Origin of the sequence: Aliagarivorans marinus DSM 23064 (genome assembly GCF_000429485.1) — a bacterium.
Lineage (GTDB): Bacteria > Pseudomonadota > Gammaproteobacteria > Enterobacterales > Celerinatantimonadaceae > Aliagarivorans > Aliagarivorans marinus.
Genome location: NZ_KE386907.1, coordinates 310,031 through 367,701 on the forward strand (window position 1 = coordinate 310,031; position 57,671 = coordinate 367,701).

Sequence of the window (57,671 nt, forward strand, 5' to 3'; positions counted from 1 at the left end):
GGGCACCATCACGGTTACCGCCGCTGACAAGCTGCGGGTGGCGATGGTGCTCACGATGGTGGAGTTAGCAAAGGCAGAGAATTCTCGTCCGCCATAGCTTTTCGGGATGATCAGCGCGAAGAAGCCTTCTTGCTTTAGGTAATCCCAGACCGGTTTTGGCAGGTCGCGCTGGTTTTGCACGATATCGAAGTCGTCGAGCATACCCATCAAGGTGGCGACTTGGTTGTCGAGAAATGCTTGCTCCTCTTCGCTAAGGCGCGCTTGCGGGTAGTCATGCAGGGTATTCCAGTTTGGCTTACCGCCGAACAGTTCGCCATCCCACCACACCGAGCCCGCTTCCATCGCTTCTTGTTCGGTTTGCGAGAGTGGCGGCAGTATCTTCTTAAACACCTTAAACACATGTCGGGTGAAGAATCGTTTACGCGTTTCAGCGATACACAGCACAACGACCAAAGCCGTCAGCAACATTAATAGTAGGGTCATGGTTGGTTCCTCATTCCGTCGTGTTTTTATTGTTGTTGTATTGGTGCACCAACGCCAGCTGCCAGATAAGGGATCACCTTTCTGATCAGCGTCTCAACGTTGACTTGTTCATTAAAATCGGCATTTGCGATGTCGCGAAGCGCAGCACTCGAGGCCATGGTGAATACCACCGTGCCGAGGGTAAAGTGCAATCGCCAAAACATCTCGGCTTCCGTCAGCTGTGGGTACGCACGCCTTACCGCGGCCTGAAAGCGATCCAGCACTTCACCGAAATGATGGGTGATAAACTTACGCAGATGGCCCTGGCTGTCGGTATAGCCGCGACCGAGTAACAGCAGAAACAGCGAAGTGCCGTGCTTTCGCTGCTCATTCATCGAGAGTAAGGGTTCGACAAAGGCGTTGAAGATATCGTCCAGACTGGGCGCTTGCTCGCTATCAAGGTGGGCTTGCATGGCGCGATCAAGCTGGGGCATGAAGGCTTCCAAGTAGCGCATCAGCACCGCTTGAATCAGTTCTTTCTTAGAGCCAAAGTGGTAGTTCACCGATGCCAAGTTAACCTCGGCATGGGAGGTAATCAGTCGCAAAGAGGTGTCACTGAAGCCACGTTCAGCAAACAGCCGCTCTGCAGAATCCATAATCTTGTGTTTTGTTCCCTGTCTCACAGCTCGCTCACAATTTTCAAACAACTGTTTAAAAATTACGTTTAAGTCCTGTGGAAGTCAATCGCGTTGCGTGAGTCAGATCACTATATCGAGCTTTGGCGCTCATTCCGCGAAAATAAACTTAAATTAAATGCAACTAACTGGAAAAGCGCCGGTCCTAATCTATGCCACTGCAATTAAACACTATTTGTGATACCCGGTTATCTTAGCCGGGTTTTTTTTATCCTCATTTTCTCCACGCCTACTTTACCCCTGCATTGGCAGGTGCCGCAGCAAGGCCGTCACCGCTTGGGCCAAGCGCTCGTCATCCATATCTAGGTACTCTCGCCCATGCTGATCTTGGGCGGTATTTGCCAGCCCCTGCAAACTGGAGCTAAACAGTACTCGGCCGCTATCTGGCGCCACCACGCTAAACATCAAGGTTGCCAAACGCCCATCGACGTTGGCCGCCTGCTCATTAAGCCCCGGACTGATATCAAACAAGGCAATCAGCTGGCTATCGCTGAGCTGCTGCGACGTCACCACCGTATAGACCATCCAGTATTGGCACGTCGCGTCGCCATCGACGACCTGCAATTGCATGCCTTGCAATTGATCAAGGATAACTGGCTCGACTTGCTCGAGCGCGGCTAGGTTGGCAAGCCGGGGATCGCGCAGACTCTCCCCTATTAAAGGATGCACACACAGTGCATCACCATTGGCCAGCTCAAACCCCGGAGCAGCCGATACCACCATTGCACTGCGCTTCTCGGCAGGCGCTGGCAATTCTTCCACTTGGCTACATCCGATGTTGGCAATGGCCAGACCTACTAGCACTAACAAGCTGAAGCTACGCATTTTTTTTACCTTACTAACTGATCGCCTTTTTACTATCTTCAGCTATTTTTTAGATTCAGTGAAATTTTTTTAATCGTTCTGCGGTTTATCTAGCTGACAACGCCATACGGGTGTTGACCTACTAGCAAACACAAAGGGAAATACTATGAAAAGTAAACATCTAATGATCGCAACAGCTGTTACCGGTGCACTGGCTCTGGGTACTTTGGCAACCACCCCTGTCGCAGAAGCGGCTGGCAAAGAGAAGTGTTACGGCGTTTCTAAAGCCGGTCAAAACGACTGTGCAACCAAAACCAGCTCTTGCGCTGGCACCGCGAAAGAAGACGGCCAGAAAGATGCCTTCGTGGTAGTTCCTAAGGGCCTGTGTGAAAAACTGATTGGCGGCAGCACCCAATCTAGCTAACGGGCAAGATTATCTGGGAGCAGCCGTCGCCGCTGCTCCCGATTCCCCCACCAGTTAGGTTTATCTTACGGGAGTAACTATGCAGCACCTACAGTTCGGTTTAGGGATCCGCAGTCAGATTGCCAACTCGCTTGCCCAACAAAAGCACCCTGCTATCGATTTTGTTGAAGCCCACACCGAAAACTACTTTAACCCCCACTCACTAAGCAGCCACCAGCTATCTCAGGCCGCGCAGCATTACCCGGTCACGCTGCACGGGGTTGGACTCTCTTTAGGCTCGGCTCAAGGCATGGATAAACAGCACTTACGCAAGGTGAAACTGTGCGTTGAACGCTATCAGCCTGCGCTCGTCAGTGAACACCTGAGTTGGAGCCAAGTTGACGGCCAACACTTTAACGATCTTCTACCTGTACCTTATACCGAGGAGAGCTTTAAGGTCTTTGCCGACAACATCAAGCAATTTCAAGACTCCCTGCAACGCCAGATACTTATCGAAAACCCCTCGGCCTATCTGCAGTATGCCGACAGTCAAATCGAAGAAGCCGATTTTTTGAATCAGCTCAGCGCCGAAACTGGCTGCGGCTTGCTGCTAGACATCAACAACGTGTTCGTCAGCGCATTCAATCAAGGCAGCGAGGGTGTCATTGCTGCTGGCAAACGCTATTTAGAGCAAATCGACAGCCATCGGGTGAAGCAGCTACATATGGCTGGCCATACCGAGAAGCAGATCGGTGATGCTAGGGTATTGATCGATACCCACAATCAACCGGTTCGCGATGAGGTATGGGCGCTATATCGCCACTACCTTAGCCTTAGCCAAGCGCCAATGATGGTGTTATTAGAGTGGGACAGCGACTTCCCGGAGTTTGAAGTACTTGAGCAGCAGTTGTCGCTGCTGCGCACTCATGCCGATAGCGCAAAGAACGCGCAGGAGCTAAGTCATGCTTGAGCAACTACAGCGCGAGTTCTCCGCCTATCTGCGCAGGCAGGACGAGCAGGTGTTTGAGCTGCTGGCACCCACCAGCGTTAGCGCCCAACAAGCAATGCAGATCTACCGCAACAACTATGTGGCGAGCCTCAGTGAGGCCTTGCAAGCCAGCTACCCCACGGTACTGCAGTTAGTTGGTGAAGAGAGCTTCGACAGCATCGCCCGTGCTTACTTGGCCAAGTTTGGTCATAACAGCGGTGACCTTAACCGTTTTGGCGAGCACTTTGCGGAGTTCACGGCATCGCTACCAGAGCTACGCTCACTCGACTACCTATGCGATGTCGCCCGCTTTGACTGGCTTATGGAACAGGTAAGTGCAGCGCCACATAGCGACACACCGTTTGATGTGGCTGCCCTCAGCTCGGTCAGCGAGGCGCAGTTTATAGATTTGGTATTTAACTTGCGCCCGCAGCTTGCGCTATTTGCCAGCGCCCACCCTATCGTCACCATCCATCAGATGGTGAGCGAACAACAGGTTGAGGCGATTGAGTTGAACACATCAGAGTACGCTGCGCTTATCAAGCAGCCTGATTTTAGTGTGCGGGTATTGCCCTTATCGGCAAGCGAGCACCGGTTCCTGCAACATTGTCAGCGCCAACGGCCATTGGCCGAGCTCGATGAAGAGTGTCTTGAGCAGCTCCAAGCACTGCTTGGTATGGCCCTCCAGCAACAGTTACTCAGCGGCTTTAACGCCGCTGCTAAAGCCTAAATAAGGAAAAACAATGACTTTAGTGACCCACTATCAACGCTTAGTGTCAGCAATGCAGGCGGCACTGATCCCATTACTGCTCACGCTTTGCCGCTTATGGGTGGCGTGGGTGTTCTTCCGTTCAGGCTGGCTCAAGTACAACAGCTGGGACTCCACCCTGTTCTTGTTTGAACTGGAATATCAGGTGCCACTGCTTCCCTGGCAACTGGCTGCATATTTGGGCACCGCGACAGAACTGATTGTTCCGCTGTTCCTATTATTGGGTCTGGCGACGCGTCCGGCGGCGTTTGTGCTGTTCTTCTTTAACATTATTGCGGTGGTGTCTTACCCAGCCCTTTGGCCCGGCGGTTTTTACGACCATCAGCTGTGGGGCCTTATGATTCTGATCACCTTGATTTGGGGAGCCGGACCGTTGTCGGCCGATCATGTGCTTAGCAAACGACTGCAAGCAAGCCAAAACTAGGGCAAATATAGCGATCAAAAAAGGCGGCTCACGGGCCGCCTTTTACTATTCGCGTAGCCTGCTCTTAACGAGCAAGGCTCAGCGGGCTGTTAGCTAGATAGCTTGGCATCCAGCTCTTCAAGCTTGGCCTGCCAAATCGCCGGACCCTCAGCGTGTGCAGAGTTACCGTTGGAATCAACCGCAACCGTCACTGGCATATCTTCTACTTCAAACTCGTAGATCGCTTCCATACCCAGCTCTTCAAACGCAACAACGCGCGCTTTCTTGATCGCTTTCGATACGAGGTAAGCTGCACCGCCTACGGCCATCAGGTAAACGCTTTGATTGCGCTTGATAGAATCAACGGTTGCAGGGCCACGCTCGGCTTTACCGATCATACCTAGCAAGTTGCACTCTTCCAGCATCATGTCAGAGAACTTGTCCATACGGGTAGAGGTCGTTGGGCCAGCAGGGCCTACTACTTCGTCGCGTACTGCATCAACCGGGCCCACGTAGTAGATAAAGCGGCCATCGAAATCCACGCCTTCTGGCAGGCCTTCACCGGATTCCAGCAGCTCTTTAATGCGCTTGTGAGCCGCATCACGACCGGTCAGGATCTTACCGTTTAGCAGAACAGTTTCACCCATCTTCCACTCGGCGATGTTCTCTTTGGTCAACTCGTCCACGTTAACGCGACGTACGTTGTCACCGACTTCCCAGCTAATCTCTGGCCAATCTTCCAGCTTAGGCTCTTTCAGCTCGGCTGGGCCGCTGCCATCAAGGTAGAAGTGTGCGTGACGGGTTGCTGCACAGTTGGGGATCATCACAACTGGCTTAGAGGCGGCGTGAGTCGGGCAAGACTTCACTTTTACATCTAGCACGGTCGTCAGACCACCCAGACCTTGGGCGCCGATACCCAGCTTGTTAACGCGCTCCATCAGCTCCAGACGCAGCTCTTCGTCAGCATTGCTGGCGCCACGCGCTTGCAGCTCTTGGATATCAATAGGGTCCATCAACGACTCTTTGGCCATCACTGCCGCTTTCTCAGCAGTACCGCCGATACCGATGCCGATCATACCCGGTGGACACCAGCCAGCACCCATGCTTGGCAAGGTCTTAACCACCCAATCAGCGACGCTGTCAGATGGGTTTAGCATTACCATCTTCGATTTGTTTTCGCTACCGCCACCCTTGGCCGCAACCATGATCTCTACCTTATCGCCAGCTACCAGCTCGGTGTGTACAACGGCAGGTGAATTGTCGCGGGTGTTTTTGCGAGCGCCGTTAGGGTCAGCAACCACTGAAGCGCGAAGGGTGTTATCGGGGTTGGTGTAAGCACGGCGAACGCCTTCATCCACCATCTCTTGAACAGTCAGGTCTGACTCCCAACGCACATCCATACCCACTTTCACGAAAGCGGTGATAATGCCGGTGTCCTGACAGATTGGACGCTTACCTTGAGCACACATCCGTGAGTTAATAAGGATCTGCGCGATAGCATCTTTGGCCGCTACGCTCTGCTCTTTTTCATAGGCATCGGCCATGGCTTCTACGAAGTCAAGCGGATGGTAGTACGAAATAAATTGCAGCGCATCAGCTACGCTATCGATAAAGTCCTGCTTGCGAATGACAGTCATAGTCTCTCCGTCGTTTTAATTATGAATTCATTTCAACTCTGCCGAGGGGATGCTACTTCTCTGTGTGCGGGCAGAGGTCGTGTTCCATGGTCGCCTATGATAACCTTGCGCCCCTCACTGGGCTAGCGACGCCCATCCGGTTTTGGGCAATTTTGTCGGACGTGCTTGTTAAGCAAGCTTTAACTGAACAATCTTTATAAAGAATGGTACGAATTCAACCTCTTTCTCTTACGCTTGACCACATTCTTCCAGCACTTTCGCAACAAGTGTGGAGTTGTTTTTTACAATCGGCCAGCCAAGACCACCCTGATAGCCAGTTCGACATTATCGTCGCCGACCCCATTGCGACCCTCTGCTACCAAGATGGCCAAGGCACGCAGCTTGAAAACGGCGTGGTCACCTCCGTCGATGGCAACCCCTTTACTCAAGCCCAACAGCTACGCCAGCGCCTGTTTAGCGAGGGGGAGCATCACGCCCTGCCCTTTAGCGGTGGCTGCCTTGGCCTGTGGGGCTACGATTTAGGGCGCAGCCTGGAGCGCATGCCTGAGATTGCCGAGCAAGATATTGCCACTCCCGATATGGCGTTAGGTTACTACGACTGGGCCATCATTCATGATAAAGCCGCCCAGCAGCTGTTGCTGGTAAGCTACTCCCAAGGCCTAACTGAGCAAGCCGCTGACGCCAAGCTCGCCAAACGCCTGGAATGGCTGCAGCAGCTACAAACTCAAGCCAAACCGGCATTTGCGCTAAGCGAGCACTGGCAGAGTAACCTCAGTGAAGCGCAGTACCGCCAGCGCTTTGATCAGGTGCAGGAGTACCTGAAAAGTGGTGATTGCTACGAGATTAACCTTACTCAGCGCTTTAGCAGCCGCTACCAAGGCGATGAGTTTGATGCCTACCAACGCTTGTTGGCGGGTAACCAAGCGCCGTTCAGCGCCTTTATGCGTCTGCCACAGAGCTGCATTCTAAGTGTCTCGCCAGAGCGCTTTATCGCTAAACGAGGCAGCACCGTAGAAACCAAACCGATCAAAGGCACCCGTAAACGCGGCGCGACCACCGAGCAGGACCAGCGACAAAAACAGCAGCTTCGGCAATCCGAGAAAGACCAAGCGGAAAACCTGATGATTGTCGACCTACTGCGCAACGACATCGGCCGGGTAGCAATACCTGGCACGGTGCGAGTGCCCAAGCTGTTTGAGGTGGAAAGCTTCCCGGCGGTGCACCACTTGGTGAGCACGGTAACTGCAGAGCTGCCTGATAGCGTCAGCGCGGAGCAACTGCTGGCCGCGTGCTTTCCCGGCGGCTCAATCACTGGCGCGCCGAAGATCCGCGCCATGGAGATTATCGAAGAGCTGGAGCCGCATCGACGCAACGCCTACTGTGGCGCCATCGGCTATATCAACCACAATGGTGATATGGACACCAATATCACCATCCGCACCTTGGTGTGCGAGCAAGGGAAAATCCATTGCTGGGCAGGTGGCGCGGTAGTGGTAGACTCTGAAGTAGAACAGGAATATCAGGAGTGTTTCGACAAACTCAGTCGGATCCTCCCTGCATTGAGCACCTAGCTCGAAGCGATTGAAACTTAAAAGGCGACATGGACGAGCAACATTACAAACAGCGCTTTGTATTGCAAAGCGCCCTTCCCCATCCCGCGGATCCAGCTCGGCAGCCCGCTGCCGTATTACTGGCCATCGATGTTGCCCGCCAGCAGCTGCTGCTAACGCGCCGCGCCCGCCATCTACGCCATCACCCCGGACAGATCAGCCTACCCGGCGGCCGCCACGATCCAGAAGATGCCGACCTGCAAGCCACCGCGCTGCGCGAGGCGTACGAGGAGATTGGCCTCGCCCCACGCTTTGTAAAGGTGTTGGGCGAACTGCCTAAGCGCTCCACCGTTAGTAACTTTACCGTGACACCCTTTGTTGCCGAGGTGAGTGGCGACTACCAACTTCGACACAACCCAGAAGAGGTAGAGCAGATCTTACAGCTCCCTCTGCAGCCTTTCCTGTATGAACGCGCCTATCACACCCATGAGATCCAGCGTAACGGCGAGTTGCACAAGGTGCTATTTATCGTGGTAGGTGGCGAGCTGGTGTGGGGTGCAACCGCGCGCATCCTGCATGATTTTGCCCTTCACTGCCAAGCGGGAAGCAAAAATGGCAACAGTGTTTTTTAACGCGCATCGTAACCAAGGGCGCATTTTGTAAGAAGGGCTGATTCTATTTCCAGCGGTAGATGCTATGTTTAATGGAATTTGCCACAGATAAGGAAATCGCGTTTTATGGTCAGTGTGTTCGACCTTTTCACCATCGGTATCGGCCCCTCCAGCTCTCACACCGTCGGCCCAATGCGCGCCGCCAAGCGCTTTGTGGACGAGCTTGCTACAACTCACGGCTTGGAGTCCGTCGAGCAGATTAGTGTGGAGCTGTTTGGCTCATTGGGCGCCACCGGTAAAGGCCATGGCACTGGCAAGGCGGTGATTCTAGGCTTAATGGGCGAGCTTCCAGAAAGTATCGACGTCGCCGCGATCCCTAAGCATCTAGCTGTACTTGAACAAAGTGAGCAATTGATGCTGGCAGGCACTCACGCCGTGCCTTTCCCTCGCGAAGGGGCCATCCTATTCCACCGTAATAAATCACTGCCGCAGCACAGCAATGCCCTGACCTTCCACGCACAGTTAAACAGTGGCAGCGCCATCAGCACCAGTTATTACTCGATTGGTGGCGGCTATATCCTGGAAGAAGGTGAAGGCCCTGCCAGTAAAACGCAGACCTTGCCCCATCCTTTTAGCACCGCCGATGAGCTGCTGGCACTGGCTTCGCGCGAGGGTAAGAGCATCGCCAACTTGATGTTGGATAACGAACTGACCATGCATAGCGCGCAAGAGATAGACCACTATCTTGAGCAGCTTTGGGCCACCATGCAGGCCTGTGTTAGTGGCGGCATGAACCACGAAGGCATGCTGCCCGGCGGCCTAAAACTGGTTCGGCGCGCCTCGGCGATCCACCGTCAACTCAATGCCCAACGCAGCACCAGCAGCGATCCGCTGAATGTGATGGACTGGGTCAACCTCTATGCCTTGGCGGTAAGCGAAGAGAACGCCGCTGGCGGCCGGGTGGTCACAGCCCCCACCAACGGTGCGGCGGGCATTATTCCCGCGGTGCTGCATTACTACGATCACTTCGTCTGTAAGCTCGACCCATCAGCTATCCGCCAGTTTTTCCTAACCACCACCGCGATTGGTGCTCTGTATAAACTCAACGCATCGATCTCCGGCGCAGAAGTCGGCTGTCAGGGCGAAGTGGGCGTGGCATGCTCCATGGCGGCGGCCGGGCTTACCGCCTTGTTTGGCGGCTCGGCGGCACAGATCGAAAATGCTGCAGAAATTGGTATCGAACACAACCTGGGGCTGACCTGTGACCCCATTGGCGGTCTGGTGCAGGTGCCGTGCATCGAGCGCAACGCGATGGGGGCAATGAAGGCGATTAACGCGGCGCGTCTGGCGCTACGCGGGAGCGGTCAACATAAGGTATCGCTGGATAAGGCCATTAAGACCATGTGGGAAACCGGCTGCGATATGCAGACCAAATACAAAGAGACCGCCCGTGGCGGCCTCGCAGTGAATATTATCGAGTGTTAAAGGGCGAGCTATTTAATCGGTAGCTCGATATCGGCGAACAAGCGCTCCAGCTCACGTGGGTTCTTAGCCTGCACCGCCAAGTCCACCAAGTTGCGGTTCAGGTGCGGAGCGAAGCCTTCGATAAAGTCGTACATGTAGGTGCGCAAGAAGGTGCCCTTACGGAAGCAAATCTGTGTGGTGCTGGCCTTGAACAGGTGGCTGCCGTCGATGGCCACCAGATCGCTGTCCTGCTCTTCGTTAATCGCCATGCTGGCCAATACGCCCACACCGATCCCCATGCGCACATAGGTTTTGATAACATCGGCATCGGTGGCAGTGAACACGATCTTCGGCTCTTTACCCGCCTGGTTAAAGGCTTCGTCCAGCTCTGAGCGACCGGTAAATCCGAAGATGTAGGTGACTAACGGGAACTGCGCCAGATGCTCAACGGTGATCTGCTCACCAGAGAGATAACGCTTAGCCAGTTCGTGCTCCTTAGTCACCAGAATACTGCGGTTCCAGTAGTAACATGGCAGCATCACCATATCCGAGAAATAGTGCATCGCCTCGGTGGCAATCGCAAAATCGGCAGTGCCTTTCGAGACCGCTTCATTGATTTGCGCCGGGGTGCCTTGATGCATATTCAGCGACACATTGGGATAACGCTTGATAAAGTCTTGGATCACCGAGGGTAGCGCATAGCGCGCTTGGGTGTGGGTGGTAGAGATATTCAGCGAACCACGATCGGGATGGGTATGCTGGCTGGCAACCGCCTTAATGCTCTCAACCTTGCCCATGATCTCGTTACTGATGCGGATAATCTCTTTACCCGCGGGCGTCACCTGGCTGAGATGCTTACCGCTACGCTTAAATATCTGTACCCCCAACTCGTCTTCAAGCAAGCGGATCTGCTTACTGATCCCCGGTTGTGAGGTGTAGAGACTCTCTGCTGTAGCTGAAACATTAAGGTTGTTGTTAGCTACTTCCACGATATAGCGCAGCTGCTGTAGTTTCATTCCGGCTCCGTCGCCTTTTTTTGCTCGATTTACGAGCTTATTGTTAGTCGTATGGGTATAGATCCATTTGTTATAAGATTAACACGGAACCGGGAAATCGCACTAGCTAATGCGCCTAACTAATTGTGCAGAATTCAATTTTAGTAATGCAGAGGTGCGCAAGGCGCCAACCAATGCCACCACCAACGCACCACTAATCGGCCCGGCCAGCCACAGCGACCAGGCAAGGGTAAGCGGGCTTTCAAACACCCAATACTGCAGGGCATTAAGCAGTAGCTGCGAGCAACACGCCGCCACCACGCCAGCCACCGCACCGAGTAGTACAAACTCCCACACAATACTGGCACGCAGCGTCGCCCGGCCCGCGCCCAAGGTACGCAGCACCACCAACTGGCGCTTACGCTCATCCAATGAGCCTTGGGTTTGCGCCAGCAACACCAGCGAGCTTGCCACCAGCACAATCGCGAACACCAGCTTGAGCGCCAGGCCGACTTGCTCGACCACGCCCTGCAAGCGGGCGATCAAGGCGGCAACATCAATCACTACTAAGGTTGGAAACACGCGTAACAAGCCACTTAGCCAGCGGCTGTTGCCCTCCGGCAGATGAAAGGAGCCCATATAGCTATGGCCGAAGTTATCCAACACATCGGTGCTCATCAGCACATAGAAGTTAGGCTGCATGCTGTTCCAGTCGACACTGCGCAGGCTGGTCACGGTAACTAAGGCCTCCAACCCGCCTACCCGGAACAAAAGCCGATCGCCCAACTGCAGGCCTAGGCGTTCGGCAAACTCTTGCTCAACCGAGGCTTGCGCCCCTACCTCACTGCCATGCCATCTGCCCGCGACGATCTTGTTGTTGTCATCGAGGGTGTCAGCAAAGCTTAGATTCAGCTCGCGGCCGGGCCCGGGGCGTCGCTCACTTTGCTTTTCATCGAACTCATCGCTGCGCTCACGCTGGGACACCGCCTCATCGTTGACGCTGATCAGCCGCCCACGCACCATGGGATAGAGCTGACTCACGCTAAGCTCTGCATCAGCAAACTTCTGTTGGATCTCGGGTAGTTGGTTGGGGGCTATGTTCAACACAAAATGATTGGGCGCATTTTCGGGTACTTGCTGCTCCCACTGCGCAATCAAATCGCGTTGCACCACCCAAATCAGCAGCGCCAGCATGATCGCGATACTAAAACCCAACAATTGTAATTGGTTACTACTGGCGCGCTGGTAAAGCGAGGAAATAGCAAGGCGCATGCCCAGCGAGCGCGAATGCTCGCGCCAACGGGTCAAGCCTCGCAGCACCACGGTTTGCAGGCCAACAATCAGCAGTACCGCCAGCATACCGCCGCCCATCAGCAGCAAACTGAGCTGCAGCGACGCGCTGTACCAGTACAGCAGCACAAACACCGCAAGCACTATCCATAACGCCACCTGCCAAGGCGCCACCACCGAAGCGTCATGGTCACGCCGAATTACCCTGAGCGGGGCAACACCAAACAGTTGCGCCAGCGTGGGTAGGGTAAAGGCTAAGGCGCATAGCCAGCCGGTGCCACCGGCAACCAACAGCGGCCGCCACCACACCATTGGCAGCTCCAAATCCAGGGCCTGACTAGCGACACGGCTTAGCGGTAGCTGTAATACCGCCCCCAAAGCCAACCCCAATAACACGGCGGTGAGTACAATCAAGCACCAGTGAGTGAGGTAGACCCGCTGCACCTGGCGACGTTGTGCTCCCAACACCTTAAAGATGGCGACCACATCGTAGTGGCGGCGACAGTAAAGCCGGCTGGCAACCGCTATCGCCGAGGATGCCAGCAGTACACCAATCAAGCCGGCCAGCAGCAAGAAGCGTTGCGCGCGCTCCAAGGCCTCACTCAACGGGTTCCCGGCAGTGTGCACATCCAACAGCCGCTGATTGTCAGCCAGACGCGGTCGCAGCCACTCATCCAACTGCGTGAGCGATGCTTCGCCACCCGCAAACTGATAGCGGTAGCTTAGGCGGCTGCCCGGTTGGATAACGCCGGTAGCCTCGGCATCTTGGAGGTTGATCAACACCCGTGGTGAGGTCATAAACACACTAAACGGTGCATCGGGTTCGCGCTCAATCACGCCGCTGACCCGCAGCAGCTTGTCGCCCACTTCGATATCGGCACCGATATCAATGCCTAACTGGTAGAACAACCGCTCGGCCAGCCAAGCCTCGCCCGGCAGCGGCGCTTCGCTGACCTCGCCTTGCGCTAGCAGCGCAGGTCTGATTAACAGCTCGCCGCGCAGCGGGTAATTAGCGCTGACAGCCTTTACATTGGCCAGAGCCATCTCATCGCCGGCAAACACCATGGTGGGAAACAGTAGCTGTTCTGCATAGTTAAGTTGGCGCTGCGAGGCTTGCTGCTCGAGCGGCAACTCTACTGGATGGGCGCTGCGCACCACCCGATCAGCCGCCAAGAAGTCGCTACTGCGAGATACCAGCGCCGCTTCAACCTGGTAAGTGACCGAGGAGAACAGCCATACCGAGCTCACCGCCAAGATGATGGCCAAACAGACAATAATCAGCTCGCCGCGGCGCAGCTCAGCGATAAACAGACGCCAACTTAACCCGTTCATGGCCGAGCCTCAGATAAAGCGCCGCCCGCCATCTGCTGCACTCGGTCACAACGCGCGGCCAAGCTTGGGTCGTGAGTCACCAGCACCAAAGTGGTACCCAGTTGTTGGTTTAAGCTGAACAGTAACTCTTCGATGCGATGACCGTTCTCTGCATCAAGGTTGGCTGAAGGCTCATCAGCAAACAGCACTTCAGGCTGGCAAATAAATGCGCGGGCGATGGCCACCCGTTGCTGTTCGCCACCAGAGAGTTGGTTGGGAAAATGACTGGCTCGCTCGCGCAAGCCGACTCGCTCCAGCCACTGGGCAGCTAACGCTTTGGCATCATCTAGGCCGCGCAGCTGAGCGGCCAACATCACGTTGTCCAAGGCCGATAGACTGGGGATTAGCAAGAACTGCTGGAAGATGAAGCCAAGTTTTTCTCGGCGCAGCGTGGCGCGCTGCTCCTCATCCAACTGTTTGAGATTAGCGCCGCATACTGCAATCTCGCCCTCACTGGGCGAGTCCAAGCCGGCCAGCATGCTTAGCAAGGTGGTTTTCCCCGAGCCAGACGCCCCCACAATGGCCACGCTTTCGCCCTGACTAACTTGCAGGTTGATGTCTTTTAACAAGGTAAGTTGTTCGCTGCCAGAGTCGACCCGATGATTGAGTCCTTCGGCGTTTATGATTATGTTAGGTGTCTGGTACTGCCCTGTCACAGTGAGATCCTCGGTATGCTTAAGCGGTTGCAGCTGTCTGTCTGCGCAATAAGATTGTCACTAGTTACGCTCGCCGTAGCCCAAAAGACTGCTTTTAAAAATCAGCTAGTTAGAAGTGGGCTTGCTCTTGCCCTCTGTTTTATTTGTATCAGTGTATCGGTTGCTGCGCCAACAAAAATGCTGATTGTAGGCGACAGCCTCAGTGCAGCCTATCGCCTTGATACCCGCCAAGGCTGGGTGGCACTGGCCGAGCAGCAACTGCGGGTTGAGCATCCGGGTTTTGAACTAATTAACGGTAGCGTTAGTGGGGAAACCAGCGCTGGCGGCTTAGCGCGCTTGCCCGCCCTGCTCGATAAGCATGGACCCGATTGGGTTTTGATTGAACTCGGTGGTAATGATGGCCTACGCGGCTTTCCCTTGGCGCGTCTGGAGGCCAACCTCAGCGAGATGATCGAATTGGCGCAAGATGCCGGGGCTGAGGTGGCGCTGATGCAGATCCGTATTCCTCCCAACTATGGTCGTCGCTACACAGAAGGCTTTGAAAAGCTCTACCCGAGCATCAGCGATAGCTATGACGTGCCACTGCTGCCGTTTTTTATCGAGGAGATAGCCCTCGATAGCGAGCTGATGATGGACGATGGCATCCACCCAAACGCCGAGGCGCAGCCGCTTTTGGCCGACGATATGACGGATCACATCCTAGAGCTGCTAAAACACTAGCGAGAGAGAGGTTAGCGAGAACAGAAAATTAGGCGCTGCGGGCAAAGCCGAGAGATTGGGCAGTACGCAGCGGCAGCACGCGATCGTGCATCACTTTGATGGTATCAAACTGTTGCAGGTGTTTAATGCCATCTAAGCTCAGTTGCTTGTCGATGTACATCAAGGTGTAGCTCTTTTCGTTGCTCTCCAGCAACACAAACCGACCATTCCCCTCTTGCCCCTGACAGACCACCACTTCGCCCACGGTGAGCTTGGTGAAGTACTGATGAGCAATCGGTTTAAAAAACCAACTCTGCGGCATCATCGGCTTGTGGAACAACACCATCGCAACGGCATTGAGCACCACATGCACTTTAACCGGTGCTGGCCATTCGAATGAGTCCAGACCTTCCAAGAAGGCATAATAGAGTTCGGCGTGCTCAGTAGAGAAAGGTTGGTCGCCTTGCGCATAAGGAACGCAACGCTGAGTAGTCAAGGCAGAAACAAACAATAGCTCATCTCCCAACTCCAGTGTCATTGCACTTTTGTCAGGATCAAATAGCCAGTGCCATTGATTGTTTGGGTGAATAAGCATAGTGCTCAAATATTGTCCTTGCCTAATTGCTGTATAAAACTACTACGCAATTTAGGCAAAGACAACGATTATTTGAATAAAATTAGAGCAGTTCAGCAATCTCTTTAATTAACTTTGGCCCTTTATAAATAAAGCCACTATATAGCTGAACTAGCTGAGCACCGGCTTGGATCTTTTCTTTAGCAGCCATAGCCGAATCAATTCCACCCACCCCAACGATTGGGATCTTTTTATTTAAATAATGATCCAATTTGCGGATCACTTCGGTGGACTTCAACTGCACTGGACGACCGCTCAGGCCACCCGCCTCGGCCGCATGCGCCATACCGTCGACCATGCTGCGGTCCAGCGTAGTGTTGGTGGCGATAACCCCATCAAGCTGATAACGAATCAATGAGTCACTAATTTGCTCAATTTCTGACTCATCCAAGTCTGGAGCAATTTTAATTAGCAAGGGCACATGCTTATTGAACTTAGCGCTAAGTTGTTGCTTACGCTCAGTTAATGAAGCTAGCAAATCGTCCAATGCCTCACCATATTGCAAAGTGCGTAGGCCGGGCGTATTTGGGCTAGAGATATTTACAGTAATGTAGTCAGCATGTTCAAACGCCTTATCCATGCAGATAAGGTAATCGTCTTTACCATTTTCAACCGAGGTGGTTAGGTTTTTGCCGATATTGATCCCTAGCACGCCGTTGTAATTGGATCCTTTTACCTGCTCAACCAAATAATCGATCCCTTTGTTGTTAAAGCCCATGCGGTTAATTAAACCTTCAGCTTCAACCAAACGGAAAATACGTGGCTTAGGATTACCGTCTTGGGCGCGCGGCGTTACGGTTCCAACTTCAATAAAACCGAAGCCTAAGGCACCAAATGCATCGATACACTCACCGTTTTTATCTAAACCTGCAGCCAGACCAACTGGGTTAGGAAAGGTCAGTCCCATGACTTCAACCGGATTATCCTTGATCCGCTGGCGATACATTAGATCCAGTGGAGTACCACCGGTGCGCTTGAACATGTCGATGATCATGTCATGGGCGCGTTCTGGGTTAAGTTGGAAGATGAGTTTACGTGCTAAAGGGTAATACATGCCGGCTCCTAGAATCTCCCCCGAAGGTGCGGGGCTTCGGGGGCGTGATTCTATACTATTTCGCGGCACAATTTAAATTAAGAAGGTTTAATTCTCTCAATAAAACTGGGAATTTAGCGAATTCATGGGTGTTACTGGTTTTAAAATCAGCAAGCATGTGGTGCCAACGCTCGGTCAATGCGCTGTGGCTGGCCAGCCAGTCCTCCAACGGCGCCTGACTTTGCTGCTGTTTTGCCCAGCGATAAGCACTTTGACTAAGCTGACGTTGCTGCCAGTCGAGATCCTCGCGGAACGAGGCACGCGCCAAGGCTTGCCAATGATTGTCCACCGCCAGCAAGTTGATCTGCTCCAGGAACCAATGCAGGCCCAGCTGGGATCCCAGATTAAAATACACCGGCGCAAGTTCACTCACATCAGCCTCTAGCTCCTCGGCGATCTCGGCAAGATCCAACACCGAATAGGCAGAGCTCATCTGCGCAAGCTCAGTGGCAATCGCCTCGGGGACTTTCTGTCTAACCAGCTGCGCGATGTGCTTGTTGATCTGCTTAACCTCGTCATCGGCCAGCACCTTGGAAAGCTGCTGCTGTATCGCCAAGTAACCGGGGCGATAACGCTCTACCTGCTGCGCGATGCTCAAGCTGCGATCACGTAGCGTGAGGAAGCGGCGTGTTGCCCGGCGTAGCATGCGGCGGATGCTGTCCATCATCTCCAGCTGCAGCTCTGCACTTACCTGGTTGTCCAGCGCCTCGATGGCGGCGAGCAAATCGCCAAGCCCGAACACCTGCTTGGCAGTGGCGTAGCTGGCGCAGATCTCCGCAGGCATCGCGCCAGTCTCCTCCATCAAGCGGCTAACAAAGTTAAAGCCCACATCGTCGACAATTTGATTGGCTAGACGGGTCGCTACAATTTCATTGCGCAGCGGGTGCTCGTGCATCTGCGCGCTGTAGCGCTTCTGTAGCTGCTCGGGGAAGGAGGCGACCAGTTGTTTGCTTAAGAACGGATCCTCTGTCACCTGCGGATCCAACAGCATCTCTTTGAGCGCCATCTTGCCATAGGCCACCAACACCGCCAGCTCAGGGCGGGTTAGCCCAACACCAGCCGCTTGTCGTTCAAACAACTCCTCGTCGCTGGGGAGATATTCCAGGCCACGATCGAGGCGACCGCTGCGCTCCAGCCAATGAAGGAAGCGCACGATCTCTTTGACCATTGCCGCGCCTGAGCGCTGGCTAATACTGATACTCTGGCTCTGCCGATAGGCATTGGTAAGCACAATATCTGCCACGGTATCGGTCATCTCTTCTAGGGTACGGTTGCGCTGCTTCTCGGTCAGATCGCCATTGCTCACCAGTGCGTTCAACAGGATCTTAATGTTTACTTCGTTGTCTGAGCAGTCTACCCCGCCAACGTTATCGGTGAAATCTGTGTTAATACGGCCACCGTTTAACGCAATCTCGATACGCCCTAGCTGGGTGATACCAAGGTTACCGCCCTCGCCCACGATCTTGGCGCCCAACTCACTGCCGTTGATCCGCACCGCATCATTGGCGCGATCGCCCACATCGATGTCGCTCTCAGTCGAGCCCTTCACATAGGTGCCAATGCCACCATTCCAGAACAGATCGACCTTGGCTTTTAGCAGCAGTTTGATCAGTTCATTGGGTGTGACGCTCTCTGCGCGGGTGCCCACCAGTTTTTGGATCTCTTTACTCAGGGTGATCGACTTGGCGCTGCGCTCAAAGATGCCACCACCAGCGGATATCAGTGACTCGTTATAATCTTTCCAGCTCGAGCGCGGCAGCGCGAACAGCCGTTTGCGCTCGGTATAGCTAGCCTTGGCATTCGGGCTTGGGTCAATGAAGATATGCATATGGTTGAATGCGGCAACCAAGCAGGTGTGCTCTGAGAGCAGCATACCGTTACCGAACACATCGCCAGCCATATCGCCCACCGCGATACAGCTAAAATCGCTGCTCTGACAATCGATGCCCATCTCACGGAAGTGGCGTTTGACCGACTCCCAGGCACCGCGCGCGGTAATGCCCATGCCTTTGTGGTCGTAGCCATTGCTACCGCCTGAGGCAAAGGCGTCGCCCATCCAGAAGTTGTACTCAGCGCTGATTTGGTTGGCGATATCCGAGAAGGTGGCGGTGCCTTTGTCAGCGGCAACCACCAAGTAAGGGTCGTCTTCATCGCGCCTAACCACCTGCTCGGGCGCGACAATCTCACCCTGTACGATGTTGTCGCTGATATCCAGCAGACCACGGATAAAGGTGCGGTAGCAGGCCTTGCCCTCCTCGAGCCATGCCTCTCTATCGCTAGGTGGCGGCAGTTGCTTACAGACAAAGCCGCCCTTGGCGCCCACGGGCACGATTACAGTGTTCTTCACCTGCTGGGCTTTCACTAAGCCCAGCACCTCGGTGCGAAAGTCCTCGCGACGATCTGACCAACGCAGGCCGCCCCGGGCAACCTTGCCACCGCGCAGGTGCACACCTTCAACCCGTGGGGAATAAACAAAGATCTCAAACGCCGGCAGCGGCTTTGGCATATCGCTAATCGCTTTGGGCTGGATCTTCATCGAGATATACTCTTTGATCTCGCCGTGGCCATTGCGCTGGTAGAAGTTGGTTCTGAGGGTCGCCTTAATCATCTCCATAAAGCGGCGGATAATCCGGTCGTCATCGAGGTTGCTCACCCCGTCTAGCTGCTCGTTAAGCGAGGCCTCCAGTTTCTTTTCAATCGCTGGCGAGCGCTTGAGTCCGGGATCAAAGCGACGGCGGAACAGATCGAGCAGCGACGCCGAAATGCTTGGGTACTTGATAAACGCCTGCTCAATATAACGTTGGCTAAAGGTGCTGCCTATTTGGCGCATGTACTTGGCGTAAGTTCTCAGCAGCGCCACATCGCGCCCGCTAGCATCGGCGGCCAACACCAGATGGTTAAAGCCATCGTCTTCCAACGAGCCGGCCCAGATCTCTGCCAAGGCCTGCTGAAAGCGCTCACGGCTTTGCTCGATATCCAGCCGCCCTTCCCCGGTGTAGAGCATGGAGAAGTCCAACACCCAGTAGTTGCTGCCATCGGCGGTTTTAATCGGATACGGCGCTTCACCAATTACCCGCAGGCCCATGTTCTCTAGCATTGGTAAAATGTCACTGAGATGCAGCGGCTCGTTAAGGTGAAACAGTTTAAGGCGCACATGATTGCTGTCTTCCGGCTCCTCTTGCGGGCGATAGAACAGCATCCCCAGTTCGGTTTCACTGCCAAGCGCTTCAAGCTGGCAGATATCTGCCACCGCAGAGCCTGGCAGGATGTTCTCTTTGTACGAGCGCGGGAAGGCATACTGAAAACGGCTACCCAGCGCATTGGCGCGCTCCTCCCCAAAACTGGCGACCAGAGAGTTCAGCAGCCGGTCTTCCCAGGTGCGAGCGGCCTCCATCAGGTTTTGATTGAGCTCGTTCAAGTCATACTCCTGGTGTTGGTTGTCGACGCGGACAAGGTAGTGGGTGCGCGCCAGCATGCTCTCGGTGAAATAGGTGGCGAACTCCACTTCGTCGTTGGAGCGAAAATGTTCTTTTAAAACGGCTTGGCACTGTTGCCGCAGAGCGGTGTTGTAGCGATCCCGGCTCATGTAAATCAGGCAAGAGTAGAAACGCCCGTAGATATCGCGCCGTACAAACAGCTTGATCAAATCGCGCTCTTGGATCTGCTCCACGCCGATGCCGGTAGTAAGCAGCTCTTCCTCTGAGGCTTGAATAAGCTCATCCCGCGGGAAGGTCTCCATGATGTTGAGCAGGCTTTTGTAGGCATGGGAGCCACGCGGCAGCTCAGAGTTAACCATCAAACGCTCAACCTTTTGGTTGATTAAGGGCACCTCCATCACGCTGCGGTTGTATAGCGACGAGGCATACAGGCCAATGAAGCGGTGCTCGCCTACTACCTTGCCTTTGCCATCGAATATCTTGATGCCCACATGGTCGATGTAGGCGGGACGATGCACCCGCGACTTATGATTGCTCTTGTTGAGCAGCAGCGGCGTAGTGTTGGTGGCGAGATCGCGCGCTGCCGAAGTGTAACTCGATAGCGACACGCTATGGCTCTTGTAGATACTACGGTAAAGCCCAAGGCTGCTCTCGTCGTTAGGCACTAAGTTCAAGTCGCCCTTGCTTTGCTTAAGCTCGTAGCGACGATAGCCCATCAAGGTAAAGTTGTTGTCAGCCAGCCAATCGAGAAAGGCCACCGCCTGCGCCAGTTGATGGGTATCGGCTTTGCCCTTGGTTTTGGCCAGCTCATCAGAAACCTGCTTGAGTAGGCTGAGCATCCCCTGCCAATCGTTCACCACCACCGCGACTTCATCGAGCACCTTGGCCAGTTCCATACTCAACGCTCGTAGCTGGGCGACATCGCTTTGCCGGTCGATCTCAATCATAAACACCGTCTGGTTGCCAAGCTCTTGATGCTCAACATCGTGCACCGCGCTGATATGTTGCTTGTCGTCGCGGTCGAGGCGCATTGGTTGGTGCAGCATTACGTGAGTTGCAATACCGCTGCGACTGAGTGCCATACGGATCGAATCCACCAAGAACGGCGAATCCGGCACAATGATTTCGATGATGGTATGGGTCGATTGCCAGCCATGCTTTGCCAGCTCCGGGTTATACACCTTGATATGCCGCTCGCAGGTTTGGGTACGATTGAGCGCCTTCCATAAGCCCACTCCCATGCCGTATAGATCGCTATGGTTGCGTTGGGTGAGATCTTCAAGGCTCAAACCAGAGAACAGGCGGCTGAGAAAATTCTCCACCAACGGGGCCGAAGCCGCTGGCATTTTGTCAGCAATGGTTTGATAGACGTTTTGCAATAGAACAGAGCGGGAATGCTGTGAGCGGGTCATTCAACCCTCCTTGTCAAAGCGAAAGACAGTGTGGTCTAACGTTGGTTAAGTCACTGCTTAGATTGTAGAAACAATTGCTTAGCTTGGAGGTGATGAGAGCGAGGTTTTTCCCGGCCCTGATACTAAAGTGTGAAGTATATTTGAATCAGGGGCTTAGCGGCGTTTCAAGGAGACAAACTTATTGTTGTCATCAACCGTTAAGGTGAACGAACCGACAATGCCAGTGGGGGCCAAAAATGGCAAAAAACGCAGCGCCGGGATCTGAATACGTTTACCGTAAATATCGGTGACCAACACATTACTGGCAGCACCGGTATAGACCGCTTCAAAATCCTGATACGAGATGCGCATAGAGAAATGAAATTGCTTCATGGAATAATCCAGGGGAGCAATGCTCCCCTTATTTGCTACTTACTATTCGCTAAGCGTAAACGCCGCGCCTACTCCTGCAACTGAGCCAGTGCCTTATCGACTTTCTCGAACAGGTCTTTGCTCAGATCGGGCAGCGCCAGCAGCTTCTTCAGCTGCTTGATAATCAGCGTCTTACGGGCCGAATCAAGCTTCTTGGTTTGAATTAGCGGAGTAATCAAGCGCGCTGCGACCTGCGGATTACTGCTATTCAAACGGGTCAAGATCTCGCCAAGAAACGCATAGCCCGAACCATCTTTCGCGTGGAAGTGCCGCGGGTTGGCCGCACAGAATGCGCCTACCAGCGAGCGCAAGCGATTGGGGTTATCGAAGCTGAAGCTTGGGTGGCTCATCAGCTCGCGTACCCGCAGCAACACATCGTCACGGTGCTGACAGGCTTGCAGGCTAAACCACTTATCCATCACCAGCCCATCGTGCTGCCACTGCTGCTCGTAATCGCCAAACATGGCATCGCGCTCGGCTATCTTCGCCCGGTTCGCCGCGCCCAGCGCCGCCAGTTTATCGGTCATTAGATGGCTGTTTTGGTAGACATCGACAATCAGGCCCGGCTTGCTAAAGCCCAGATAGACCAGACACACGCCACGCAGCGCGCGCCAGCCCATATCGGCATGATTGAGGCTTTGTTGGTCGTGTTTTTGGCACTCTAGCTCGAGCTGCTCAAACTGGGCATCCAGCGACTCAGCCAGGCTCTCGAACAAGAAGTCGCGCGCGGTGGCAATCGCATCAATATCTACTTCATCGAAGCTATCGGCCAGCTCCGATTCACTCGGTAGCGTGAGCAGCTCCGCTTTAAAGGCGGCGTCCATCGATTGCTGCAGGATACTCTCAACCAAGCTGATAAGCTCAGCGGGAATACGTAGCTGCTCACCGGCTTGCAATACGCCTACCGCTTCTTGCATCCACATTACCACGATGCTCTGCATGGCATCCCAACGGGCGAAGCTGTTGTGGGCGTGCTCCACAATATGCATCAACTCGGCAAAGCTGTAGTTGCTCTCCAAACGCACTGGTGCGGAGAAATCTTGCAGCGCGACGACCACCGGCTTGCTGCCAACGTTGTCGAACTCCCAGCTTTGGCGCTCTTCGGTGAGATGCAGCACCGGCGATACCTCGGCACCATCCACCGATAGCGGAATGCTCTCGCCATCGGCGCTCAGCAGCTCAATAGAAACGGGAATATGTAGCGGCAGTTTATCTTGTTGATCGGCGGTGACCGGTGTGCGCTGACTCAGCTCGAGGGTGTAGCGCTTATTGGCCAAATCGTAGTGACCCGACAGGCTCACCACCGGGGTACCGCTTTGGCTGTACCAGCGTTTAAACAGTGTGAGGTCGACCCCGCTGGCATCTTGCATCGCAGCGACGAAATCATCACAGGTCACCGCCTGGCCATCGTGGCGCTTCACATACAGCTGCATGCCCTTTTGGAAGGCCTGCTCGCCAAGTAAGGTGTGCAGCATGCGGATTACTTCTGAGCCCTTCTCATACACCGTCAGGGTGTAGAAGTTATTCATCTCGATGACTTTGTCAGGTCGGATCGGGTGCGCCATTGGCCCCGCGTCTTCGGCAAATTGGTGGCCACGCAAGATCCGCACGTTCTTGATGCGGTTAACCGCGCGTGAGCCGAGATCAGAGCTGAACTCTTGATCGCGAAATACCGTTAAGCCCTCTTTGAGCGACAGCTGGAACCAATCGCGGCAGGTAATACGGTTGCCAGTCCAGTTATGGAAGTACTCGTGGCCGATTACTGCCTCAATGCCCAAGAAGTCGCTATCGGTCGCAGTGGCTTTATTGGCCAGCACATACTTAGAGTTAAAGACATTAAGCCCTTTGTTCTCCATGGCGCCCATGTTGAAGAAGTCCACCGCAACGATCATGTAGATATCGAGGTCGTACTCCAGACCAAAGCGCTGTTCGTCCCAGGCCATAGCATTTTTAAGCGACAGCATGGCGTGATCGGCGCGATCCAGGTTGCCCCGGTCAACGAACAGTTGCAGTGCCACCTCTCGGCCAGAGCGGGTGGTAAAGCTGTCTTCCATCAAGTCGAAATCGCCTGCAACCAGCGCAAACAAATAGCTCGGTTTCGGGAACGGGTCTTCCCAGCGTACCCAGTGATAGCCGTTCTCCCCTTCCCCGCTGTCTACCTTGTTGCCGTTGGACAGCAGGAACGGAAAGTTCGCTTTGGGTGCGTGCACGGTGGTGGTGTACTTGGCCAGCACATCAGGGCGGTCCAAGAAGTAGGTAATCCGGCGGAAGCCCTCGGCTTCACATTGGGTGCAGTAGGCATCGCCAGAGAGATACAGCCCTTCTAACGCTTTGTTCTCAGCTGGGGCAATCTCAGTAACAATCTCAAGTTCAAACTGCTCGGGCACCGATTTCAGCTCTAGCTGCCCTTGGGCGTTGTGTTCAAACTCGCTGTAATCCTGGCCATCAATTTTCAGGCTTAGCAATTGAAGCTGTTCGCCATCGAGGCACAGAGGACCGTCAGCGATACGACGAACCAAGGAACGTGCTGTAACCCGGGTCGAAGCAGGGTCGAGGTAGAAGTCCAGAGCGACGCTATCGATGGTAAACGCGGGGCCCTGATAATCAGCACGAAATTTGGCTTTTGGCTGCATGATCATTCCTTTAGAAACACTTAGGCGCTCACTATAGCAAAAAAAGCCTGCGCAAAAACGCAGGCTTTTATCGAAATACAGCTTGGTTTAGCGGAAGGCGTTAAAAAACACTACGCTAATTGCAACTGGCGCTACGTACTTCAAACAACCGAAGAAGTAATTCCAATTGTTCTTGCTCATCGCCATGCTCTTCTCTAAGAGATCTTCACACATTACCCAGCCAACAAATACCGCTACAAGCAAGCCGCCCAGTGGCAACATCACCGCTTCGGTAAGCTTGTCGATAACGCCAAAGAAGTTAGTCTCCCAACCCATTAGGGTAATGCTCACCCACTCTTGCTCGGTGAACGAGGCAACGGTTAGCAGACTCATTACCCAAATTACGGTACCGGCAGTCCAGCTCGCTTTAGCACGCTCAAAGCCACGACGCTCTACCAGATACGCCGCCGCAGATTCCATCAGCGCCATCGCCGAGGTGAATGCAGCCACTACAATCATGGCGAAGAACAGGGTTGATACCAGGCTACCCAGCGGCATGGTTCCGAAGGCGATTGGCAGTGATACGAACAGCAGACCCGGACCGGCGCCAGGCTCAATGCCATTGGCGAATACGATTGGGTAGATGGCCAAGCCAGCCATCAGCGCCACCAAGGTGTCCATTGCTGCAATTGCAAACGAGGTCTTGGTGATGGAGGTGCCTTCTGGCAGGTAGGCGCCGTACATGATCATGATCCCTGAAGACAGGCTCAGCGTGAAGAACGCGTGACCCAAAGCAATCAGCACGCCTTGTACCGTGAGCTTGGAGAAATCAGGGTAGAACATAAAGCGGGCAGCTTCACCGAAAGCACCGGTGGCCGCTGCGTAGACCATCACGATGGCCAACAGGATGAACAGTGCAGGCATTAGCATGGAGATACTCTTCTCCAAACCTTTATTAACGCCCTTAGCCAGAATACCGGCAGTACCGAAGGTCACAATACTTGACCACAGGATCAGCTGCCAAGGGTCAGCTAGCAGTGCACCGAACAACGCGCCTACAGCATCGGCGTCGCCAGCGGCAGCGGCAATTTCACCAGTAACCGACTTACCGACATAGGCTACCGCCCAACCGGCGATCACTACGTAGAAGCTGAGGATTAAGAAGCCTGCTAGTACGCCCATACCGCCAATCATGCCCCAGTGGCGTGAGCGACCGTGCGCCTCGGCAACTTTTGCCATGGCGTTGGCGGGCGTAGAGCGGCCCTGTTTACCGATGTACACTTCGGCCATCATCACTGGCACGCCAATCAGCGCGATACAAATCAGATAAACCAGAACGAAGGCGCCACCACCGTGCTCGCCCATGATGTAAGGGAAACGCCAGATGTTTCCCAAGCCTACTGCGGCACCTGTCGCCGCTAAGATGTAAGCAAAGTTACTCGACCAGCGGCCGCTTACAGATGTGTTGTTACTCATTATTTTCTCTTATGTTGTGTTTACAGATTTATCCCTAACTGCAAAGAAAATAATAAGTGATATACGCTACCCGATCCTCAAACCGCAGTGTTAATTGCTACTTTTTGAGCAACAACCCTGAATTTTTAGTCGAAAGATAAGCAAATTAGCGTTTATTTAATCTAGATTTGATTTATTTGATGAGGCGGCCAGCTCGCTATTGTATGACAATTGTTTTTCAAGCCAGCGCCGCTCTTGTTGTAAGATCGGATGAACCACCCGACGGGCGCGCACATCGTCACGCAACTCACGACTGAGCGCCACACCATTAGAAAGGTGGGCAAAGGGCAGCATGTGATCGCCCACTTTGATAAAGCCGGCCAGATTAATTACCCCATCCACATAGCCACTTTTGGCGTAGATCGCCGATTTAAGCGGCTCATAGCGCACACTACGGCGATACTTCAATGTGCCGGATTCTCCGGATACAGGCAGCAGCGCAATCAAGGGCTGTAGCTCAGAGTCGTGTTGCCACGTCTGCAGTAGCGCCACTAAGAAATCAGCACTGACCAAGTTCTCGCGCGACAGACCTGAGCCATCGCGTATCACCAAACGCTCCGTCGGAAGGCCTAGCTCCGCAAGGGAGGTTTTCATCACATCGGCCGCCGCTGTATAAGTACTCGTCCTGCCTTGCTGATTAGCGAGCTGACGGAACAAGGCATCGGCATATAGATTGTTTGAATCCTGCAGTACCTCTTCTAGTAACACCGGCAGGGGCTCTGAATGATGCGTCACTGTATGGGTAAGCACTGGCAGCGAGTCGACAAACTCCACACTGCCCACACTCATGCCTAAGGCGCGCAGCTGGCGCTGCAGCTTGGTGACAAAGTATGCCCGTTCATCGTTTATCGAAAAGCGCAATGGCAAGACACCTTTATCAACATTTCGACAGCCGCTGAGGCGATAGCGGTTATCGGGCTCGATATGCAAGTTGACCTCGCAATCACGCTGCTCACTGGCAACAGTCATCACTTCGCCCACCAAGTTCACCACACCAGCGTCACCGCTTTTAAGTCGGGCCGGTTGGCCAACCGCTGCCGGTGTCACGCTGCCATCAATACAGTTTCCATCGATGGTCAGGCTCGATACCGGTGAGGCGAAGCACATACCCATATCGTTCCAAAGCTGACCTCTGGCACGGGTGTGGCCTTGGTAGCGCCCTGTTTCAATCAAAAAACGCTTGATTTGCTTACCCGAGCTGTCCCTGTATTGGCGAAGCAGACTGCCTAGCGCTTCTGAGCTGAAGCTGGGATCACCAGACATATGCAAATGCACTTGCTGGTTTTGATAGCTCAGCTGGGTAGTAAAACGAAAGTCACTGCCAAGCACTTTGGTGGCAGCGGTAGCAGTTAACAGCTTGAGGGTACTGGCTGGCGTCATCAATAACTGACTGTGTTGACTGCCAGAAGGTCCGATGTAGGCAATCAGTGCCTGCTCAACGACTGGTTCAGGGACTGGCTCAGCGGCGAACACTGGAGAGAGAATAAATAAAGAGAGTAATAGCCGAGCGCGATTAATAAGGGCCATCAGAGTCTGGGGCTAGGAATGAGTTAATCGCAGTATAAAAAAAGGTGGATCAAGATCCACCTTTTTTCTCTGAGACTTAGCGCTTGTTACGGCTTGTACTTCTCAATGCGCATTGGGCGCGAACGTACATAGCTGCGGCGTAGGTGCTTGAATACACCTTCTGGCATGCCGGTAGGCAGCTCTACGGTTGAGTGCTCATCAAACAGCTGGATATGGCCGATGTATTCACTGCTGATATCCGCTTCGTTGGCGATGGCACCCACAATATGTTTGATTTGAACACCATGTGAACGGCCTGCATCGATGCGGTAGGTTTCCATATCCATATCAGAGCGACGACGGCTGCGGCGTTCACCGCGTTCGCCGCCGCGCTCGCTGCGCTCGCGGCGTGGTGCACGCTCATCACGGCGGCCACGACCTTCACGCGGCTCGCGCTTGTCGCGACGCTGTGGGTCTGGTGGTAGCTTGAACGGACGACCGCTTTGCGCCTTCATCAGTAGCAGGGTCGCCAGCTCAATCTCTGAGATGTTCAGGCTAGCTGCCAAGTTAGTGGCAATTTCCTGATAGTCAGACAGATCTTGCTGTTGCTCAGCAATACTCGCCAGTTTCGCTTCAAACGCCTTGATGCGGTGGGTTTCAATCTCTTCGCGTGAAGGCAGCTGCATCTCTTCAATGCGATGACGGGTGGTACGCTCGATGTTGCGCAACAGGCGCTGCTCGCGACCGCCGACAAACAAGATCGCTTTACCCGAACGACCCGCACGGCCGGTACGGCCAATTCGGTGTACATAGGCTTCTGCATCGAATGGGATGTCGTAGTTCACCACCAAGGTAATGCGCTCTACGTCCAGACCACGGGCAGCTACATCGGTCGCTACCACCACATCGATCTGACCGCTTTTTAGGCGCTCTACGGTGCGCTCACGCAAATGCTGGTTCATATCACCATTTAGCGCTGCCGAACGGAATCCACGAGCCTCAAGCTTTTCAGCCAGCTCAGCGGTACCACTTTTGGTGCGAGAGAAGATGATGCTAGCGCCTTCGGTTTGTACTTCCAGGATGCGCGCCAGTGCTTCGAACTTATTCAGACCACCCACACGCCAGTAGCGCTGTTCAATATTGCTCACGGTTTGGGTCTTGGCGGCAATCTTAACTTCTACCGGATCGCTCATGTAGCTGCTGGTCAGCTTACGGATGGCTGGCGGCATGGTGGCAGAGAACAGTGCAGTCTGACGATCTTCAGGGGTATCACGCATAATGCGTTCAACGTCGTCGATAAAACCCATGCGTAGCATTTCATCGGCTTCATCAAGTACCAGCGCTTTCAAGTTGTTTAGCTTAAGCTTGCCACGATCCAAGTGATCAATCAGACGCCCCGGTGTACCCACGATAACCTGAGGGCCCTTACGCAAGGCGCGCAGCTGAGAACCGTAGTCAGAACCACCGTACAGCGCTAGGACCTTAAGGCCTTTTAGGTACTGACTAAAGCTCTCGATGGCTTCACACACCTGATTAGCCAGTTCACGGGTAGGCGCTAATACAAGTAGTTGCACATCGTTGCTTTGACAGTCAATATTTGCCAGCAGCGGCAAGGCAAAGGCTGCGGTTTTACCGGTACCAGTCTGTGCCAGTCCGAGTACGTCGTTGCCTTCCAACAATAAAGGGATGGTTTTTTCCTGAATGGGAGATGGCGTCTCAAATCCGATTTCAGATATCGCCTTTAGAATGGAGTGCGGCAAAGCAAATTGCTCAAACGTCACACGGCTGGTTTCAGACATTTTTTACCCGTTTTTGAAAAAAAGAGGCGAACTATACGCGTTTGATCACAAAAAGTCTCTTACTATTTGTGATTTCTGTCTCAAAACACTTTCCTGTGAGAAAGCGGGTGCACAGCCACCTTCCCCATAATGAAGTGTGTTATGTTGCGTACTAATAACGCAGCTTAGTTTACAGGGAACAAACGTGCTAGATAGTTACGCCATCAAGGTTATTAAAACTCCACTCAATAACGCCGCAGCGCTTCTACAAAAATCATCGGTTACTCCCAATCAATTAACCTTAAGTGGCTTTTTAATCGGACTGACGGTTGTCCCGTTACTCGCCATGCAGCTATATATAGCGGCGCTGTTTGTTATCCTTATTAACAGAATTGTAGATGGTTTAGATGGTGCGCTCGCACGGCGAATCGGCGTGACTGATTATGGTGGCTACCTGGACATTGTCTGCGACTTTATTTTTTACTCAGCGGTAGTGGTGGGATTTGCACTCGCCCAGCCCGAGACCAACGCCCTAGCCGCAAGTGTGCTTATCTGGAGCTTTATGGGAACCGGCTCCAGCTTTCTTGCATTTGCCATCCTCGCCGCCAAAAAAGATATAAAGAGTGTGCGCTATCCACATAAGTCTCTTTACTACCTAGGGGGTCTAACTGAAGGCTTGGAAACCATCGCATTTTTTGTGCTTTGTTGCCTGTTCCCGGATAAATTCCCTGTTTTTGCATGGGTATTTTCAGCGATGTGTGCATTCACTACTCTAACAAGAATATTGTCAGCGCATTCTACTTTTAAAGAATAACGATCTAAATTTATTTAAAATGAACTTCTCGTGTAGTTTGACATCTAGATATAGAGGTTTAGAATTAACTTTGTTTTCGAGATTAATGTTCTCATAACTATAAGGACAAAAAGGTAAATCATGAGTGACTTTTTAAAAGTTTTTACAAACGCACGTAGTTTAAAAGCCGCAACTAAAGATCTGAGCATTGAAGAGCTTGAAGCAAGCTTTGCCAAGCTAGAGGCTATCTTGGACGAGCGCCGCGCCGCTGAAGCTGAGAAAGAAGAAGCCGAGCGTGAGCACCGTGAAAAGCTTGAGAAGTACAAAGAGATGCTAGAGAGCGATGGTATTGACCCTAACGAGCTAATGGCAATGCTTGAAACCGCTAAAACTGGTACTCGCAAAAAGCGCGAGCCACTACCCGCTAAATATCGCTACACTGACAATGGCGTAGAAAAAACCTGGACCGGCCAAGGTCGTACCCCATCAGTGATTAAATCAGCCGTCGACGCTGGCGAGAAGAAACTAGAAGACTTCTTGATTTAAGCGCTTGCGAAAAAGCCCCTGTCTTGAAGGGGCTTTTTTATGCGCGTCACAAATTAGTGACATGAATCATAGTATCTCGACTTCCCCACTGAATGATTCCCTAATCCAGATGGGCATCCAGCCTTATGTTTAGCCGCTATATCTATCTTCTCGCTATTATTTCTCTTACCCTGGCATTGCTGCCTTTTGCCCAAGAACTAAGTTGGGATCGCAATGCTATCCATGCAGGTGAGTATTGGCGTTTGATTTCTGGTCATCTCGTGCATACCAACCTAAACCACTGGTTGATGAACATGATTACCTTCGTGCTAGTGTTCTCAGTGTTTTATATACGCAACCAGCATCCTTTGCATTGGCCGGGCGTAACAGTTGTACTGATCTTAATCGGTGGGACTGCACTATTATTTTCAAGCTATCGTAACTATGTGGGCTTTTCTGGCGTGATACACGGGTTAATCGCCTATTGGGGTCTAAACGATTTAAGGCTTAAGCGTTACCTGACTGGAAGCTTGATCGTAGCGGGGCTGTCGAGCAAATTAATCGCTGAACAATTATTTGGTGGTTCGGAACAAATTACGCGTCTGATTGCCGCTCCTGTTGCAATCGACGCGCATCTTATATTCGCCATAACAGGCGCAGTGTTATTCTTGGTGCAATGGCTTATTCAAGCTAATGCTAACCAGCAAGACTTTGATTGATTTGCGCCAATACCTCAGCAGGGTTTGCAGCTTGAGTAATCGGACGACCAATAACCAGATAATCAGAGCCTGCTTCAACAGCGGTGACCGGCGTCATCACGCGGCGTTGATCGCCCTTATCCGAGCCTTCTGGACGAATACCTGGCGTCACTAGCTTAAACACTGCACCTAGCTCATTTTTGAGCATTGAGGCTTCCTGGGCTGAACACACCACTCCATCCAAGCCACAGTCAGCGGTTAGCGCAGCCAGTCGGCGAACTTGCTGCTCAGGCGCGACATTCAAGCCGATGCCCTCAAGATCTTGTTGTTCCATGCTGGTAAGCACAGTGACCGCAATCAGCTTCGGCGCCTTATCATAAGCCTTTAGGGCTTCAGCAGCAGCTTTCATCATCCGCTCGCCACCTGATGCGTGAACGTTGACCATCCATACGCCCAACTCAGCCGCAGCGGCCACAGCTTTTGCTACGGTGTTAGGGATATCGTGAAACTTAAGATCCAAGAATACTTCGAAGCCTTTGGCGTGTAGCTGTTTAACCAACTCTGGGCCGAACAAAGTGAACATCTCTTTGCCCACTTTTAGTCGACAAGAGCCAGGCTCTAGTTGATCGACAAAACTCAGGCAGGGCTCTATCGCAGCATAATCGAGTGCCACAATAACTTTTGGATCTTGCATGGTTATTCTCCGTCTAATCCGCGGATTGGTTTTACACTGCCCCAAGACTTACAGGAAGGACAGTGCCAATAAATAGCATGGCTTGAGAAGCCACAATGCTGACAACGAAATTGAGCGCGTTCTCGAAGTTGTTGGTTAACCAAGTCACTCAGGGCTTGCAAGCTCTGCTTAGCCTGGCGCGATTTAAGTAACTCGCTGTGATACTGCATCAGGCGATGGAAGCCGCGCATGGTCGGATGGCGTTTGATTTGCTGATCAACGAACGCTAACGCGGCCTCGATACCCTCTTGCTGTTGTATCTCGCTGGCTAAGGCCAGCATAACAGTGGCGCCGGCATCCAGTTTGCTGCAGCAGTACTCCAAAAACTCACGGTAGTGTGACTGCTGCCCCAGGCGCTCGCAAATCGCCTGGTAGAGCGGGACAACTTCAAGCAACATCTCAGGATCTTGCTCCGGGACGCGATTTAACACTTTTAGCGCTTGTTTGTCATCTTTTTCTTCCACTAATAGCTGCGCTAAATGCAAGCTGGCACGGGTACAGTCAATATCAACCGACAGTGCCTTCTTTAGATGTTTCTTGGCCTGAGGCAAGTCCCCTGCCCGCTCCGCCTCTAGCGCCAGCTCGCAGTAAAAGTGCGCAACATCGTTGGTAATCTCAGGCTTGTCTTTAGCACTGATCTTACGCGCCACATCAATGGCCATCCGCCAATCTCGCGTTTGCTGGTAGATGTTGAGTAGCTCAGATAAGGCGGTGGCGCGCTGCTCGGGCTCTTCTAAGAGCATGCGGAAGATCTTCTCAGCGCGGTCAAACAAGCCTGCGGCTAGATAGTCTCGAGCAAGCTGGAGCTGAGCTAGGTTGCGCTGCTCAATGGAGATATTTTGCCGGGAAATGAGGTTTTGGTGGATGCGAATAGCTTTATCGACCTCGCCGCGTTGGCGAAAAAGATTGCCCAGCGCTAGATGGGTGTCGATGGCCTCGTCGTCAACTTGCAGTAACTCGATAAAACGATCGAGCGCCTCTTCAGATTGATTTGAGAGAAGGAGGTCGAGGCCTTCGACATATTGCTTGGAGACTTGGGTGGCTTGATGCTGTTGTCCACGACGAACGCTGCGCTGCCCCATATACCAACCATAAGCCACCGCAACCGGTAAAAGCAGGAACAGCAGACCGAGCATTAGTGGCCCTTGGCTGCGCTACTTTCCAACTTAGCAATATGTTTTTGCTGCTTGGCAAGCTTACGCTTGAGGCCAAGCTGTTGAACTCGGAACTTGGTATAAAATGCGAACATAAAACCCATACACGCCAGAAAGCCGGCGATAAACAAGCCAGCCATCAGCCAAGATAGGCGTAATTCTGATTCGGCGATTAGATAGTTTACTCGTACAACAGCATCATTTTGTGCGCCAATGGCCAGCGCTAATACAAACAATACAACGAGCAGAAAAAGTGAAACTATTGCTCTCACACTGACTCCGTCGCTAAAAATAAGCCATGGAAATTATGCAGCATGACGCTAAATTAAACCAGCATATCAACGCGAATAATACGCGCTAGAAGTTGTTTACCCTTTCGCGCAACTCTTTGCCGGGTTTGAAATGAGGTACATGTTTACCGTTGAGCTCTACCTTCTCACCGGTTTTAGGGTTGCGGCCAACACGTGGCGCACGATAGTGAAGAGAAAAACTGCCGAAACCGCGGATTTCGATACGGTCTCCAGACTGCAGGGAGGCAGTCATCTGCTCTAAAATTTCCTTTATCGCCAGTTCCACCTCTTTGCTGGTGAACTGGATGTGTTTACTGGCAAGCTTCTCGATCAGATCTGACTTGGTCATCAAAACGCTCCGGATGATTAAAGAAAACTATAATCAGTGTAGATAATGAACTAAGGGGGGACAAGTCCCCCCTATAATTCAATTGCTTAAATCAATTTAGAGAAATTGATTATTCGCCTTTCAAAGCAGATTTGAATGCGTCAGCCATAGCGTTACCCAACTGAGCGTCTTCTTGCTTGTTCAGGCTAGCCATTGCTTCTTTCTCGTCAGCTTCGTCTTTCGCACGGATAGACAGGCTGATTACGCGGTTCTTGCGGTCAACGCCAACGAACTTGGCTTCAACGCTTTCACCAGCAGAAAGAACTTGAGAAGCATCTTCAACGCGGTCACGGCTGATGTCGCCAGCGCGCAGGTAACCTTCAACGCCGTTAGCCAGCTCGATGGTTGCGCCTTTCGCGTCTACTTCAGCAACGGTACCAGTTACGATAGCGCCTTTCTTCAGGTCGTTCAGGAAGTTGTTGAACGGATCTTCAGCCAGTTGCTTAACGCCTAGAGAGATACGCTCACGCTCTGCGTCAACTTGCAGAACAACAGCTTCGATTTCGTCGCCTTTCTTAAAGTCGCGAACCGCTTCTTCACCTTGAACATCCCAAGAGATGTCAGACAGGTGAACCAGACCGTCGATGCCGCCGTCAAGACCGATGAAGATACCAAAGTCAGTGATAGACTTGATCTTACCAGCAACTTTATCGCCTTTCTCGTGGGTGCTAGCGAACAGCTCCCATGGGTTAGCTTTACACTGCTTAAGACCCAGAGAAATACGACGACGCTCTTCGTCGATGTCCAGAACCATAACTTCAACCAGGTCACCCACGTTAACAACTTTAGATGGGTGAATGTTTTTGTTGGTCCAGTCCATTTCAGAAACGTGTACCAGACCTTCAACGCCATCTTCGATTTCAACGAAGCAGCCGTAGTCAGTCAGGTTAGTTACACGACCTTCCAGACGAGCACCTTCTGGGTAACGGTTAGCGATTGCTACCCATGGATCTTCACCCAGTTGTTTCAGGCCTAGAGATACGCGAGTACGCTCACGGTCGAATTTCAGAACCTTAACGTTGATTTCATCGCCAACATTTACGATTTCGCTTGGGTGCTTAACGCGCTTCCAAGCCATGTCGGTGATGTGCAGCAGGCCGTCTACGCCGCCCAGGTCAACGAACGCACCGTAGTCGGTAAGGTTCTTAACGATACCTTTAACTTCTTGACCTTCTTGCAGGTTCTCTAGAAGTTGATCACGCTCAACGCTGTTTTCGGTTTCGATAACGGCACGGCGAGAAACAACTACGTTGTTACGTTTTTGGTCTAGCTTGATTACTTTGAATTCAAGCTCTTTGCCTTCCAGGTGAGCAGTGTCACGAACTGGGCGAACGTCAACCAAAGAACCAGGTAGGAAAGCACGGATGCTGTTAACTTCAACAGTGAAACCGCCTTTAACTTTACCGTTAATTACACCGGTAACAGTCGCTTGCTCTTCGTAAGCACTTTCAAGCTGGATCCAAGCTTCGTGACGCTTAGCTTTCTCACGAGAAAGCTGAGTTTCACCGAAACCATCTTCTACAGCGTCAAGGGCAACATCTACTTCAGCACCTACTTCAATTTCAAGTTCGCCAGCAGCGTTCTTGAATTGTTCTGCAGGGATAGCAGACTCAGACTTAAGGCCTGCGTCTACCAGTACCATGCCATTTTCAATACCTACAACGGTACCTTTAACGATAGAACCTGAACGGAATTCCAGATCCTGTAGTGACTCTTCAAAGAGTTGAGCAAAAGATTCAGTCATGTTTAATATACATAAATAAAAACGTCCACCTGGCTATCCGGCCAGTTGGGGTTATTAATATACACCCACTCATCCTTGTGCAGGTGCTCCAAATCCCGGAGATTACCGGGTTAGTTTGGCGTCGATATGTTCTATCGCCGCCTGCACCACTTCCTCAATAGAAAGCGATGTTGAATCAATAACTAATGCGTCTTCAGCGGGTACCAAAGGGGCAACACTACGGTTGCGATCGCGATGGTCACGTTCTTTGATCTCGCTCAAAAGGCGCTCAATGCTAACGTCAAAACCCTTACTTTGCAACTGATTATAGCGACGCTGGGCACGCTCTTCGGCACTGGCGTCTAAAAAAATCTTGGCAGGGGCGTCAACAAATACCACCGTTCCCATATCACGGCCATCGGCAATCAGGCCTGGCGCTTCACGAAATGCGCGCTGACGGCGCAGTAAGGCTTCGCGAACGCGGGGGAAGGCTGCAACTTTAGATGCGGCGTTACCGGTGGTCTCGGTGCGTAGTTCTCGGCTGACGTCTTCGCCTTCGAGGAGTACCACGTTTTCATCGCCGTGGATCTCAAAGCGAACATCGAGGTGGGAAGCCAACAAGCTCAGCGCTTCTTCGTTATCTAGCGCCACATTGTGATGCATCGCCGCGAGTGCCAGTACTCGGTAGATAGCACCGCTGTCTAACAGCGCCCATTGATAGTGTTGCGCCAACTTTTGACACAAGGTGCCCTTGCCTGAGCCACTTGGACCGTCGACGGTGACAACAGGAGCAGAATGGGGCATGGAACCTCCGTAGGAAAAATAAGCGAAATGCGCCCGATAAAATACGAGGCGCATTATACGCGAAACTATAGTTGAGGGATCTTTTTTTTACTAAACAGTAAGTAAGCCCTTATTGTAGACGCCCTGTTAGGCTGGAAGTTCGACGCCTGATTCGCGGATCCGAGCAAGCTTGTAGCGTAGGGTGCGCGGGCTGATGCCTAAACGCTCAGCGACATCCTTACGTTTGCCATTGCAGGCTTTCAAGGTTTGCAAAATGATCTGCTGCTCTTGGAACTTTAACTCGTTCCCTAGCACCTCAGCGCCAGCACTTTGTTCAGCAACAATATCTGCCGGCTCGATAGCCGCGGCTGTCGGAAACTCGTCATCCCCTAGCCCTTCGATAATCAGATCGTCTGCCTCAATCAACTCGCCACAGGCCAAAATCAAGGCGCGCTGCATAACGTTATCGAGTTCGCGCACATTGCCCGGCCAGCTGTGGCTAAGTAGCTTCTGTACCGCATCCGGGCTGAAGCTAAAGTGTTGATCCGGTTGGTGGCGGACTAACAAGTGTTCTGCCAGCGGGATAATGTCACCGGGTCGCTGCTTAAGTGCGTTCCAGCGCAGTGGGAACACGTTCAAACGGTAGTACAAATCTTCACGGAAGTTACCCTCGTCCACATAGCTGCGCATATCGCGGTTACTGGTTGCCAGTACCCGAACATCGAGTGGGATTACCGTGCGGCCGCCTAAGCGCTCAACTTCTTTTTCCTGCAGCACCCGCAGCAGCTTGGCTTGCAGGTTAATGTCCATCTCGGTGATCTCATCGAGCAGGATAGTGCCGCCCTGGGCCAGCTCAAACTTGCCCGGACAAGCTTTAACCGCGCCAGTGAAGGCGCCTTTCTCGTAACCAAATAAGGTGGCTTCGAGCATATTGTCGGGGATGGCGGCACAGTTAATCGCAATAAACGGGGCGTCTTTACGTGGCGAATTATTGTGAATAAAACGCGACAGCACTTCCTTACCGGTGCCACTGGGGCCACTAATCAACACCGACGCTTCCGAGCCTGCCACTTTTTCTGCGAGCTTTAGCAGCTTTTCAGTGCTCGGGTCGCCGTAAACCGGCGAGTAGTTCTCAGGCTTGCTTGGCGAAGCGTAACGACTCACTTGGTTAAGCAGCACCTCGGGCGCAAACGGCTTAGCGATATAATCAACCGCACCATCGCGCATGGCGTTTACCGCATCATCAATCTTTGCGTAGGCTGTCATCAGGAGCACAGGTACAGTGGACCAGCGTTTCTTGATGTTCTTCAGTAGGTTTAACCCGTCCATACCCGGCATTTGAATATCGCTGATTACCAGATCAACTTCACGTTCGTTAAGCCGGATCAGTGCTTGCTCGGCGCAATCGGCTTCCACCACCGAATAACCGGACAACATAAGGGTATCAACGAGGGCTTCGCGCAAGCCCGCGTCATCTTCGACGATAAGAATAGTGGACGCTGTCATTATTGTTCTCCTACTGCAGTTAAACGGGGCGATACATCTTTAAGAGGAAGTTGGACATCGAAACGCACCCCCTTCCCTGTGTTAGTTGCTGTAACACGCCCGTTATGGGCCTGGGTGACCGTCTTCACCACCGCGAGCCCTAAGCCTGTACCGTTTTGTTTTTTTGTATAGAAAGGTTCGAATATCCGCGGCAGATCTGCCTCGGCAATACCACCCGCCTGATCTTCGATACTCACATTCAGTTGTGAGTCGTTGCAATGCGCGTGGATTAGAATCTGTTGCTGTGGCTGACTTGCCGCTATCGCGTTATCGACGATGTTGCAAAGTGCTGACACCAAGGTGTGCGGGTTCGCCAATATGGTGGCCTCCTCTTCTGGCATCACCACTTTTAGGTTAACGCGCCTAGTGTTAGCCGCCGCTTCCATCGCTCGCTCCAGCCGGACCAGCAGGTCATCTACCGAAAAATCGGTAAGCTGCAGCTCTGAACCACTGCGAGCAAATAGCAGCATGTCGTTAACCTGGGCTTCCAGATCGTTGAGCCGGTCCATCAGCTTGCCCTGAAAGCTGCTGCGTGCCGGTTCAGCCAAGGTGCGATTTGCCAAGTTGGAGCCATATAAAATGGCAGCCGATAACGGCGTTCGAATTTGGTGAGCTAGTGATGCCACCATCTTGCCAAGCGCCGACAAGCGTTGAAGCTTCGCCACATTGTTTTGTAGCGCACGGGTTTCGGTTAGGTCGGTCAGCACTATGAGTTGGCCGCGGGAGTCTGCCAGTGGCGAGATCTCGAGTTTCACCTTACGCCCATTGGCCAAGCTTAACTCGTGACCATCATCGGCCTGAGGAGAAAAACGACTGGGAATAAGGTCAATCCAGCGTTGCCCTTCAAGCGGCTCGCCCAATAGCGATTTTGCCACCTTGTTGGCTTTGGTCACGAACCCACGAAAATCGAGCAAGATGAGTCCCGAGGGCATCACCTCGAAGATCTGGCTGAGATCGGTGTGTTGTAAATCTGCTGTACTACTGTCCTGGCTGCACTGTGGCATCGATGACTCCGCGTCACTATTTTGTTACCAGCCTAATAATACAAATTATGTGCCAAATATATTTTCCTTTATATACATAAGCTTATAACGTCACATGATTGGCATCCGGATGTTTTGTGAACTCCATAATTCATAATAACAGCGCGAAACTGAACAGCGAATCACACTATTTCACCTCTGAGCTACCTCACGCAGGCACAAAAAAGCCAAGGCTTAACCTTGGCTTTTGGGGTGTACGTAGAAGAGCCGGTTAGCCTTTCGACAAGCCATACTTTTTCATCTTCTCAACCAGCGTGGTTCGGCGCATGCCCAACTGCTCTGCTGCACGAGCGACCACCCCATCCTGCTGGTCAAGCGCTTGACGGATTAGCTCCACTTCCATGTCTGCCAGCATTTCTTTGAGATTAACCCCCGACTCAGGCAACTGCTGAGGGAACGACCCCCAGTCGGCATCTTCGTCTAATGGCAGCGGCTCTTCATCAGGCTCTGTAGGCTCAGGGCTATCATCGAAGATTGCCAACAGTGCTTCACGTTCCGCCAGCTCTTTACTGTAGCTTGGCTCGAAAGTATCAGCGTCTATTAGCTGATACTTCATCGGCAGGTCTTGCACATCCACAATCTGATTGGGATGTAAGATCATCAAGCGCTCAACCAGGTTAGACAGCTCGCGCACATTCCCCGGCCAAGTATGCTGCATAAGAGATTCGAGTGCACGCTGAGTAAAGCGCACCACCGCGTTGTGTTCTTCCTCGTGGCGATTTACCAGCTCTTGTAGCAACAGTGGGATATCGTCTTGACGCTCGCGCAAAGCGGGCATTTCGATGGGGAACACATTCAGGCGGTAGTATAAGTCTTCGCGAAACTTCTCTTTTTCAATCATCCGCTCAAGACTACGGTGAGTCGCCGCAATAACCCGGACATTGGCCAAGATGGGCTTACTGCCCCCTACCCGCTCAAACTGGCGCTCTTGAAGCACCCGAAGCAACTTGACCTGCATCGGCATCGGCATATCGCCAATCTCATCCAGGAATAGCGTACCGCCTTCAGCTAGCTCAAACCGGCCTTTACGGGCCGCAAACGCCCCGGTGAACGCGCCCTTTTCATGACCGAACAACTCGCTTTCCAGCAGATCGGCCGGGATAGCGCCACAGTTGATCGGTACAAATGGGCCTTCACTGCGCTTGGAGTGGTCGTGAACTGCTTTGGCCACCACCTCTTTACCGGTGCCAGACTCACCCAAGATCAGAACGTTGGCATCTTTATCCGCTACCTGTTCGATCAGATGGCGGATCTCCTGCATCGCAATGCCTTTACCAATCAAATTTTGACGCAAGCGCTCGCTCTTAGGTTGGCTTTGCTTACCCGGTAAGTGGCTAAGGTAGGTATCGCAATGATGAAGTAGTTGAGTGAGTTGCTCATAGCCGAAAGGCTCTGCCAGGCAGCCAATCAAATTCTGTTTGGGTTCTAAATCGCCGTTTATGGCAACAAAGGCAACCTGCGGCAAGGCCTGCAGACTGCTGTCAAAATTTGGATCGCTGGCACACAAGATACAGCTATAGGTGTACTCAGGTTCTGCGCTCACGATATCAGCCAGTTTGGCCGAGTCACATTCGCGTATGGTTTGGCCGATAAAGCCAAGGATAGTAGTTAGTTGTTTTGAACGTTCTGGGTTACCGTCACACACCAGAACCACATTGGATGCTCGCATCCGTTACCCCTGTTTTATTATTGTTCGCTTGCCTGCGATAGGTTTGGAGATGGGTCATTGTAAACAGGCGTCAATAATTCGCAAGAACGATGTGCCCGCAACGACAAAATTATGACGCAAGCGGCAAAAAACCGCCTTAAATCACAACTCTGGCGGCTATGCTGGACCCGCATCGCGAAAGAACCTAAAACCTTATTCAGCGACTCAGAACTGAATTTGTGTACCTCTTGACCATTAATTGTCAAAAAATACCAAAACAGTCTAAAAGCTACTCAAATATTCCTTTTGTAAATCATAGTGGTACGTTGCTTGCTTCTCATTGCAGCAATAAAAACACTTAGGGCAGTTGTATGTTCAACGGTAAACAGATTTTAATCACAGGCGGTACCGGCTCGTTTGGAAAGCGCTTTATCAAGACCTTGCTCTCTCAGTATGAGCCAAAACGCGTAGTCGTTTACTCGCGCGATGAACTAAAGCAGTTCGAGATGCAGCAAGACTTTGACCAACCTTGCATGCGTTATTTCATCGGCGATGTGCGAGATAAAGAGCGACTCGTTCAAGCAATGCGTAACATTGACTTTGTTGTTCACGCCGCCGCGCTAAAACAGGTACCGGCTGCAGAGTACAACCCCATGGAGTGTATTAAGACCAACATTAATGGTGCTGAGAATGTCATCCACGCAGCACTGTACAACAAGGTTAAGAAGGTCATCGCGCTATCCACCGACAAGGCTGCCAACCCGGTTAACCTATATGGCGCAACAAAGCTCGCCAGTGACAAACTGTTCGTCGCCGCCAATAATATGGCAGGCAGCCAAGGAACCAGCTTCTCTGTCGTTCGCTATGGAAATGTCGTTGGCTCTCGCGGCAGCGTTGTTCCATTTTTCAAAAAGCTGCTAGCTGAAGGCGCAAGCGCTTTGCCAATCACCCATCGAGATATGACGCGGTTTTGGATAACGCTCGATCAAGGCGTGAAGTTTGTCTTCGATAACTTTGCAAGAATGCATGGCGGAGAGATCTTCGTACCCAAGATTCCTTCCGTCAGAATCACTGAGTTAGCAAATGCAATCGCACCAGGGCTTCCATTAGAAGATGTGGGAATTCGACCAGGTGAAAAGTTGCACGAAGTGATGTGCCCTGCAGATGACTCCTATCATACCTACGAGTTTTCAGACCATTTTGTCATCGCCCCGACAATTACCTTTAATAGTCGGAACAACGACTTTGGGTGTAACAAAGAAGGGGAAACGGGTCAGTTAGTCGAGTTAGGGTTTGAATACAACTCCCGCAACAACGAAGACTTTCTATCTGTTGCCCAACTCATCGAGCGCGATCTTTGTGAGTAAACCTCTGTTCTACGGTAAACAGCACATTAGCCAAAATGATGTGGATGCTGTTTTAGATACCCTTAAGTCAGACTTCTTAACGCAAGGACCGAAGGTCAAGCAGTTCGAAGAAGCTCTACGCACAAAAGTGACGGCAGATTATGCGGTGGCCTGTTCCAACGGTACGGCTGCGCTGCATCTCGCCTGCTTGAGTTTGGGCGTAGGCGTTGGCGATGAAGTATGGGTTCCCGCTATCAGTTTTGTTGCCAGTGCAAATTGTGCACTGTATACCGGGGCAACCGTCAGTTTTCTAGATGTGGAGCCTTTATCAGGCAACCTATGCGTCGATGACCTTAGCAAGAAACTCGCAAGAGCCGCCGAGCAAAACCGCCTTCCCAAAGCGGTGGTTGTTGTGCACATGGCAGGCTTGCCTTGCGATATGCAAGCCATAGCCAATCTGTGCCGACCACTTGGTATCGCAATTATCGAGGATGCTGCACACGCCCTAGGATCTACGTACATCAACCAGGCCATAGGTGCTTGTCAATACAGTGATATCACTACCTTTAGCTTTCACCCTGTAAAAAGCATTACCAGCGCCGAGGGCGGCATGGTGCTAACGAACAACCCCGAGTTAGCACAAAAAATAAGGACGCTTTGCTCTCACGGAATTTCAAAGACAAATTTCACCACTGATACTCAGTACCCTAGCTGGTATTACGAGCAGCAAGAGTTGGGTTATAACTACCGCCTTTCAGATCTTCATGCAGCGCTAGGCCTCTCTCAGCTCGATAAGTTAGATGACTTTGTTCACCAACGCCAAGCATTAGCAAGCAGATACAAGCAAGCGCTGGCGGAGCTCACTTGGCAAACCTCACCAACACGAGGAAGCAGTGCCTTTCATCTGGCCATCGCGTTCTTCCCTAAAGACAGACGTGATCAGATTTATCTTGCGCTGAAAGAACAGGGGATCCACTGCCAACTGCACTATATGCCTATCTATCGCCAGCCATATCACGATGTTGGCGCGACTAATTACGTAAGGTTCCCAGGAGCTGAAGCGTATTTCTCTACCGCATTGTCTCTTCCACTATTCCCAGATTTAACCCATAACGACCAAGACAGGGTTATTGAAGCGATTAAGGAACTGATATGACCAAACGTATATGTATCATTCCAGCAAGAGGCGGCAGTAAACGCATCCCAAAGAAAAACATTCGCCCCTTCTTTGGCAAGCCGATGCTCGTACATTCCATCGACATCGCCAAAGAAAGTGGCCTGTTTAGCAATATCGTTGTATCAACCGATGACCGGGAAATCGCCAAAGTTGCAGAACAAGCCGGGGCCGATGTTCCGTTTATGCGGCCAGCTAACTTAGCTGACGACTTCACAGGAACGACGCCTGTCGTAGAACATGCCGCCGCTGAGATTGAGCAGCAAGGCGTTGAATTTGAGCAAGTATGTTGTATGTACGCAACAGCACCTTTCGTACTGCCTAAATATCTACAACAAGGCGCCGATAATCTCTCTAAGGATGGCTGCTTAACTAGCTTTTCAGTGACCAGCTTCCCCTTCCCTGTTCAGCGTAGCTTGATACTACGAGATAAAGGTGTTGCCCCCCTGTATCCCGACCAAATTGCAAGCCGCTCTCAAGACTTGGAAGAGGCGTATCACGATGCAGGACAATTTTACTGGTGGACCAAGCATAGTTTACAAGCCCGAGCCGGTATGTTTGCCACAAGCTCTTACCCGGTGGTGTTACCTCGTTATCGAGTACAAGACATTGACACGTTGGAAGACTGGCAAACAGCAGAATTTTTATATAGCGCTTTGAGTACACGAACTCAGAGCAACCATTAAACACTTAACAGTAACGTAGACTCGCGCTATTCAAGCGCCTAGAACTGGAAATTAGAACATGAAAACAGAATGGGATTACACCAACTTAGCAAAGGCCTACCTCAAGCGTGCAACATACTCTTCAGATGCTATCGACACTCTTTTCGAGCTGGCGAAGATCAAAGCGGGCGATACGGCCTGTGATGTAGGTGCCGGTGTTGCACACCTCACCAAAGAACTGCTTAGCCGTGATTTACAAGTCACCGCCGTAGAGCCTAATGATGAAATGCGAAAATATGGCAAGCTCGAGACCTCAGCCTCAGCAAACGTGACATGGTTTGAAGGTACCGGAGAGCAAACCGGCCAAGCTGACCAAGCGTTTGACCTTGTAACTTTTGGCTCTTCATTCAATGTGACTGACCGCCTGGTAACACTGGCAGAAACTAAGCGTATTCTTAAGCCAAACGGTTGGTTCGCATGTATGTGGAACCACCGCGACCTTGACGACCCATTCCAGCACGAGATTGAGTCAATCATCAAGTCTCATATTGACGGCTACAACTACGGTACCCGCCGAGAAGACCAAACAGAGGTTATCAACCAAAGTGGTTTGTTCGAAGATGTTCACTACATCGAAGGCCAAGTTGAACACTACCAAACTAAGGAAGATCTAATCGAAGCCTGGCGTTCTCACGCCACTCTAGAACGCCAAGCCGGTGATAAGTTCAGTGCCATTATCGATGCAATCCAAGCCCTAGTTGATGGTTACCCAGAAGATAAGATCAAAGTTCCTTACACCACTCGTATGTGGTGCGCGAAACTTAAGTAGTCAGAATTATGGCCACCACTTGGTGGCCTCAAACTAAGTAATGCACATGACAGGACAGGTAATTTGGATCACCGGCATGCCCGGTTCAGGTAAAACCACCTTAGCGCTTGAGTTGGCAGCTCTACTTCAGCCAACCCAAGCCGTTCTTCTTGATGGTGACCGCCTTCGCACAGCATTAAATGATCAAAACTATACCGCAGAGGCTCGAAAAAAATTGTCGATGCAATACGCGGGATTGGCCAAGATGTTAGCGGACCAAGGCCACACGGTCATAGTTGCAGTAGTTGCAATGTATCGAGAGGTTCACGCGTGGAATAGAGTCAACAATAAGACCTATACCGAGGTGTTTCTACGGCCATCACAGGAAGTGCTACTGCAGCGAAACAAGAAAGGCCTTTACAACCAAGGCTCTGATTTTCATCGCGCAGACAGCGCGGAACACCACTTAAACATCGAGTACCCACTAGACGCTGATATCACCTTCGACAGCGGCATTCACCAGCCCGCAGATATGGCTAGAGAATTGCTTAGAAAAATAAACAGCAATGCTCAACCGTTAAGTAAGCCAGGAAACAAATGCCATGCTGAATAACCTAAACCAATCTCCTCTAGCCTTCTCTACAAAAGGCGGCACGCTGCTCTCATTGAGAGATTACGGCCTGCAAAGTGAGATTTTGAACGGCCTGTTGTTGAGCTATCGCGAATTCAAGCAGTGCAATACAGAGCAACTCGAAAATTGCTTTAAGCAGCTTGCTAGCCAACGGCTGATCGTACGCAGTAGTTGTTCACAGGAAGATAGCAGTCAGCAGTCTAACGCTGGCAAGTTCGAAAGTATCAGCAGCGTTGAAGATGCAAAAGGCCTTAGCCGTGCCATCGCAACCGTGTTTAACAGCTATCAAGAGCACCTAAGCGACTCAGAGGTTGTCTTTATTCAGCCACAACTTGAACACGTCGAACACTGCGGGGTCGCCTTTAGCTGCGTGCCCGACTCAGGTGCCCCTTACTTGGTCGTTAGCGAATCTTCTGATGGGGAAACAGACACTGTCACCGCAGGTGAAAGCAATCACTTCTCGACCCATTATTTAGCCGCCAGGGCATCAGCAGAACCCCGACATCAGAAAGTTTGGGATTTACTTGAAGAGTTAAAAATCATCTTCCCTGATACCGAGCTAGATATTGAGTTTGCATTTGTTGCCGGCAACGACCTGCCGTTTCTATTACAAGTCAGGCCACTCATAGTAAAAGGGCGTATCGATACTCAAGAGTTCAAACAAGCGCTCGAGGACATTGCAGCAAAACTTCATACCTTGTTTAAACCCCACCCTTACCTAAGTGGTAAACAATCTGTTCTCGGGGTCATGCCAGACTGGAACCCCGCCGAGATCATTGGTTTGAGGCCCAAACCGCTCGCATTGAGCTTGTATAAAGATCTTGTCACCGACAGTACCTGGGCTTATCAACGTAACAACTACGGCTATAAGAACCTGCGCAGCTTCCCTCTGATGATCGATTTGCGCGGCCTTCCTTATATCGACGTAAGAACCAGCTTCAACTCGTTCATTCCGAATGATCTTCCAACGCAGCTTGCAAATAAACTCGTCGACTACTATCTCGACAAGCTGATGGCTAATCCGAGCTTTCACGATAAGGTTGAGTTCGATATCGTACTTTCCTGCTACAGCTTGGATATTGAGCGACGGTTATCAGACCTAAGAGAAGCCGGATTTACCGAGCTGGAATGCCACACCCTTGCGTCTAGCCTACGCAATCTAACAAACCGTATCATCGATCCACGCTCAGGGCTGTGGATCCAAGATTTACACCGTATTGAAAAGCTCAAGCAACGACAAGCAACGGTCAACGACTCTATTGAAGAACCTGAGCAACGCGTCTACTGGCTATTAGAAGACTGCAAACGCTATGGAACGTTGCCATTCGCAGGCCTCGCAAGAGCCGGGTTTATTGCGGTTCAACTGCTTCAGTCTCTGATACATGAGCAGGTCATCACTGAACAGCAATACCATCACTACCTGCTCTCACTGCAAACAGTCAGTGGGCAGTTGAGTAAAGACTTTCAGTCTTTGGATCGCGCTGAGTTTCTTGTCAAATATGGCCATCTTCGTCCAGGTACCTACGATATCTGTTCTCCTCGCTACGATGCGGCCCCCGATACCTATTTTGACTGGGACAACCCGCCCGCTGCAGAGCAGCAGCATGGAACCTTTGAGTTGAGCAACGAACAGTATCGGAAACTGCATCAGCTACTGGAGCAACATGGTATCAACCACAGCGTTGACTCTTTCCTTCACTTTATTGCATCGGCCATCGAAGGCCGTGAGTTTGCCAAATTTGTGTTTAGCAAATCGCTTAGTGATGCCATTGAAGATGTCGCTTTACTCGGCGATAGGCTCGGCTTTTCGCGAGAAGAAATGGCGTTTGCAGATATCAATGTAATCCGTAATTTTATCGCGTGCGCCGATAGCCCTAAGAAAGCCCTGGCGGTAAGCATCGAGCAAGGCAAGCGCAAACAACTGTTAGCCAATAAGATTCACTTACCGGCACTAATTTGTGGTGTTGATGATATCTATCGCTTCACCTTGTTAGCCAGTGAACCCAACTTTGTCACCCAAGGGACTGTCGATGGCGAAGTCGTGAGCGCAGACTACCAGGGAGACCTACAGGGTAAAATCGTATGCATACCGAGTGCAGATCCCGGTTTTGACTGGCTGTTTGCGAAAGGCATTGCCAGTTTGATAACCGAGTTTGGTGGTTGCAACTCCCATATGGCCATCCGAGCAAACGAGCTCGGGCTCCCCGCCATTATCGGTGCGGGTCAGCAGTTGTATCAGAGCTGGTCTCAAACCAAGCGTTTGCATATCGACTGTGCGAACAAAAAAGTGACGGTTCTCGCATGATCCCTGTGTTGATATCCCAGCAAAGCAATCGCGCTCTTCACGAAGAGCAACACGATTGCCTTGACCAACGCTGGTATGAACTTGCTTTGAAAGCGGGGATTTTGCTTATCCCTGTACCTAATCACCCCGAGTTAATCGAGCCCTTGTGGCTCAGCACAGGTTGCCAAGGGGTTATCCTATCAGGCGGAGGAGAGTTTTCTCACTCACCTGATGATCGACGGAGTCGCTGCGAAGAGTTACTCGTCGCACTGGCTAACAAGCATAAAACCCCGATTCTGGGCATCTGCCGAGGGATGCAAGTCTTGCTGCAACTAGCAGGTGAACCCTTAGTGAAAGTGTCCGGACATGTCCAGAGATCGATGACTATCTCGGTGAACAATCAGCCAACTGAGCTCAATAGCTACCACAACCTAGCCACTTATCAAGCGCCCTCCCCTTATCGCGTCTGGGCGCAAGCACAAGACGGCGTTGTGAAAGCCATCGAACACCCGGAAAACAAGCAAGTAGGAATAATGTGGCACCCCGAAAGAATGGTGCCTTTTGACTCTGCAAACGTCCAATTTTTACATCGTCTATTCGTAACTCAGGAGTATCCGTGCGCGCACTTATTTTAGCCTCAGGACGAGGATCTCGACTGGGGGACTTAACCTCAAACCAGCCCAAGTGTTTCACCGAGGTTGCAGGTAAGCGACTAATCGATTGGCAGCGCGAGTCACTCGGCAAAGGCGGTATACAGAACATAGCCATTACAACTGGCTATTTCAGTGACAGCTTCAATGGTCTATTCCAAGAGCGCTTTCACAATGCAGATTGGGCCGATAGCAATATGGTTTACTCGCTAATGCAAGCGTCGTCGTTGATTGCAGATGAAGGCGCTATTGTCAGTTACTCCGACATCATCTACTCCGCTGACGCCATAACGCGTTTGTCTCAAAGTAACGACGACATCGCCATTGCATACGACCCCAACTGGTTAGAACAGTGGCAAGCTCGATATGACAATCCACTCGATGATGCTGAAAGCTTTTCGATGGACCAAGGTTACCTCACAGATATTGGACGAAGAGTTAACTCGCTAAGCGAGATAAATGGGCAATATATGGGATTGCTCAAGTTCACACCTGCGGGCTGGCATATCGTGAGCCATTACCTCGATTCACTCAGCGAAGATGCCCGCAAACGCTTAGATATGACCTCGTTGCTGCAACAGTTAATACAGCAAGATGTTAAAATTGGGGCCGTGGCGATAACCGACGAGTGGGTAGAAGTCGACACCCCTCAGGACTTAGAAGTCGCCTCTCTGACAGTCCCGGATTTCAGTTGGACTTAGAACGCATGAAAACGGGTCAATCAATCGCTATAGCCGGCACTGGAAACTTCTCTGTTAATCTAGAAGCACTCTGCCGCGAGCATGATTTAAATGTTGCATTCTTTGTCGATGAGTTCCGCACCGACGCATTTTTAGGAAAGCCTGTATATCAAGCAAAACACATAACGGGTTCGCTAATAGATTCCATCAGTTGTGTGCTTATTGCAATCTCTCACCCTGAATATCAAGTTGCCGCTGCTGAGCGCCTGCAAAAGCAAGGATTCAGCGACAACAGAATTTTTACTCTTGCTGACGATCCTGCGTTACAGATTTTACAACTGCTGTTAGAGCGTGATGCCGATGCCTTACGTGCTGCGATTGGGAGCGAAGATTTCAATAGCTTGGAGCAGATCGAGGCACATTTCCTAGGTCACGATTGGCGAAAGACCATGTCGAGTTTAGATCCTAGCAAGCAAAACGTGGCTCTGGGCTACTACGGAAGAGGGGGTGGCTTTCGTCGTCATATAAGTCCGCTAATCCCCCATTTGTCGAAACGATTCAATGTCGTGAGCATGTCGGATGAGGTTATGAAGCGAGCCGAAGAGTCGAAACACCATCTCTATATGAGTGCGTCAACGGCTAGTGAGCAGTCATTTATCGACTTAAGCATCTCTGCCCACATCTTTAACTGTGCGCCAAAACATGTACCAAGAGTGAGTTTTTCCCACGTCATCTACGACTTTAATCTGATGGGCGATTATCACGCGGCGAGAATCGGCGAGCCAGACACTCACTATTTATTTGCATCATCTCGACCTTGTTTTGATTGGTACAAAGACCTTATTTCGCGTCACCAGCTCAAGAACAAGCTTTGCATTATTCCTGGGGGCTACCTTCAACTGGACAACAACATTGCACGTGTAAATGAATATCAAGGAGAACGCGACAGCATTCTTTACGCTCCGACTCTCGCCCTTGCTGACTACCCCAATAAAGAGCTGGCCAGCAGCATAGAATACGCACCTGAACTAGTAAGAACCTTGCTTGAAAGCTTTCCACATAAGAAAGTGATTGTAAGACCTCACCCTAGTGATCTTCGTATGTACAAACTACAGCGCAAAGATCAATTAAGCGAGGTATTCACTGAGTTACTAGATATCTGCTCGAGTCACCCTCGTTGCGTTCTAGATGATAATCCGACCAGTTACATCAATAGCTACCAGCGTAGTTGCTTGATGGTATCAGATACATCTTCTACCGCCTTCACCTACGCGTTTAGTACTGGCAGGCCGGTGGTGTTCTTTTCTCCTAAAGAGTCAGATTTGCTATGTAACATAGGTAAAGATTTGAAGTTTATTGACGACCGTTCAAATATAGGAGCAATAGCAAAAACATGCAAACAGGTAAGCTTATTGGCATCAGAGCTTCTCTCGAAAAATGGTGAGGAGACCAACCAAGCAACTAGCTTTAGGGATAAAGTTATTTTTAACCCTGGGGAATCAGCGAATTATTTCTTGAATAACATCGAGTTTATCATCAAAGCAAAAAAACACCCTGATTGGCTCTACATTAATTGGGAATAACCAAAGAGTAAATAATATGGAATGCCGTATAGCAATCGTTGGCGCAGGTATCTTTGCGCACAATATTTCGAAAGTATTCTCGAACGAGAGCTTTTCACTAAAGTATATAGTTGATGAATTCAAAAAAGGGGACTATTTGGGCGCCCCTGTAATTGCTGCAGCTGACTTAAGCATTGAAAAGCAAAAAAAAATTGACAAATATGTTATCGCCATATCTACCGAAGAGTACCGTATTGCTGCGATAGACCGCTTAGCAAAACAAGGAGTTAGAGCTGAGAAAATATTCCCAATAGATGATGATCCAAGCATACCTATACTACAGCTGATTTTCTCTCGTTACTTCAGCATGGCGCTACCATATTTTGTCAGCGAGCAATGCACTGATATGTATAGCCTAGAAAGATATTGTTTTGGAGAGACATGGGAATCAACGTTAAATCGCTTAGATCCTTCAAAGAAAACTCTTGCTTTTGGTTTTTATGGTAGAGGTGGTGGGTTCAGGCGCCACCTTGGTGGACTGATAGAGCCACTTAAATCACAATATAACGTTATTGCACTAATGGATGAAGAAGTTTCAGGTTACAACTTTGAAGTACCAGAATTACTAATTGGTCCAACAAGCGCTAGAAATTTCAATGCTATTGACGCATGTTTGACAGCTCACTTCATCGCTTGCTCTCCTGAAAACAAACCAAAGTTAAATATGCTTCATACTAGCTTTGATTTCATACTGGAGCCTGGTTGGATTGCAGATAGATTCGACACCGCTGATCCACATTACATATTCACTTCGACAAGAGCCACATTTGAATGGATGCAAGATCTTGTAAAGGAGCACAAACCAAAAGGAAGGATATGCCTCATACCAGGAGGATATACAAGACTTGATGACAACTTAAAACACGCTGAAAGCTATCAGGGTAAAATAGATAGTATTATCTATGCTCCTACACTCTCACTGAATGCAGTGGCAAATTACGAGCTAACTTACTCATCTCCTTATAGCCTAGATATCGTCACTTCATTATTGAATAACTTCCCTGAAAAAAACATAATATTTAGACCACACCCAAATGATTTGACAATGCTATTAGATGGTAGGAATGACAAACTTGCAGAACCATTTATTAAACTTCTTGAGCTCTGTGATTCTGAGCCAAGGTTGATATTAGATGGAATGCAAACGTTCTACATGGACAGTTACAATAGATCTTCCGTTATGGTAAGTGATACTTCATCAACAGCATACACGTATTCCCTATCAACATTACGGCCAGTTGTTTTCTTCTCACCTAAAGATAAAGAAGTAACGACTCTTTACTCTAAACACTCGGCATTCATTAGGGACCGAGAAAAGATTGGGAAGGTGGCAAGTGATACTTACGAATTGGTAAAGCACATAAACGAAATGCTTACTAATCAGAGTGAATGGAAAGAAAAAATCCAGCAGTATCGGAGTGATGTTTGCTTCAATATCAGGAAAAGTGAACAGTACCTAGTAGAAAATATGCATCACATTATTAACAATACTCGCCATGATGATTGGCTATACTATAACTGGTAGTCTCAATTGAAAAATTGCAAAACAACATTTACTTGGATTATTAATGTCTTCTAACCTACCTCTTGTGACAATTGGCATATCCGCTTACAACGAAGAAAAGCTAATAGACCGGGCTATTAATAGCGCGCTATCTCAGACATACTCAAATATAGAAATAATTCTTTTTGATGACGCTAGCAGTGACAATACTTTAGGTATAATGAGACAGTTTGGAGAGTCCAACCTCGGGGTCAAAGTATTTTCCACCAATGTAAATAAAGGTCTAGCTCATGCTAGGAATAGGATAAAAGAGGCCGCAAATGGTGATTACTTAGCGTGGCTTGATGCAGATGATGAGTACCGACCTAACAGAATTTCCAAACTTGTAAACACAGCGCTCGAGTCTAAAAGTGATGTAACAATCGATGGCTATATTGTTGTCAATGAAAATGGAGAAGAAATAAAAAGGCAAACTGTAAAAAACAAGTTTGACTTTGACTCAAAATACACATCCCTATTTGAACGCAACTTTATGTTACCACACCCTCTTATATCTAGGCGTTGCTTTTCATCCATTAACTTTGATGAAACTTTAGAAGCTTCAGAGGATTATGACTATTGGTTAAAATGTAGTACTCATGGATATTCATTCACAAGCATCAAAGAGTTCAATTTAGTGTATACGTTGCGGACAAATTCAATGAGCTCATCTAATTCAAAGAACATGGACAGCACCAGAAAAATACTAAGTAAGTATGATGTCGTTTTTTTAGAAAAGCTATTGAAAGAACGCAACTTCAGCACGGGCTATATTAATAAAGCATCATGTTTGTTTTCGATATTCACCGGATCATTTGAAAAAGCCATCTCATACTCTAAGAAACACTGGGAGGATGACCCAGACAATGATAGAGACTTTTACATCGGTACTTTATACGCCTTATCAAATAACTTTTACAAAGCAAAATATCACCTTGAAAAACATTTATCGAGACTCCCAGAATCTCCTGCAGGATATAACAACCTCGCAGTGGTAGTTAACAACCTAAGCTCAAAATCATTGAGCAAAAAGTTAGTGTCTAAAGCACTTGAAATTTTCCCCAGCTATACAGACGCGAGTACGAATATGGTGGACCCTAAAAAACTTACACTCACACAAATATCTATAAATAAAAGCAGATAATTAATTATTGAGAACTTGCAGGCTAGCTATGAACAACAATCTAGATGAATTAAATTCCAAAATAGATAAAATTCTTGAGTTCCTAGACATACAAGAGCATCGTCTAACAAATGAAAATGCGGTATTTAAACCAGATACCTTACATAAGCTTATCGCTGACACATGTCACTCTGTTTTTCGGGATGCGATCTTAAATAGGAGTTCTTACGATTCAGCAAGTGACTATATGCTCAATAATATTGCTGTGGATGGAGCAAAAATGTTTCGCTCAGCTTACATACCGCGCAAATACGGGCATATGGATTATGACAGTAGGTACGATCTGTTTCGGCATTCACTATCAAAAATCAGTAAGGACAACAGCATTGCACTTGAATTTGGTGTGTATAGGGGTGGCTCTATTGAGTTTATGCTGCGTTATGTTGATATGCATATTTATGGGTTTGACAGCTTTGAAGGTTTACCTGACCACTGGTTTTCTGGAGACCAGTCAGGTAGGTTCGATTTGGGAGGGCTAGCTCCGGCTATTGATAGTAAACAAGTAACTTTAATCAAAGGTTGGTTCAAAGATACTGTTGATAACTTTTTCAATTCAAATCGAGAATCTGATGTAGGATTCATTCACTTTGACTGCGACCTTTACTGCTCACATAAAGACATATTCGAAGCACTCAGCAAGAATAAGGTTAATTTGGATGGAACCATTTGCTTGTTCGATGAGTATATAAATTACCCAGGCTGGCAGAATGATGGCTTCAAAGCACTGCAGGAGTTCGTCGCACAAACGGGATGGAAGTATCGATATATAGGTTACACACCTAGATATACCGCTGCGGCTATCGAGTTTTTCCGCAACTAAGGCTGTTTGGAGAAGGGAGTGATTAAGCTCTCTTCACTCCCCCCCGAAACTAGCAGCCATGAATTGTAGAATTTGGAGTTATCTATCAGCCCCGCTAGGATATAACTTCCTATACTCACCCTTAAACCTTTCACTTAGTTCACCAGAATCACCTATCAAATCAATAACATTTACATTGACTAAACTAAGATGACTAACCAAGTTACCATCTGAAGGAATGTAGTGGAAGAACAAAGATAAAGGCTCATCTGAATATAAAATTGAGTAACTGTTATTTTTGGATAAAGACAGTGATATCGAACAATGTATACTTGGTGCGCAAACGACAGGGATGTTAGAAATATTGCTAACAACCATTCGATGCACATGCCCACAGCATACTGCTTCGATGTTAGAGTATTTTCTCAACAAATCAGCGAACTCAACTGAACCATATAACCCTATAGAGTCAACCCAATCAATACCAATACGGACAGGAGGGTGGTGCATGAAGATCATCGTCGGCTTTGCAGTGTCCTCTTGCAAAGTCTTGTCCAACCATGCCAGGCGATGTTCGCACAGTCGTCCATATGGCTCACCAAAGAGTGAGGTGTCCAAGCCGATCACTCTTACGGGATAGTGGTCAATTGAGAACAGCACATGATTCTCTCCTCTTGCTGGCAAGTAATCATGATCATCAAACACAGCGAGTAGGTTTTGTCGACGGTCGTGGTTGCCCGGTATAACGACGTATGGAGACTTCAGTCTATCAAGGATTTCACGAAGTGCTTGATACTCTTCAACCCAACCATCTTCTGCTAAGTCCCCACTAACAACAACTAGATCGATTTTTTCATCAAAGGTGTTTATATGGTCCACGCAGGCAATAAGTCGACGAGTCTCGCCCAAATCACGTTGCTTTTTCTTACTCACCCCGTAATGAATGTCTGTCAACTGCGCTATTAACATAACACCAAGTCTTCCCTGTCATTTTCTGTCCGTTTGCTCGGCAATCAAATCTATGCCATCCCAAACCCAATCATGTACCAAGGCTTGCCCAGGGCTAACGAATCGATCAGCCAAACTGCGCTTCTTAAGCTGCGCCCTATCCTCTTTGTCGCAGAGCATTACGCATGTTTGGGGAGCAGCGGAGAACCCGAAGCTCTCAATTGCCCCTTTCTGCGCATGCCAATGCAATAAGTGGCCATTCTCAGGTTTTACTCCCTTCGCTAGTATAGGAACCGGTAATTCACATACTTGCCAATTGCCAAAGCGTTTAAGACGCAACTCTGGTTGCTTTAACGATAAAAGCTGCGTTGATATCTGCTGCTCAATCACGTTGGGAAAGCTTGGTTCGACATTGCTGAGGAGGGTCGATAACTTTATAAAAAACTCGTCGACCAGCTCAACATCCCCCATCGTCAGGACAAGAATGGGCGAGGAGCACGCTTTTTGGCCGTAAGTTGCTATGTCGACAGCTATTCCAGATAACAAGCTGAGCTGTTCATTTTCCTTAAGCGCCGACCAGTAATCCAAATCGACAATCGCATAAGAACGCCTGTCGGCAAAACATAAGTCGTTTACCTCTTCCCCAACTGAGTACCGTTGGAATACTTCAAGAGTCTTATCCCCTCCCCACATTACGCGGTTGGCAGAAAGCTCACTAAATCGCTGATTTAGCTCATCGGAGTGTGGGTATTGAACAAAGCGAACCCGGTCTCTTACTTGGGGGTGATCTACCAGTACATTAGATAAAGTGCTCAGCAAAATAGCTTGCTCGTCAGTAATTCTTGAAGATAGGCGAACAATACTTGGACACCCAGCAAGCAAACTGGTCACCCACGAGTACACGGCTACAGTCGCAACGTTTGAAGGGCTTAGATGAAAAGACAGACCGCGTCCAATGCTTTGCTCGGCTGCGAGTCGCCTCTTTTGGCTTAGTACAGCATTAGGCCTTATGAAGAAACCGAGACTAGCAAGATTGGGTTGGCTCTTGCTCAAGCCCATCAGTGCACTGGATAATTCTTTTAGGAATGCTAGGGAAGCTGAATCAAAAGAAGCGAACGGGCGAGAAGAAAAAGCGTCCCAAGAGGTTTCACCACATAAGAACGAGATCCCTGTTACTGGAAAGTGTCGCTGCATCCTCGCACCTCCACCTTTGGCAGTCTTCCTAGCACTTCAAAATAACGCCCCTTGCGCCCACAAGGGCAGTTATCTTCACCCAATATTCGTCCTAGGTCTTCAGTCAACAAGCTGTGGCCGGGGTAACTCTTTGCTAAGTTGGAGAGCACTTGTATCACGCCCTCTTGCCCTACCTGACAAGGCTTTAAATCGCTTTTGCTGCGTACGATCAGATCTGCAAACACCGGACTATGTAAATGGCCATGTTCACACTCGACAAAAATACTGCCGGTTTGCTCAACCATCCCATAAAAATTATGTACTTTAACGTTGCCAACAGCACTGTGAACAGTTGCTTTAAACGTCGGATTATCAACAGCTTTGTCTTGAAGTTTTTTCCAGCCACCGCTGTGAAACAGAAAACCCTGTTTCAACGCTAATGACTTGCCGGCAGCCTCTAGAGGCGCTAACAAGTATTGCCATACCATGAAGGTAAATCCAAAAATGAGTACCGGCTGATCACGATACTTCTCAGCAAACTCGCTGACTTCACGCCAACGCAAGTTCATCCGTTCATCAAGCGCAAAACAGTGATCACGCCCCATGAAGGATAAACCTTGAACCCCCGCACCACGCGCAGAATACCCTGCCTTGTTTGCGCTTAAGCCCCGGTGGTCGATGATCAGCATTGGCAAACGTTGCTTACCAATCCACTCTTTCATTATCTGCACCAAGGCTTTGGATTGCAGACTGGCGGTATCTCGGTCCAGCACCACTTGCGACACGACTTGAGATGTTGTACCTGAAGATGTCATCACCTTAAATACTTCTGACTCCTGCACACTACTTAGCTTTGTGTGCTTGAATAGCCTGACCGCTAATGGAAACAGTTCGGAATAGTTCGTAGGCTCTTGCGAGTATCCTTGGGCATCAAGTAAGAGCTTATACTCTGGGCAATGTCGATAGTGATGTTTGCTCAACGCACTCAATTCATCCAGCAAGACACGTTGCTTTTGCTGTTGCTCTAAACCATATATAGGGAAATCAAATAGTCTAATTGGCATCTACGAGTTCCTGCACAGCGACGAGGTCGAACTTGCCGTTAGCCGTCATGGGTATTGGAGATACAACGTTAACTCTCACAAGAGCAGGACTAACTCCATAATCAGCCAGTATTGATTTGGCCCGTTTCACATAGGCCTTATCACCTACTGTTACGCACAAAGCGTCATCTTCTCCGGTGCAAACCAGCTCTGCACAGTCCAAGCGAGAACTAAGTTGAGATTGCAGATCATCAAGGCTGAAACGTTTACCATTTAACTTAATCATTCTTTTTAGCCTACCAGTGATGTAGTAACGGCCATCTTTTTGGTAAGCCAGGTCGCCTGTATGCAGCACATTTGTGCCACTAGACTTCGCCAAATCATCCACCTCGGATGCGTAACCTAGCATCACATTGGGACCTCTATACACTAGCTCTCCGCTTTGCATGTCTTCGGTTAATGTTACGCCTAATTCATCTTCCAGCCAAAGCTCGCCACCGGGAATCGCATTACCTATCGAGCTCGCATGTTCAACTACATCTTCAGGCTCAAGATAGGCGATTCTCGGACTGGCTTCTGTTTGTCCGTACATAACGTAAAAACT

General features: G+C 50.6%; 51 protein-coding genes (2 of these 51 running past the window's edge). 23 read left to right on the forward strand and 28 right to left on the reverse strand.

Annotated features, from left to right (window positions below):
• From G461_RS0115815 to G461_RS0115825, 3 genes are all read right to left on the reverse strand, one after another.
• Positions 1-483: the 5' end (the start) of an acyl-CoA dehydrogenase gene (locus G461_RS0115815; RefSeq protein ID WP_026972567.1), read on the reverse strand. 1,842 nt of this gene lie to the left of the window's left edge; only the first 483 of its 2,325 coding nucleotides appear in the window; the start codon lies at positions 481-483; the stop codon falls past the left edge of the window.
• Between the two features lie 26 nt (positions 484-509).
• Positions 510-1,145: a TetR family transcriptional repressor PsrA gene (gene psrA / locus G461_RS0115820; protein ID WP_026960000.1), complete on the reverse strand. Its 636-nt coding sequence runs from the start codon at positions 1,143-1,145 to the stop codon at positions 510-512.
• Between the two features lie 246 nt (positions 1,146-1,391).
• Positions 1,392-1,982, reverse strand: a complete 591-nt coding sequence (locus G461_RS0115825) for a hypothetical protein (protein ID WP_026972568.1) — start codon at positions 1,980-1,982, stop codon at positions 1,392-1,394.
• Between the two features lie 145 nt (positions 1,983-2,127).
• Here G461_RS0115825 and G461_RS0115830 point away from each other — a divergent pair, with 145 nt between their 5' ends.
• The 4 genes from G461_RS0115830 to G461_RS0115845 all read left to right on the forward strand — a co-directional run bounded on the left by G461_RS0115830 (position 2,128) and on the right by G461_RS0115845 (position 4,545).
• On the forward strand, positions 2,128-2,385 hold the full coding sequence (locus tag G461_RS0115830) for a BufA1 family periplasmic bufferin-type metallophore (RefSeq protein ID WP_026960002.1): 258 nt from the start codon (positions 2,128-2,130) through the stop codon (positions 2,383-2,385).
• A 79-nt stretch (positions 2,386-2,464) separates the two neighbouring features.
• A complete protein-coding gene (bufB, locus tag G461_RS0115835) occupies positions 2,465-3,334 on the forward strand; it encodes an MNIO family bufferin maturase (protein WP_026972569.1) in 870 nt (289 codons plus the stop codon).
• Positions 3,327-4,082 carry an HvfC/BufC N-terminal domain-containing protein gene (locus G461_RS0115840; protein WP_026972570.1) on the forward strand — a complete coding sequence of 252 codons (756 nt, stop codon included), beginning with the start codon at positions 3,327-3,329 and terminating at the stop codon, positions 4,080-4,082. The genes bufB and G461_RS0115840 overlap by 8 nt, the downstream gene beginning before the upstream one ends.
• Before the next feature lie 13 nt (positions 4,083-4,095).
• Entirely contained in the window at positions 4,096-4,545 is a 450-nt protein-coding gene (locus G461_RS0115845) for a DoxX family protein (RefSeq protein WP_026972571.1), read from the forward strand.
• A gap of 89 nt (positions 4,546-4,634) precedes the next feature.
• On the opposite strand, the gene G461_RS0115850 is transcribed toward G461_RS0115845, so the two are convergent.
• A complete protein-coding gene (locus G461_RS0115850) occupies positions 4,635-6,161 on the reverse strand; it encodes a fumarate hydratase (RefSeq protein WP_026957980.1) in 1,527 nt (508 codons plus the stop codon).
• 203 nt (positions 6,162-6,364) lie between these two features.
• Here G461_RS0115850 and pabB point away from each other — a divergent pair, with 203 nt between their 5' ends.
• From pabB to G461_RS0115865, 3 genes are all read left to right on the forward strand, one after another.
• Positions 6,365-7,732 carry an aminodeoxychorismate synthase component I gene (gene pabB / locus G461_RS0115855; protein ID WP_026972572.1) on the forward strand — a complete coding sequence of 456 codons (1,368 nt, stop codon included), beginning with the start codon at positions 6,365-6,367 and terminating at the stop codon, positions 7,730-7,732.
• A gap of 29 nt (positions 7,733-7,761) precedes the next feature.
• Positions 7,762-8,343: a CoA pyrophosphatase gene (locus G461_RS0115860; RefSeq protein ID WP_026972573.1), complete on the forward strand. Its 582-nt coding sequence runs from the start codon at positions 7,762-7,764 to the stop codon at positions 8,341-8,343.
• A gap of 105 nt (positions 8,344-8,448) precedes the next feature.
• Positions 8,449-9,807: an L-serine ammonia-lyase gene (locus tag G461_RS0115865; protein ID WP_026972574.1), complete on the forward strand. Its 1,359-nt coding sequence runs from the start codon at positions 8,449-8,451 to the stop codon at positions 9,805-9,807.
• Between the two features lie 8 nt (positions 9,808-9,815).
• On the opposite strand, the gene cysB is transcribed toward G461_RS0115865, so the two are convergent.
• The 3 genes from cysB to G461_RS0115880 form a co-directional block, all read right to left on the reverse strand.
• On the reverse strand, positions 9,816-10,802 hold the full coding sequence (cysB, locus tag G461_RS0115870; RefSeq protein WP_026957984.1) for an HTH-type transcriptional regulator CysB: 987 nt from the start codon (positions 10,800-10,802) through the stop codon (positions 9,816-9,818).
• A gap of 102 nt (positions 10,803-10,904) precedes the next feature.
• Complete coding sequence (locus G461_RS0115875; protein WP_026972575.1) at positions 10,905-13,403, reverse strand: ABC transporter permease; 2,499 nt, start codon at positions 13,401-13,403, stop codon at positions 10,905-10,907.
• Entirely contained in the window at positions 13,400-14,098 is a 699-nt protein-coding gene (locus G461_RS0115880; protein WP_425393848.1) for an ABC transporter ATP-binding protein, read from the reverse strand. Before G461_RS0115880 ends, G461_RS0115875 begins: the two co-directional genes overlap by 4 nt.
• A gap of 177 nt (positions 14,099-14,275) precedes the next feature.
• On the opposite strand from G461_RS0115880, the gene G461_RS0115885 reads away from it, so the two are divergent.
• Entirely contained in the window at positions 14,276-14,818 is a 543-nt protein-coding gene (locus G461_RS0115885; RefSeq protein WP_051333608.1) for an arylesterase, read from the forward strand.
• Positions 14,819-14,846: 28 nt separating this feature from the next.
• On the opposite strand, the gene G461_RS0115890 is transcribed toward G461_RS0115885, so the two are convergent.
• From G461_RS0115890 to G461_RS0115925, 8 genes are all read right to left on the reverse strand, one after another.
• A complete protein-coding gene (locus tag G461_RS0115890; protein WP_026972578.1) occupies positions 14,847-15,392 on the reverse strand; it encodes a cell division protein ZapC domain-containing protein in 546 nt (181 codons plus the stop codon).
• An 82-nt stretch (positions 15,393-15,474) separates the two neighbouring features.
• Entirely contained in the window at positions 15,475-16,485 is a 1,011-nt protein-coding gene (gene pyrD, locus G461_RS0115895) for a quinone-dependent dihydroorotate dehydrogenase (RefSeq protein ID WP_026972579.1), read from the reverse strand.
• Between the two features lie 55 nt (positions 16,486-16,540).
• Positions 16,541-21,373 carry an NAD-glutamate dehydrogenase gene (locus G461_RS0115900; RefSeq protein ID WP_026972580.1) on the reverse strand — a complete coding sequence of 1,611 codons (4,833 nt, stop codon included), beginning with the start codon at positions 21,371-21,373 and terminating at the stop codon, positions 16,541-16,543.
• Positions 21,374-21,526: 153 nt separating this feature from the next.
• The gene (locus G461_RS0115905; protein ID WP_026972581.1) at positions 21,527-21,745 is read right to left on the reverse strand and encodes a DUF2835 domain-containing protein; all 219 of its coding nucleotides are present in this window, start codon (positions 21,743-21,745) and stop codon (positions 21,527-21,529) included.
• Between the two features lie 68 nt (positions 21,746-21,813).
• A complete protein-coding gene (gene pepN / locus G461_RS0115910; protein ID WP_026972582.1) occupies positions 21,814-24,423 on the reverse strand; it encodes an aminopeptidase N in 2,610 nt (869 codons plus the stop codon).
• Between the two features lie 81 nt (positions 24,424-24,504).
• Positions 24,505-25,872 carry a sodium-dependent transporter gene (locus G461_RS0115915; protein ID WP_026972583.1) on the reverse strand — a complete coding sequence of 456 codons (1,368 nt, stop codon included), beginning with the start codon at positions 25,870-25,872 and terminating at the stop codon, positions 24,505-24,507.
• 156 nt (positions 25,873-26,028) lie between these two features.
• Positions 26,029-27,438: a D-alanyl-D-alanine carboxypeptidase/D-alanyl-D-alanine endopeptidase gene (gene dacB / locus G461_RS0115920; RefSeq protein WP_084429301.1), complete on the reverse strand. Its 1,410-nt coding sequence runs from the start codon at positions 27,436-27,438 to the stop codon at positions 26,029-26,031.
• 86 nt (positions 27,439-27,524) lie between these two features.
• A complete protein-coding gene (locus G461_RS0115925) occupies positions 27,525-29,216 on the reverse strand; it encodes a DEAD/DEAH box helicase (RefSeq protein WP_026972585.1) in 1,692 nt (563 codons plus the stop codon).
• 184 nt (positions 29,217-29,400) lie between these two features.
• Here G461_RS0115925 and G461_RS0115930 point away from each other — a divergent pair, with 184 nt between their 5' ends.
• From G461_RS0115930 to rrtA, 3 genes are all read left to right on the forward strand, one after another.
• Positions 29,401-30,009: a CDP-alcohol phosphatidyltransferase family protein gene (locus G461_RS0115930; RefSeq protein ID WP_026972586.1), complete on the forward strand. Its 609-nt coding sequence runs from the start codon at positions 29,401-29,403 to the stop codon at positions 30,007-30,009.
• A gap of 120 nt (positions 30,010-30,129) precedes the next feature.
• A complete protein-coding gene (locus G461_RS0115935) occupies positions 30,130-30,534 on the forward strand; it encodes an H-NS family histone-like protein (RefSeq protein ID WP_026957997.1) in 405 nt (134 codons plus the stop codon).
• A 125-nt stretch (positions 30,535-30,659) separates the two neighbouring features.
• Entirely contained in the window at positions 30,660-31,232 is a 573-nt protein-coding gene (rrtA, locus tag G461_RS24450; RefSeq protein ID WP_051333609.1) for a rhombosortase, read from the forward strand.
• Here rrtA and pyrF read toward each other — a convergent pair.
• From pyrF to G461_RS0115985, 9 genes are all read right to left on the reverse strand, one after another.
• The gene (gene pyrF, locus G461_RS0115945; RefSeq protein WP_026972587.1) at positions 31,210-31,905 is read right to left on the reverse strand and encodes an orotidine-5'-phosphate decarboxylase; all 696 of its coding nucleotides are present in this window, start codon (positions 31,903-31,905) and stop codon (positions 31,210-31,212) included. The genes rrtA and pyrF overlap by 23 nt on opposite strands.
• 2 nt (positions 31,906-31,907) lie before the next feature.
• A complete protein-coding gene (lapB, locus tag G461_RS0115950; protein ID WP_026972588.1) occupies positions 31,908-33,080 on the reverse strand; it encodes a lipopolysaccharide assembly protein LapB in 1,173 nt (390 codons plus the stop codon).
• The gene (locus G461_RS24455; RefSeq protein ID WP_169720142.1) at positions 33,080-33,370 is read right to left on the reverse strand and encodes a LapA family protein; all 291 of its coding nucleotides are present in this window, start codon (positions 33,368-33,370) and stop codon (positions 33,080-33,082) included. The genes lapB and G461_RS24455 overlap by 1 nt, the downstream gene beginning before the upstream one ends.
• Positions 33,371-33,455: 85 nt before the next feature.
• Positions 33,456-33,737, reverse strand: a complete 282-nt coding sequence (locus tag G461_RS0115960) for an integration host factor subunit beta (protein ID WP_026958001.1) — start codon at positions 33,735-33,737, stop codon at positions 33,456-33,458.
• 109 nt (positions 33,738-33,846) lie between these two features.
• Complete coding sequence (gene rpsA / locus G461_RS0115965; RefSeq protein ID WP_026958002.1) at positions 33,847-35,520, reverse strand: 30S ribosomal protein S1; 1,674 nt, start codon at positions 35,518-35,520, stop codon at positions 33,847-33,849.
• Between the two features lie 102 nt (positions 35,521-35,622).
• Positions 35,623-36,303 carry a (d)CMP kinase gene (cmk, locus tag G461_RS0115970; RefSeq protein WP_026958003.1) on the reverse strand — a complete coding sequence of 227 codons (681 nt, stop codon included), beginning with the start codon at positions 36,301-36,303 and terminating at the stop codon, positions 35,623-35,625.
• 126 nt (positions 36,304-36,429) lie between these two features.
• On the reverse strand, positions 36,430-37,788 hold the full coding sequence (locus tag G461_RS0115975; RefSeq protein ID WP_026972589.1) for a sigma-54-dependent transcriptional regulator: 1,359 nt from the start codon (positions 37,786-37,788) through the stop codon (positions 36,430-36,432).
• On the reverse strand, positions 37,788-38,831 hold the full coding sequence (locus tag G461_RS24460) for a sensor histidine kinase (protein ID WP_051333610.1): 1,044 nt from the start codon (positions 38,829-38,831) through the stop codon (positions 37,788-37,790). Before G461_RS24460 ends, G461_RS0115975 begins: the two co-directional genes overlap by 1 nt.
• A 250-nt stretch (positions 38,832-39,081) precedes the next feature.
• Entirely contained in the window at positions 39,082-40,539 is a 1,458-nt protein-coding gene (locus G461_RS0115985) for a sigma-54 dependent transcriptional regulator (protein ID WP_026972590.1), read from the reverse strand.
• A 350-nt stretch (positions 40,540-40,889) separates the two neighbouring features.
• On the opposite strand from G461_RS0115985, the gene pseB reads away from it, so the two are divergent.
• From pseB to G461_RS25605, 12 genes are read left to right on the forward strand one after another with little or no spacing between them, the layout of a single operon-like run.
• Positions 40,890-41,885 (forward strand): UDP-N-acetylglucosamine 4,6-dehydratase (inverting), encoded by a 996-nt coding sequence (gene pseB, locus G461_RS0115990; protein WP_026972591.1) that lies wholly within the window; start codon positions 40,890-40,892, stop codon positions 41,883-41,885.
• Positions 41,878-43,020 (forward strand): UDP-4-amino-4,6-dideoxy-N-acetyl-beta-L-altrosamine transaminase, encoded by a 1,143-nt coding sequence (pseC, locus tag G461_RS0115995; protein WP_026972592.1) that lies wholly within the window; start codon positions 41,878-41,880, stop codon positions 43,018-43,020. Before pseB ends, pseC begins: the two co-directional genes overlap by 8 nt.
• Complete coding sequence (gene pseF / locus G461_RS0116000) at positions 43,017-43,724, forward strand: pseudaminic acid cytidylyltransferase (protein ID WP_026972593.1); 708 nt, start codon at positions 43,017-43,019, stop codon at positions 43,722-43,724. The genes pseC and pseF overlap by 4 nt, the downstream gene beginning before the upstream one ends.
• A 58-nt stretch (positions 43,725-43,782) precedes the next feature.
• Positions 43,783-44,532, forward strand: coding sequence for a class I SAM-dependent methyltransferase (locus G461_RS0116005; RefSeq protein ID WP_026972594.1), 750 nt, complete (start codon positions 43,783-43,785; stop codon positions 44,530-44,532).
• A gap of 46 nt (positions 44,533-44,578) precedes the next feature.
• Positions 44,579-45,124 (forward strand): adenylyl-sulfate kinase, encoded by a 546-nt coding sequence (locus G461_RS24465; protein ID WP_051333611.1) that lies wholly within the window; start codon positions 44,579-44,581, stop codon positions 45,122-45,124.
• On the forward strand, positions 45,114-47,447 hold the full coding sequence (locus G461_RS0116015) for a PEP-utilizing enzyme (RefSeq protein WP_026972595.1): 2,334 nt from the start codon (positions 45,114-45,116) through the stop codon (positions 47,445-47,447). The genes G461_RS24465 and G461_RS0116015 overlap by 11 nt, the downstream gene beginning before the upstream one ends.
• The gene (locus G461_RS25600; RefSeq protein ID WP_051333612.1) at positions 47,444-48,061 is read left to right on the forward strand and encodes a gamma-glutamyl-gamma-aminobutyrate hydrolase family protein; all 618 of its coding nucleotides are present in this window, start codon (positions 47,444-47,446) and stop codon (positions 48,059-48,061) included. Before G461_RS0116015 ends, G461_RS25600 begins: the two co-directional genes overlap by 4 nt.
• On the forward strand, positions 48,043-48,777 hold the full coding sequence (locus tag G461_RS24475) for a phosphocholine cytidylyltransferase family protein (protein ID WP_035480452.1): 735 nt from the start codon (positions 48,043-48,045) through the stop codon (positions 48,775-48,777). Before G461_RS25600 ends, G461_RS24475 begins: the two co-directional genes overlap by 19 nt.
• Positions 48,768-50,339 carry a glycosyltransferase family protein gene (locus G461_RS0116030; RefSeq protein WP_157360341.1) on the forward strand — a complete coding sequence of 524 codons (1,572 nt, stop codon included), beginning with the start codon at positions 48,768-48,770 and terminating at the stop codon, positions 50,337-50,339. Before G461_RS24475 ends, G461_RS0116030 begins: the two co-directional genes overlap by 10 nt.
• A gap of 16 nt (positions 50,340-50,355) precedes the next feature.
• On the forward strand, positions 50,356-51,903 hold the full coding sequence (locus G461_RS0116035) for a CDP-glycerol glycerophosphotransferase family protein (RefSeq protein WP_026972597.1): 1,548 nt from the start codon (positions 50,356-50,358) through the stop codon (positions 51,901-51,903).
• Positions 51,904-51,946: 43 nt separating this feature from the next.
• Positions 51,947-53,065: a glycosyltransferase family 2 protein gene (locus G461_RS0116040; RefSeq protein WP_026972598.1), complete on the forward strand. Its 1,119-nt coding sequence runs from the start codon at positions 51,947-51,949 to the stop codon at positions 53,063-53,065.
• Between the two features lie 28 nt (positions 53,066-53,093).
• Complete coding sequence (locus tag G461_RS25605) at positions 53,094-53,924, forward strand: TylF/MycF/NovP-related O-methyltransferase (RefSeq protein ID WP_051333613.1); 831 nt, start codon at positions 53,094-53,096, stop codon at positions 53,922-53,924.
• A 78-nt stretch (positions 53,925-54,002) separates the two neighbouring features.
• On the opposite strand, the gene G461_RS24485 is transcribed toward G461_RS25605, so the two are convergent.
• The 4 genes in view from G461_RS24485 to G461_RS24490 are tightly spaced (at most 18 nt apart) and all read right to left on the reverse strand, a layout consistent with a single transcriptional unit that may run on beyond the window.
• The gene (locus G461_RS24485) at positions 54,003-54,872 is read right to left on the reverse strand and encodes a phosphodiesterase (protein ID WP_051333614.1); all 870 of its coding nucleotides are present in this window, start codon (positions 54,870-54,872) and stop codon (positions 54,003-54,005) included.
• An 18-nt stretch (positions 54,873-54,890) separates the two neighbouring features.
• A complete protein-coding gene (locus G461_RS0116055) occupies positions 54,891-56,045 on the reverse strand; it encodes an acyl-CoA reductase (protein WP_084429307.1) in 1,155 nt (384 codons plus the stop codon).
• Positions 56,024-57,088 carry a LuxE/PaaK family acyltransferase gene (locus tag G461_RS0116060; protein WP_035480456.1) on the reverse strand — a complete coding sequence of 355 codons (1,065 nt, stop codon included), beginning with the start codon at positions 57,086-57,088 and terminating at the stop codon, positions 56,024-56,026. Before G461_RS0116060 ends, G461_RS0116055 begins: the two co-directional genes overlap by 22 nt.
• Positions 57,078-57,671 carry the 3' end of an AMP-binding protein gene (locus tag G461_RS24490; RefSeq protein WP_051333615.1) on the reverse strand. 765 nt of this gene lie beyond the right edge of the window, so the window shows 594 of its 1,359 coding nt (coding positions 766-1,359); its start codon lies beyond the right edge, outside the window; it ends in the stop codon at positions 57,078-57,080. The genes G461_RS0116060 and G461_RS24490 overlap by 11 nt, the downstream gene beginning before the upstream one ends.

Coding starts and splice junctions, on each gene's coding strand:
- G461_RS0115890 (WP_026972578.1), bottom strand. CDS start 15,392: ATGCTTATTCACCCAAACAATCAATGGCACTGGCTATTTGATCCTGAC.
- cysB (WP_026957984.1), bottom strand. CDS start 10,802: ATGAAACTACAGCAGCTGCGCTATATCGTGGAAGTAGCTAACAACAAC.
- pepN (WP_026972582.1), bottom strand. CDS start 24,423: ATGATCATGCAGCCAAAAGCCAAATTTCGTGCTGATTATCAGGGCCCC.
- bufB (WP_026972569.1), top strand. CDS start 2,465: ATGCAGCACCTACAGTTCGGTTTAGGGATCCGCAGTCAGATTGCCAAC.
- G461_RS0115875 (WP_026972575.1), bottom strand. CDS start 13,403: ATGAACGGGTTAAGTTGGCGTCTGTTTATCGCTGAGCTGCGCCGCGGC.
- G461_RS0115960 (WP_026958001.1), bottom strand. CDS start 33,737: ATGACCAAGTCAGATCTGATCGAGAAGCTTGCCAGTAAACACATCCAG.
- pseB (WP_026972591.1), top strand. CDS start 40,890: ATGTTCAACGGTAAACAGATTTTAATCACAGGCGGTACCGGCTCGTTT.
- G461_RS0115915 (WP_026972583.1), bottom strand. CDS start 25,872: ATGAGTAACAACACATCTGTAAGCGGCCGCTGGTCGAGTAACTTTGCT.
- G461_RS0115885 (WP_051333608.1), top strand. CDS start 14,276: ATGCTGATTGTAGGCGACAGCCTCAGTGCAGCCTATCGCCTTGATACC.
- G461_RS25605 (WP_051333613.1), top strand. CDS start 53,094: ATGAACAACAATCTAGATGAATTAAATTCCAAAATAGATAAAATTCTT.
- G461_RS0115830 (WP_026960002.1), top strand. CDS start 2,128: ATGAAAAGTAAACATCTAATGATCGCAACAGCTGTTACCGGTGCACTG.
- G461_RS0116035 (WP_026972597.1), top strand. CDS start 50,356: ATGGAATGCCGTATAGCAATCGTTGGCGCAGGTATCTTTGCGCACAAT.
- pabB (WP_026972572.1), top strand. CDS start 6,365: ATGGTACGAATTCAACCTCTTTCTCTTACGCTTGACCACATTCTTCCA.
- rrtA (WP_051333609.1), top strand. CDS start 30,660: ATGTTTAGCCGCTATATCTATCTTCTCGCTATTATTTCTCTTACCCTG.
- G461_RS0116060 (WP_035480456.1), bottom strand. CDS start 57,088: ATGCCAATTAGACTATTTGATTTCCCTATATATGGTTTAGAGCAACAG.
- G461_RS0115925 (WP_026972585.1), bottom strand. CDS start 29,216: ATGTCTGAAACCAGCCGTGTGACGTTTGAGCAATTTGCTTTGCCGCAC.
- G461_RS0115975 (WP_026972589.1), bottom strand. CDS start 37,788: ATGACAGCGTCCACTATTCTTATCGTCGAAGATGACGCGGGCTTGCGC.
- G461_RS0115985 (WP_026972590.1), bottom strand. CDS start 40,539: ATGCGAGCATCCAATGTGGTTCTGGTGTGTGACGGTAACCCAGAACGT.
- G461_RS0116055 (WP_084429307.1), bottom strand. CDS start 56,045: ATGCAGCGACACTTTCCAGTAACAGGGATCTCGTTCTTATGTGGTGAA.
- G461_RS0115860 (WP_026972573.1), top strand. CDS start 7,762: ATGGACGAGCAACATTACAAACAGCGCTTTGTATTGCAAAGCGCCCTT.
- G461_RS25600 (WP_051333612.1), top strand. CDS start 47,444: ATGATCCCTGTGTTGATATCCCAGCAAAGCAATCGCGCTCTTCACGAA.
- G461_RS0115825 (WP_026972568.1), bottom strand. CDS start 1,982: ATGCGTAGCTTCAGCTTGTTAGTGCTAGTAGGTCTGGCCATTGCCAAC.
- cmk (WP_026958003.1), bottom strand. CDS start 36,303: ATGCCCCATTCTGCTCCTGTTGTCACCGTCGACGGTCCAAGTGGCTCA.
- G461_RS0116005 (WP_026972594.1), top strand. CDS start 43,783: ATGAAAACAGAATGGGATTACACCAACTTAGCAAAGGCCTACCTCAAG.
- G461_RS0116015 (WP_026972595.1), top strand. CDS start 45,114: ATGCTGAATAACCTAAACCAATCTCCTCTAGCCTTCTCTACAAAAGGC.
- G461_RS24465 (WP_051333611.1), top strand. CDS start 44,579: ATGACAGGACAGGTAATTTGGATCACCGGCATGCCCGGTTCAGGTAAA.
- G461_RS24460 (WP_051333610.1), bottom strand. CDS start 38,831: ATGCCACAGTGCAGCCAGGACAGTAGTACAGCAGATTTACAACACACC.
- G461_RS0115935 (WP_026957997.1), top strand. CDS start 30,130: ATGAGTGACTTTTTAAAAGTTTTTACAAACGCACGTAGTTTAAAAGCC.
- G461_RS24485 (WP_051333614.1), bottom strand. CDS start 54,872: ATGTTAATAGCGCAGTTGACAGACATTCATTACGGGGTGAGTAAGAAA.
- G461_RS0115850 (WP_026957980.1), bottom strand. CDS start 6,161: ATGACTGTCATTCGCAAGCAGGACTTTATCGATAGCGTAGCTGATGCG.
- rpsA (WP_026958002.1), bottom strand. CDS start 35,520: ATGACTGAATCTTTTGCTCAACTCTTTGAAGAGTCACTACAGGATCTG.
- G461_RS0116040 (WP_026972598.1), top strand. CDS start 51,947: ATGTCTTCTAACCTACCTCTTGTGACAATTGGCATATCCGCTTACAAC.
- G461_RS0115865 (WP_026972574.1), top strand. CDS start 8,449: ATGGTCAGTGTGTTCGACCTTTTCACCATCGGTATCGGCCCCTCCAGC.
- dacB (WP_084429301.1), bottom strand. CDS start 27,438: ATGGCCCTTATTAATCGCGCTCGGCTATTACTCTCTTTATTTATTCTC.
- lapB (WP_026972588.1), bottom strand. CDS start 33,080: ATGCTCGGTCTGCTGTTCCTGCTTTTACCGGTTGCGGTGGCTTATGGT.
- pseF (WP_026972593.1), top strand. CDS start 43,017: ATGACCAAACGTATATGTATCATTCCAGCAAGAGGCGGCAGTAAACGC.
- pyrD (WP_026972579.1), bottom strand. CDS start 16,485: ATGTATTACCCTTTAGCACGTAAACTCATCTTCCAACTTAACCCAGAA.
- G461_RS0115900 (WP_026972580.1), bottom strand. CDS start 21,373: ATGACCCGCTCACAGCATTCCCGCTCTGTTCTATTGCAAAACGTCTAT.
- G461_RS0115840 (WP_026972570.1), top strand. CDS start 3,327: ATGCTTGAGCAACTACAGCGCGAGTTCTCCGCCTATCTGCGCAGGCAG.
- pyrF (WP_026972587.1), bottom strand. CDS start 31,905: ATGCAAGATCCAAAAGTTATTGTGGCACTCGATTATGCTGCGATAGAG.
- G461_RS0115845 (WP_026972571.1), top strand. CDS start 4,096: ATGACTTTAGTGACCCACTATCAACGCTTAGTGTCAGCAATGCAGGCG.
- G461_RS0115905 (WP_026972581.1), bottom strand. CDS start 21,745: ATGAAGCAATTTCATTTCTCTATGCGCATCTCGTATCAGGATTTTGAA.